This window comes from Chromobacterium haemolyticum (genome assembly GCF_002081825.1).
GTDB lineage: Bacteria > Pseudomonadota > Gammaproteobacteria > Burkholderiales > Chromobacteriaceae > Chromobacterium > Chromobacterium fluminis.
In genome coordinates, this window is record NZ_MUKU01000007.1 from 1 (window position 1) to 57,283 (window position 57,283).

The window sequence follows — 57,283 nt, forward strand, 5'->3', positions numbered from 1 at the left end:
CACGCGGCATGGCTGGATCAGGCTTGCGCCCATTGTCCAAAATTCCCCACTGCTGCCTCCCGTAGGAGTCTGGGCCGTGTCTCAGTCCCAGTGTGGCGGATCATCCTCTCAGACCCGCTACTGATCGTTGCCTTGGTGAGCCTTTACCCCACCAACTAGCTAATCAGACATCGGCTGCTCGTATAACGTGAGGCCTTACGGTCCCCCACTTTCCCCCTCAGGGCGTATGCGGTATTAATCCGGCTTTCGCCGAGCTATCCCCCATTACACGGTACATTCCGATGCATTACTCACCCGTTCGCCACTCGTCAGCGGTGCAAGCACCCTGTTACCGTTCGACTTGCATGTGTAAAGCATGCCGCCAGCGTTCAATCTGAGCCAGGATCAAACTCTTCAGTTCAATTCCAAGCAAATTTTCTGGCACGCAAGATCAAAGAAACATCAAGATATCTCTCGTCTTGCAGTGCAAGTGTTTGGCCATCGACCGAGCACTTACACCTATCGGTTATTCGTTTTATTAAAGATCGGTGCAGATCGCTGCGTTTCGTTTCCGCCGCTGCGTTGTCTGCTGAGGAGGCGAACTATACGTCACGCCCCTAAACCCGTCAACACCTTTTGCGACAAAAACCTCAACAAAAGCGGGCCTCACAGGGCAAACCCTTGATGTGGCAAGCAATATCCGAAAGGGGTATTTACCGACACACCTCAACCACCCCGCCGAACCATGAAAAACGGGCCGGCGAAACGCCGGCCCGTTGCGGGATGTGCGCAAATCTTCTAATTTTTCACGCTCTCCGCCGGCTTCAGATAAGGCAGGAAGGCGTTGACGACTTCAGGATCATCCGGCTTGGTCCGCGTGCCTATGCTGACAACCTTGCTTGCGCCGGGCAGTATCAAATACTTGTGGAAGTTCCATACCGGCGCGTCGTCGGTAGCCTTGATCAATGCCTTGAAGAACGGCTGTGCATCGGCGCCGCGCACATGCCCTTTTCCGGCCATCGGGAAGGTCACGCCGTAATTGGCTTCGCAGAACGCGCCTATCTCCTTATCGCTCTCCAGTTCCTGAAAGAAGTCGTTGCTGGGAAAGCCGACCACCATCAGACCGCGCTGCCCATAGGTCTGATACAACGATTGCAGTTGCTTGAACTGCGGCGTGAAGCCGCAGTGGCTCGCGGTATTGACCACCAGCAGCGGCCGGTCCGCATATTGGCATAGATTGATCTGGCCGCCCATCAAACCCGGCACAGAGTAGTTCAACAAAGCCGGGCAAGCCGCCATCACCGCCTGACTGCAAAAAATCAGCATTGCGCCCCATCGTTTCATTCGCGTCTCCTCGCTTCGCCATATATGGATGGCAGACAAAATAATAAGGCAATGCTTGAAGCATTGCCTTATCTATTGTCCTGAGCGCCGCCTGTGGGCGTCTGCTGTCATTCCTGCTGGCTGGCTATATCGGCCCGTACCTTGTCCATATCCAGTTCGCGCAAGCCCTGGATAAGTTGCTCAAACTGAGCGGCCATCATCGCGCCAGCCTGGTTGAACACCATGATGCCGTCCTTGATGGCGATCAGAGTCGGAATGGAGCGGATATTGAAGTGGGCGGCCAAGTCGCGTTCGTCTTCGGTATTGATCTTGCCGAACACGATGTCCGCGTGCTTTTCCGACGCGGCCTCGAAAGTAGGGCCGAACATTTTGCACGGGCCGCACCACGGCGCCCAAAAATCGAGAATGACCAAGCCCTCCTCTTTCATATGGGCGTTGAAGTTGTCGGCGTTGAGATTGATATAAGCCATAAGAGTGTCTTTCGCTGTCTGAAGCGCCCGCCAGCAGCGGGCTGTTGCAGCAAAGATAGGTACACGCCCACGGCATTGCAAGACTGTCGCCCAGTTGAATTTATCAATCCAGGCGATAGCCGCCGTCGCCGCGACGCTTAGCCTATGAAGGGCAGCGCTAGGTAGAGCTTGATCACGATGGCGTTGACGATGTCGATGAAGAAGGCGCCGACCATGGGCACGACCAGGAAGGCCAGGTGTGAAGGGCCGAAGCGTTCAGTCACCGCCTGCATATTGGCGATGGCGGTGGGCGTGGCGCCCAAGCCGAAGCCGCAGTGGCCGGCGGCCAGCACCGCCGCGTCGTAATTGCGCCCCATCACCCGGAAGGTGACGAAAATCGCGTACATCGCCATCGCCGCAGTTTGCGCCAGCAGCAACACGAAGATGGGCAGCGCCAAGGCCGCCAGATCCCACAAACGCAGGGACATCAACGCCAGCGCCAGGAACATCGACAGGCTGACATTGCCCAGCACCGACACTTCGCGTTCGAAGATTTGATACCAGCCCAAGGCCGACAGCCCGTTGCTGATCAGTACGCCAACGAACAACACGCAGACGAAAGTAGGCAGTTCCAGCGGCGTGCCTTTGAGCAGGCCGCCGAGAAAGGTGCCGCCCAGCAAACAGACGGCGATCAGCGCCAGCGTCTCGATGAAGGAATGCGGCGTGATCAGACGCTGGGCGTCCGGCTGTTCGAAAGCCAGCGGCGGGTCGTCAGCATTATGCTCGGCGCCCGGAGCTTTGACTTTTTTGACCAGAAAACGCGCCACCGGACCGCCTATCAGGCCCCCCAGCACCAGACCGAAGGTAGCGCAAGCCAGCGCCAGCTCCGACGCGGAGGCCAAACCGTATTTGGAGGCGAAGGTACCGCCCCAGGCGGCGCCGGTGCCGTGACCGCCGGACAAGGTGATGGAGCCGGCCAGCAAGCCCATCAGCGGATCCAGGCCCAGCAGGCTCGCCAAGGCGATGCCCAAGGTGTTCTGCACCAGCAGCAGGCCGACCACCACCGCCAGGAAAACACCAACAGTCTTGCCGCCCTGTTTCAGACTTTTCAAATTGGCGTTGAGGCCGATGGAAGCGAAGAAGGCCAGCATCAGCGGGGTTTGCAACGAAGCGTCGAAACGAACTTCGCTGCCGGTCAGTTGACGGAACAGCAGCAGCAGGGCGGCAATCAACAAGCCGCCAACTACCGGCTCGGGGATGTTGTAGGTGCGCAGCGCGCCGACATGCGCCACTAGTTTGCGCCCGAGCAGCAGAACCAGCGACGCGGCCACCAAGGTGCCGTAGAAATCCAGTTGAATCATCGAGTCTCCCTATTGTTTGATGAGCGAAGGCGCGCTTGATTCAGACTAGCAGCTGTCGGAATGTTGTCGCGCCATGCAATACGATAGGAAACCCGGGTAGAAAGTTCGGCCTACAATTAATAGAAGCCTTATATAGTGAAGACCAACCGCTAGTCGCGACGAACCCGCCAACACTGATGAATGGCTCGGTTGCGGAAGTCTTCCGGCACCGACTGCGCGCTGATGTCGCTGATGACGTAATCGTCGGCTAGCCTCTCGTCCAGCTTGAAGCTGCGTAGATTATTGGAAAAGTACAGGGTGCCGCCCGGCGCCAGCAGCGCCATTGCGTAATCGATCAGCCAGACATGGTCGCGCTGTACGTCCAGGATGTCGCGCATCTTCTTGGAATTGGAGAAGGTGGGCGGGTCCATAACGATCAGATCGAACTGCTTGCCGCCGTCCACCGCCTCTTCCAGATACTGGAACACGTCGGCCCTCACCAGCTGATGCCGGGCAAGGTCCAGGCCGTTGAGCTCGAAATTGCGGCGCGACCAGTCCTGATAGGTATTGGACATGTCCACGGTTTCGGAACTGATCGCGCCACCGCAGGCTGCGTAGACGGTGAAGCTGCCGGTATAGGCGAACAGATTGAGGAAACGCTTGCCGGCGGCCTCTTCCCTCACTCGTTTGCGGGTGTTGCGATGGTCCAGAAACAGACCGGTGTCCAAGTAGGCGTCGAGATTAACGATAAAGCGCTGGCCGAACTCGTTGACGATAAAGTCGCTACCCTGCTGCCCCGCTTTCTCGTACTGGCTAACGCCCTTCTGACGGCGACGATTCTTTAGCGTCACCGCCTCATGCGCAAGACCGGTTACCGCGCACAGGCTATCCACCACCGCGTTGATCCATTCGCGGTAGGCGTCGTCCTCCATCTCCCAACCGGTGTCGTACTCCTGCAGATGGATGCGCTCGCCGTACACGTCCACCGCGAACGGGAACTGCGGCACGTCCTTGTCGTAGACGCGCCAGGCCTCCAGCCCCTGGCGACGCGCCCATTTGGCGTGGTGCTTGAAATTCTTGGCCAGGCGATTGGCGAATGGGCTGACGTCCAGCATGAGTCCTCGATATGGGCGATGGGCAAAACACAAAACAAACGCGCCGCTGACTGCAGGCGGCGCGTGAACGGATATCCAATTCTATTACAGCCGAGGCTATTCGGACGAATACATCTCGATCAGCTTGCTGTAAACCGGCTCCGGCAAGTATTGGCGAATCACGCTTTCCCAGCCCCGCGGACCCACCAGGCCCTTGACCATCGTGGACGACACTTCAGCGTACTCGCGCGGCGGCAGCAGGAAAATAGTGGTGATGTCCGGGTGCAGATCGGAATTGATATAGCGCATGGTGCGCTCGTATTCATAATCACTGGCAGTGCGGATGCCGCGGATGATGTAGTTGGCGCCTATGCTTTGCGCGTAATTGACCAGGAACTGGTTCTCGAACACATCCACCCGCAGCTTGCTAAAGCCACCGGTGACGGCGCGCAGCAAAGTCACTCGTTCCTCGACACTGAAGGTACAGTGTTTTTCCGGGTTCACTCCGACCGCTACGATCAATTCGTCAAACAGCTCCACCGCTTCACGAATCATCCAGAGGTGACCATTAGTCACCGGGTCGAAGCTGCCCGCGTACACGGCTCGCTTCAATTCTCGTTTTCCTTTGACTGTATGATGTGCCATCGCGAATGTATCGTGGTCGTTGGGGGCGGGTAAAGCAATTTTTGTGCATTGCGCAAAATGTTTCGCTTCCGCCCGGACTATCCGCGGCAGAATCTGTCCATTTCACTCATTATCGGCAAAGCGCCGCCAAAAAAAAGCAGGCCGCGCATGGCGGCCCGCTTAACGATCAAACCCTACGCATTCAGACGTTGATATCCTCGGCGCGATGACAGGCGATCATACGCTGATCCAGTTCGCGCAACTCCGGCACCTCCTCCGCGCAACGCTGATTCGCGTGCGGGCAGCGCTTGTGGAAAGCGCAGCCCGACGGCGGCTTCAAGGGGCTGGGTAACTCGCCTTCGATCTTGATCTTGATGCGGCGCTGCTCCGGGTGAATGGACGGCGTCGCCGACAACAAGGCCTGGGTATAAGGATGCAGCGGGCGCTCGTAGACACGGTCCTTCTCTCCCACTTCCACCGCACGCCCCAGATACATCACCATCAAGTCGTCTGCCACATGTTCTACTACCGACAGGTTGTGGGAGATGAACACATAGGCGGTTTTGAACTCATCCTGCAGATCCATGAACAGATTGAGCACCTGCGCCTGGATCGACACGTCCAGCGCCGAGGTAGGCTCGTCCGCCACCACGATCTTGGGGTTCAACATCATCGCGCGGGCGATGGCGATACGCTGACGCTGGCCGCCGGAGAACATATGCGGATAACGGAAGAAGTGCTCCGGCCGCAAGCCGACGCGCTGCATCATGCCGCGCACCTTGTCTTCGCGCTCCTTGGCGCTCAGCGAGGTGTTGATCTGCAAGGGTTCGGCCAGCTGGCTGCCGATTTTCTGACGCGGGTTCAGCGAAGCATAGGGGTTCTGGAACACCATCTGCACCTTGGTGCGCATGGCTTTCAATTCGGCCTTGCCGGCCTGGGCCGCATCCTGGCCGTCCAACAGCAGGGAGCCGGAGGTCGGCGCCTCGATCAGCGTCAGCTGCCGCGCCAACGTGCTCTTGCCGCAACCGGACTCGCCCACCACCGCCAAGGTCTTGCCCGCTCGCAGTTCAAAGGAAACGCCATTGAGCGCCTTGACTTGCGCCGAGGGCTTGAAGAAGCCCTGCGACACCTCGTAATAACGGGTCAGATCCCGCGCTTGCAGTACGGTGCTCATTTCGCCTCCTGATCCGGCAATGGGTAGTGGCAGCGCACAACGCCGCCTTCCACGGGGGTCAAACCCGGACGCTGGGTCCGGCAGTTGTCCTTGACGTAGGGACAACGCGGCGACAACAGGCAACCGCTGGGGCGGTCGTACTGCCCTGGCACGATGCCGGGCAAGGTGTTCAGGCGGTGCGCGCCTTTGCTGTGTTCGGGGATAGACGACAGCAGCGCTTCGGTGTACGGATGGGAGGGATGATTGAACACGCCGGGCACCGCACCCATTTCCGCCACCTGGCCGGCGTACATCACCGCCAGCCGGTGCGCCACTTCAGCCACCACCGCCAGATCGTGGGTGATCATGATCAAGGCCATGTTCTGGCTCTTTTGCAGGCTGACCAGCAGCTCCATGATCTGCGCCTGGATGGTCACGTCCAAGGCCGTGGTCGGCTCGTCGGCGATCAAGAGCTTGGGGCTACAGGCGATGGCCATCGCAATCACCACGCGCTGGCTCATACCGCCGGACAACTGATGCGGATAGGCGTTGAGCCGCGAGGCCGGCGCCGGAATTTCCACCAGTTCCATCAGTTCCAACGCGCGCCGCTTCAAGGCTGCGCCGCGCAGGCCCTGGTGCAGCTTCAGCACTTCCATGATCTGGTAGCCGACGGTGTAGCTGGGATTCAGCGAGGTCATCGGGTCCTGGAAAATCATGGCGATGTCCTTGCCGACGATCTTGCGGCGTTCGCGCGCGGAGATGGTCAGCAGGTTCTTGCCGTCGAAGCTCAACTCATCGGCCACGATGCGGCCCTGGCCTTCCAGCAGCCCCATCATCGCCATCATGGTCACCGACTTGCCGGAACCGGATTCGCCGACGATGCCGACGATCTCGCCCTGATTCACCGCCAGGTCCAGCCCTTCCACCGCGCGGAAGGGGTTCTTTTCCGAACCGAACTCCACCGAGAGGTTCTTGATTTGCAACAAACTCATGTCCATCCCCTCAAGCCGCGCGCTTCAGTTTCGGGTCCAGCGCGTCGCGCAGGCCGTCGCCCATCAAATTGATGGCGAGCACCGACAGCAAAATGGTCAGGCCGGGCAAGGTCACCACCCACCAGGCGCTTTCAATGTAATCGCGGGCCGAGGCCAGCATGGTGCCCCACTCCGGGGTGGGCGGCTGCACGCCCAGGCCGAGAAAGCCCAGCGCGGCGATTTCCAGGATGGCCGAGGAAAAGCTCATCGTCGCGTGCACGATCAAAGGCGCCATGCAGTTGGGCAATACGGTGACGAACATCAGCCGCGGCAGGCCGGCGCCGGCCACTCGGGAGGCCGTGACGTAGTCGCGGTTCAGTTCGGTCATCGCCGACGCGCGAGTCAGCCGCACGTATGCAGGCAAGGCCACGGTAGCGATGGCTATCATCGCGTTCATCAGGCCGGGCCCGAGAATGGCCATGATGGCCACCGCCAGCAGCAGCGAGGGCAAGGCCATCATGATGTCCATCAGCCGCATGATCACGCCGCCGAGAACCTTGGGAAAGAAGGCGGCCAAGAGGCCGAGCACCACGCCCGGCAGCAAGGCCATCAGCACCGAACACAGGCCGATGAACAAGGACAAGCGCGCGCCGTGGATCAACCTCGACAGGATGTCGCGCCCCAGTTCATCGGTGCCGAACAGAAATTGCGTCGAGCCTCCATCCACCCAGACAGGCGGAGTCAGCAAATGGTCGCGATATTGCTCGATTGGGCTATAGGGCGCCACCAGCGGCGCCAGCAGCGCACAGGAGGTGACGATCAGCATGAAGATCAGGCCGGCCACCGCGCCCTTGTTGTGGGAAAAACCCTGCCAGAACTCCTTGAACGGCGAGGGATAGGCCAGCGCCAGGTCCGGGCCGGCGTTGACTTGCGTAGTCTGAGTCATAAGTCCACCTACTGGCTGTTACTTGGCGTGACGGATGCGCGGATTGGCGATGCCGTACAAGATGTCGACGATGAAGTTGGTGACGATCACCAGCGTCGCCACCATCAGGATGCCGTTCTGCACCACCGGATAGTCGCGGCGACTGATGGCGTCGATCAGCCATTTGCCTATGCCCGGCCAAGAGAAGATGGTTTCAGTCAACACCGCCCCGCCCATCAGCGTGCCCACTTGCAGGCCGATCACGGTCAGCACCGGAATCAGCGCATTGCGCAGGGTGTGGATGAAGATCACCCGCACCGGCGACAAGCCCTTGGCCCGCGCGGTGCGTACATAGTCCTCGCGCAGCACTTCCAGCATCGACGAGCGCGTCATCCGCGCGATGACCGCCAGCGGAATGGTGCCCAGCACAATGGCCGGCAGAATCAGATGCATCAAAGCGTTCTTGAAGGCGCCAGCGTTCACTTCCGGATCCGCGGCTTCCGCCATCCAGGAATCGATCAGCATGAAACCGGTATGCGGCGCGATGTCGAAAGTCAGGTCGACGCGGCCGGATACCGGGGTCCAACCCAGCTTGACCGAGAAGAACATGATCAGGATCAGGCCCCACCAGAAGATGGGCATGGAAAAGCCGGTCAACGAGATGCCCATCACGCCGTGGTCGAACAGCGAGCCGCGCTTGATGGCGGCGACGACGCCGGCCAGCAGCCCCAGCACGGTGGCGAAGATCAAGGCGGAAATCGCCAGCTCCAGCGTGGCCGGGAACAGGGTTTTGAACTCGGTCCAGACCCCGGTCTTGGTGACCAGGGACTCGCCCAGGTCGCCGTGCAGCAAATTGACCACATAGTCGAAGTACTGAGCGTACAGCGGCTTGTCCAGACCCAGGCGATGCAAGGCTTCGGCGTGCATTTGCGGATCGAGCGCGCGCTCGCCCACCATCACCTCCACCGGATCGCCCGGAATCATGCGGATCAGGCCGAAGGTCAGCAGCGTGATGCCGAAGAAGGTTGGCACCAATAAGCCCAACCTTCGCAGAATAAAGGAAAACATGAGGACTTCTCCCTTGCGCCGGCCCCGCTGGGCGACTGGGCGCAATACTCAACTTGAGACCCAGAGCGACGACGCCTTGCATGGCAAACGGCGCGCGACGGCTCTATTGCGTTTGGGGAGACGTTACCGGAATAGAACGGAGAAGAAGCAAGGAAAACAACAATGAAGAGCGCCGGAGCGATGGCATGCAACTGAACCACCCACCCACATCAGCTGCGCCACCGCTACGGCAAGTGCAAGATAGCACCCCTCGCCGCAAACGAGCTTGACCCAGGTCAAGCCTGACGCACAGCCTCTCCACGCTGTGACTGACTACCCTCTAACACCACCCAGTAGACGTTCCGCCGCCATCGGGTCCGCCGCCTCTTCGTGCGGCTGGAAACCCAAGGCTTAGAGTAGCCGACAAAACCCCGCGCCGCGTCTTAGGCTCGCCGGCGGCGGCAGCCGCGCGGCAACGAATGCCAGTTCGCATCAGGGACTTCGTCAACCGTTCTTTTTAGGCTAAACATCGGGGGAAGCACCCCCCGATGTCGCTGTTTTTTATTGGATTCCGCCTTACTTGACGCTAACGCCGTAGAAGGAGTTCAGGCCGAAGGGGCTGACCTTGAAACCCTGCACCGATTTCAGCATCGGCTGATTAACGGTGGAGTGGGCAATGGTGGTCATCGGCACTTGCTGTTTGACGATCTCCTGAGCCTTCATGTACAGCTTGGTGCGCTCGGCCACGTTGGCGGTGCGCTTGCCCTTCTGGATCAGGTCTTCAAACGGCTTGTAGCACCACTTGGAGAAGTTGTTGCCGTTCATCGCGTCGCAACCGAACAACACGCCCAGCCAGTTGTCCGGATCGCCGTTGTCGCCGGTCCAGCCAATCAGCATGGAATCATGCTCGCCGGCCTTGGCGCGCTTGATGTACTCGCCCCACTCGTAGGAAGTGATCTTGGCCTTGACGCCAATCTTGGCCCAGTCGGACTGCACCATTTCCGCCATCAGCTTGGCGTTGGGGTTGTACGGACGTTGCACCGGCATTGCCCACAGGCTCAGTTCGAAGCCGTTGGGATAGCCGGCCTTGGCCAACAGCGCCTTGGCTTTTGCCACATCGTAAGCTGCGTCTTTCAGGCTCTTGTTGTAGGACCACTGGGTCGGCGGCATCGGGTTGGTGGCCGGCTGGCCGGCGCCCTGGTACACCGCGTCGATAATGGCCTTCTTGTTGATCGCCATGTCCAGCGCCTGGCGCACTTCCAACTTCTCCAACGGCTTGTGCTTGACGTTGTAGGCCAGGTAGCCCAGGTTAAAGCCCGGCTGCGCGGTCACCGACAGTTTGGGATCGGCCTTCATCGCGGCCAGGTCGGTCGGGCGCGGGTTGACGGTGATCTGGCACTCGCCGGCCTTCAGCTTCTGATAACGAACCGAAGCGTCGGTGGTGATGGCGAACACCAGGTTGTCCACTTTCGGGCCGTCAGCCTTGTTCCAGTATTCTTTGTTGGCGGCGAAGCGGATCTGCGCGTCTTTTTGATAGCGCTTGAAGATGAACGGACCCGTGCCTACCGGCTGCTGATTGATCAGCTGCGGCTTGCCGGCCTTGAGCAGTTTGTCGGCATACTCGGCGGACTGCACCGAAGCGAAGCTCATCGCCAGGTTCTGCAAGAATGCGGCGTCCAGGCTCTTCAGCGTGAACTTGACGGTGTTGGCGTCGACTTTCTCGACCTTAACGATATTGGTGTCCAGACCCATATCGGTAAAATACGGGAATTCGGTCGGATAGGCTTTGCGGAACGGATGGTTCTTGTCGACCATGCGGCTGAAGGTGAACACCACATCGTCGGCGTTGAATTCGCGGGTCGGCTTGAAGTAGTCGGTGGTCTGGAACTTCACGCCCTTGCGCAGATGAAAAGTATAGCTCAGGCCGTCTGCGGCCACGTCCCATTTTTCCGCCAGCGCCGGCACAACCTTGGTGCCGCCGCGCTGGAATTGCACCAGGCGGTTGAACACGGTTTCGGCGGACGCGTCGAAATCGGTGCCGGTAGTGTATTGGCCGGGGTCGAAGCCGGCCGGGCTGCCTTCGGAGCAGTACACCAGGGTGCCTGCGGCCTGGGCGGCCATCGCGGTCCCGGCGATCAGGCCGGCTGCCAGCAGCGCTTTCTTGACAGTTTGCATCTTTATTTCCTTTCCCTTGTACAGACTCATCGGTCTTTCTTGTCAACGGGATCCAAGCCCGCCATGGGGGGATACATTATGCAGAGAGGACGCTTTTGACAAGCGTCCTCTGCTTTTTTCTGCCAAGGGCCCTCCGCGCTAGGACTATTTTTTCCGGCTTATCAGATCTTCCTCAGCACAACGCTGCCCACCGAATAGCCCGCGCCAAAAGACGAAATGACGCCAACATCGCCACCATTCAGGCCATCGGCATGCAGATGGAATGCAATAATGGAACCGGCGGAACTGGTATTGGCGTAACGGTCCAGAATCACCGGCGCCTCATGGTCCCCGGCCTCGCGGCCCAACACGCGCCGGGAAATCAGCTGGTTCATCGCCAGGTTGGCTTGGTGTAGCCAGAAACACGCCACCTCGGTCGGCGCGATGCCCAGGCTCTCCAAGTGCACGGCGATATGATCTCCCACCATAGGGCAGACTTCCTTGAACACCTTGCGGCCCTGCTGCACGAAAAGCTTGTCCGGCTGGCCAATACCCGCCTCGTCGCAACGATTGAGGAAGCCGAAGTTGTTGCGGATATTATTGGAAAACACCGTAGCCAGCTTACTGCCCAACACCTCGTAGCGCTGCGCCGAGTTCGCCGCCTCGGCTCGCTCCAACACCACCGCGGTGCAGGCGTCGCCAAAGATGAAGTGGCTGTCGCGGTCGCGGAAATTCAGGTGTGCGGAACAGATTTCCGGATTCACCATCAACACCGCGCGCGCCTGGCCGCTGGCAATGGCGTTGACTGCGGTTTGAATGCCGAAGGTGGCGGACGAGCAAGCCACGTTCATGTCGAAGGCGTAGCCCTGAATGCCCAAGGCCTGCTGCACCTCAATGGACACCGCCGGATACGGGCGTTGCATATTGGAGCAAGCGACGATAACCATATCGATGTCCGCCGCGCTTCGGCCTGCGCGTTCCAGAGCCTGCCGCGCGGCGGCCACCGCCATTTCCGCCTGGACCGACAGTTCGTCGTTTCCGCGCTCCGGCAAGCGGGGCGCCATTCTGGCCGGGTCTAACACCCCGCTCTTGTCCATCAGGAAACGTTGCTTGATGCCGGAGGCCTTTTCGATGAACTCGGAGCTGGACTCGGCCAACGGCTCCATCTCTCCGGCGGCGATCCGATCCGCGTGTTGCTGATTGTGAGCGTGTACAAAGGCATTGAAAGCCGCGACCAGTTCCTGATTGCTGACCGCGTGCGGCGGCGTGAACAAGCCGGTTCCGCTAATGACGACCTTGTGCATGAATTGTCCTTTTAGCCCCCCGTAACCCGGGTGAGTGTAGATTTTTGTTGCGGCGACGACAGTCCTCGCTGCCCCGACAAAACGGAAACAGCCCGCCTCGTCTCGGCCCGTCTTCGGACGGTCCTTTCCGTCGCCGGATTCTACACCAAGCCCTTCATCTGAAAGTAATAAAACCGCAAACGTCGGCGCGGCGCGGCCCGCGGCCCTTCTCGCCTCGCTACGGCATGCGCGAACGGCTTTAATCGACCCCCGCGCCCAGCCGGCCGCGCCCCGCGGACCCCGTCGGCAAAACTACCCCTCCACCTAAAAACCGAGTAAAATGATCGGCTTTGCGCGAGCCGCATCCTCATTGGCCCCTCCGATAATAGTTGACTAAAACAGTCGGATATTAGGTATAATCGTCTGCATCAGGAATTCATCCACCTCCAAATACCCACTCTTGGAGACCAGAGACATGCGTTTAACCACCAAAGGCCGTTTTGCCGTCACCGCGATGCTGGATCTGGCATTGCGCGAGAGCGGCGGCCCGGTCACGCTAGCCGGCATCAGCGAGCGCCAAGGCATCTCGCTCTCCTACCTGGAACAACTCTTCGGCAAGCTGCGGCGCGCCGAACTGGTGGACAGCGTGCGCGGCCCCGGCGGCGGCTATACCTTGGCCAAGGCGACGATCGACATCTCCGTGGCGGATATCATCACCGCCGTGGACGAACCAGTGGACGCCACCCAGTGCGGCGGCCGCGAGAACTGTCGCGGCAATCAGCGCTGCATGACCCACGATTTGTGGACCAATCTGAACGTCACCATTTTCGACTACCTGTCCAAGGTCAGCCTCGCCAGCCTGGTTGAGCAGCAAAAGACCAAGGAAAACACCGTATTGCAGGATAAGCGCGAATGCAGCGTGGTTCACGCTTCTGCCGCCTCCGGCGCCCTGTAAGGCGCGGACCCATCTTCATGTGGAGAGAATATAAATGAGCCAGCTCAAGCTTCCGATCTACCTCGACTACTCGGCCACCACGCCGGTAGACCCGCGCGTTGCCGACAAGATGATTCCCTATCTTTACGAAAAGTTCGGCAACCCGGCTTCGCGCAGCCACAGCTTCGGCTGGGACGCGGAGGAAGCAGTGGAGAATGCGCGCGCTGAAGTGGCCAAGCTGATCAACGCCGACTCGAAGGAAATCGTCTGGACCTCCGGTGCCACCGAGTCCGACAACCTGGCGATCAAGGGCGCAGCCCACTTCTACAAGAGCAAGGGCAAGCACCTGATTACCGTCAAGACCGAGCACAAGGCGGTGCTGGACACCATGCGCGAGCTGGAACGTCAGGGCTTCGAAGTCACTTACTTGGGCGTGCAAGACAACGGCCTGCTGGACATTGAAGAATTCAAGGCCGCCATCCGGCCGGACACCATCGTCGCCTCCGTGATGTTCGTCAACAACGAAATCGGCGTGATTCAGGATATCGAACAGCTGGGCGAGATCTGCCGCGCCAAGGGCGTGATCTTCCACGTCGATGCCACCCAGGCCCCGGGCAAAGTGGTCATCGACATGGAAAAGCAGAAAGTCGACCTGCTCAGCCTGTCCGCGCACAAAGTGTACGGCCCCAAGGGCATCGGCGCTCTGTACGTGCGCCGCAAGCCGCGCGTGCGCCTGGAAGCGCAGATGCACGGCGGCGGCCATGAGCGCGGCTTCCGCTCCGGCACCCTGGCCAGCCATCAGATCGTCGGCATGGGCGAAGCCTTCCGCATCGCCCGCGAAGAGATGGACAGCGAGCGCGAACGCATCCGCATGCTGCGCGACCGTCTGTGGAACGGCATCAAGAACATGGAAGAGGTCTACATCAACGGCGACATAGACCAACGCGTGCCGCACAACCTCAACGTCAGCTTCAACTTCGTCGAAGGCGAAAGCCTGATCATGGCAATCAAGGAGCTTGCCGTGTCCAGCGGTTCGGCTTGTACCTCGGCCTCGCTGGAACCGTCCTACGTGCTGCGCGCGCTGGGCCGCAACGACGAAATGGCCCACAGCTCGATCCGCTTCACGCTGGGCCGCTTCACCACCGAGGAAGAAATCGACTTCGCGGTGAATCTGCTAAACCAAAAGATCGGCAAGCTGCGCGAACTGTCCCCCTTGTGGGAAATGTTCAAAGACGGCGTGGATCTGAATTCGGTTCAATGGGCCGCCCACTAAGGGCGACAGCAATATCCAGCGCCGAGCCGGCAAAACCGGAGCGGCGCTGAAGGAGATAATCATGGCATACAGCGACAAGGTAATGGATCACTACGAAAACCCGCGCAACGTGGGCTCTTTCGAAAAAGGCGACGACAGCGTGGGCACCGGCATGGTGGGCGCGCCGGCCTGTGGCGATGTGATGAAGCTGCAAATCAAGGTGAGCGAGGACGGCGTGATTCAGGACGCCAAGTTCAAGACTTACGGCTGCGGCTCCGCCATCGCCTCCTCCTCCCTGGTGACCGAATGGGTCAAGGGCAAATCGCTGGACGAAGCGCTGGAGATCAAGAACACCGCCATCGCCGAAGAGCTGGCCTTGCCGCCGGTGAAGATTCACTGCTCCATCCTGGCCGAAGACGCGATCAAGGCCGCGGTCAACGACTACAAGCAAAAGCACGGCAAATAATCAGCGGGGACATCATCATGGCTATCACCCTTTCCGAACGCGCCGCCGCTCACGTCAGCGCCTTCATCGCCAAGCGCGGCAAGGGCTTGGGCATTCGTCTGGGCGTTAAGACCTCCGGCTGCTCCGGCATGGCCTACAAGCTGGAGTTCGTCGACACGTCCAGCGACGACGACGTGACCTTTGAAAGCCATGGCGTCACCGTGTTCACCGATGCCAAGAGCCTGGCCTACATCGACGGTACCGAGCTGGATTACGCCAAGGAAGGCTTGAACGAGGGGTTTCAATTCAACAACCCCAACGTCAAAAACGAGTGCGGCTGCGGCGAAAGCTTCAACGTCTGACCCCGGCAGGCGGGCGCGCTTCGGCGCCGCCCGCCCGTCGTCCAACTGTAAGCTAGGTTTCCCGGCCCCGTCCCTATGAGCACCGATTTCAGCCAAGACTTCTTCTCCCTGTTCAATCTGCCGCGCCGCTTCGCCATAGATGGCCCGGCCCTGGAACACGCCTGGCGCACCGCCGCGGCCCAGGTCCATCCCGACCGCTACGCCAGTAGTTCCGACGCTGAAAAACGCAGCGCGCTGATGCAGGCCACCCGGGTCAACGAAGCCTACCAAACGCTGAAGTCGCCGCTGAACCGCGCCCGCTACCTGCTGACGCTCTCCGGAGTCGACACTCAGGAAGACACCAACACCCAGATGCCGGCCACCTTCCTGATGGCGCAGATGGAATGGCGCGAGAACATCGAAGATGCCCGCGCCGGCGGCGAACTCGAACGCTTGGAGATGCTGTCGCGCCAGCTGCGGGACGAGAGCCGCGCGCATCAGGCCGAGCTGGAACAGGCGCTGGACCAGCGCGCCGACTTGGACGCCGCCGCGCTTCTAGTGCGAAAATTGCGGTTTTTGGAAAAACTGGACCAGGAAATCGGCGATGCCATCGAGGCACTGCTCGACTGAGCTCCCGGCCGCCGGCCCTTCCCCGTCGTGGGGATCGCGCTCCGGCCTGTCCTCCCTATCCGCCTTCGCCGCAGCAGGCGGCTTACCTCGAACTGATTTGAACTGAATATGGCCTTACTGCAAATCGCTGAACCCGGCCTCTCCGCCGCCCCTCACCAACACCGATTGGCGATCGGCATCGATCTGGGCACCACCAACTCGCTGGTGGCCTCGGTGCGCAGCGGATCCGCCGCCGTACTCAAGGACGAGCACGGCCGCAGCCTGCTGCCCTCGGTGGTGCGCTACGCCGACGAAGGCGCCGTCAGCGTCGGCTACGAAGCCCAGAAAGAACAGAACAAGGATCCGCACAACACCATCGTCTCGGTGAAACGCTTCATGGGCCGCGGCCTGGCCGACCTGCCGGACGTCCGCAACCTACCCTACCGCTTCGTCGACGCGCCAGGCATGCTGCAACTGGTGACCCGCGGCGGCATCAAAAGTCCGGTTGAAATTTCCTCCGACATCCTGCGCACCCTGAAACAACGAGCCGAAGCCAGCTTGGGCGGCGAGCTGACCGGCGCCGTGATCACGGTGCCGGCCTATTTCGACGACGCCCAGCGCCAGGCCACCAAGGACGCCGCGCGCCTGGCCGGCTTGAACGTGCTGCGCCTGCTGAACGAGCCTACCGCCGCCGCCATCGCCTACGGGCTGGACAACGGCAGCGAAGGCATCTACGTCGTATACGATCTAGGGGGAGGCACCTTCGACGTCTCCATTCTGAAACTGAGCCGCGGCGTGTTCGAAGTGCTGGCCACCAGCGGCGACTCCGCGCTGGGCGGCGACGACTTCGACCACCGCGTCTACTGCTGGATGCTTGAGCAGGCCGGCCTGTCCGGGCTGGGCGCTCAGGACACCCGGCTGCTGTTGACCCGCGCCCGCGAAGCCAAGGAAGCGCTGACCGAGCACGCAGAGACCCAAATCACCGCCCTGCTGTCCGACGGCCAGGCCCTGAACCTGACGCTGGACCAGGACACCTTCCGCGGCATCACCAAGAACCTGGTGGACAAGACCCTGCTGCCGGTGCGCAAGGCGCTGCGCGACGCGGGCGTCGCGGCGGACGAGGTCCAGGGTGTGGTGATGGTGGGCGGCGCCACCCGCATGCCTCAGGTGCAAAAAGTCGTAGGCGACTTCTTCCGCCAGGAACCGCTGACCAATCTGGACCCGGACAAGGTCGTCGCCTTGGGCGCCGCGATCCAGGCCAATGTCCTGGCCGGCAACAAGGGCGACGAAGAGTGGCTGCTGCTGGACGTGATCCCGCTGTCGTTGGGCATCGAAACCATGGGCGGCCTGACCGAGAAGATCATCCCGCGCAACAGCACCATCCCGGTGGCCCGCGCGCAGGACTTCACCACCTTCAAGGACGGCCAGACCGCGATGTCCATCCACGTGCTGCAGGGCGAGCGCGAACTGGTGGCCGATTGCCGCTCGCTGGCCAAGTTCACCTTGAGCGGCATCCCGCCGATGGTGGCCGGCGCGGCCCGCATCCGCATCACCTTTCAGGTGGACGCCGACGGCCTGCTGGAAGTGTCCGCCCGCGAACAGACCAGCGGCGTGGAAGCCCGTATCGAGGTCAAGCCCTCCTACGGCCTCAGCGACGAGGAAATCAGCCGCATGCTGACCGAGTCCATGGCCCATGTGCATGAGGACATCGAGGCGCGCAAGCTGCGCGAAGCCGTCGTCGACGCCACCAGTCTCAGCGAAGCCTGTCGCGTCGCGCTAGCCAGCGACGGCGATCTGCTGGACGCCGACGAGCGCAACGCGGTGGAACAGGCGCTGGCCGCCGTGGACGCGGCCATCGCCGCCGCTCAAATCGCGCGCGAGGTCAACGAGGCCTCCGGCCGCCTCAACCGCGCCACCGAAGAATTCGCCTCGCGCCGCATGGACCGCAATATCCGGCGCGCGCTCAAAGGCCACAACATTTCCGATTTGTAAGGATCCGCCATGCCGCGAATCATCGTACTGCCCCACGCCGACCTTTGCCCGGAAGGCGTGGTCATCGACAACGCCGAACCTGGCCAGAACATCTGCCAGGTGTTGCTGGACCACGACATCGAGATCGAGCACGCTTGCGAGATGTCCTGTGCCTGCACTACCTGCCATTGCATCGTCCGCGAAGGCGGCGACTCCCTGAACGAAGCCGACGAGCTGGAAGAAGACCTGCTGGACAAGGCCTGGGGACTGGAAGCCCAGTCCCGCCTGTCCTGCCAGGCGATTGTCGCCGATGAGGACTTGGTGATAGACATCCCACGGTACACCATCAACCACGCCCGCGAACACCACTAGGAACACGCCCTAAAATCCCTGTAGCCGCGTTGCGCCGCCTTGCCGTACCTCATGTACTGTCTGCGGCGGCGCGCCTTGCTACAGCCGCTGCGCTGGATTTTATGAACGGTTCCCCGCTCTGGAGACAAGAAGATGAAATGGACCGACGTGCTGGACATCGCCATCGAACTGGCGGAAGCCCATCCGGAAATCGACCCCAAGACCGTGCGCTTCGTCGATCTGCACAACTGGGTCGTCGAGCTGCCGGATTTTGACGACGACCACAGCCGCGGCGGCGAACGCGTGCTGGAGGCGATCCAACAAGCTTGGATCGACGAGGTAGAATAAGTCTATCCGCCCCCTGTTTCGGCAAGGCCGCGTTCCCTGACGCGGCCTTTTTGCCGTCTAGCGCCAAAAACTCGCAGCCGCCGCATAGGAAAAGCCGTACCGATGGCGGTATCATCGGACAAAGGCTGCGACAGCCCGCCGGCAGCCCCCTCTTTCGAAACGGAGCTCCCTGATGTTTACCCTCATCATCGGCAATAAAAACTACTCTTCTTGGTCCCTACGCCCCTGGCTGGTGCTAAAAATGCTGGACGAGCCGTTTGAAGAGCAGCAGATCGATCTCTACCTGTCCGACACCAAGGCCCGCATCCTCGCCGCCAATCCGGCCGGCAAGGTGCCGGTGCTGATAGATCGCAAATTGCGGATCTGGGATTCGCTGGCAATCTGCGAATACCTGGCCGAATGCTTTCCCGCCGCCACGCTGTGGCCGGACGACGCCGGACTGCGCGCAGTCGCCCGCTCCATCGTCGCCGAGATCCACTCCGGCTTCTCCGCCCTGCGCGAACACCTGGCGATGAATCTGACCTTGCGCCACATCAATTACCAAAGCACGCCGGCGGTGGAGTTCGACATCGCCCGCATCATCTCGCTATGGGAAGAGCATCTGCCGCGCCATCAGGCCGACGGCGAATTCATTTTTGGCGGCTTCAGCATCGCCGACGCCTTCTTCGCCCCCATCGCCACCCGCTTCCACACTTACAACGTCAAATTGCCGGAACAATCGCAAGCCTATGTCGACCATCTACTGGCTTTGCCGGCTATGCGGGAATGGTATGGCGCGGCCCAGGCGGAAGGTCAGCGCGCTTAATAGCGCCCGATGTCGCAATTAGAGTGGAAGGACGCGCCATAACTCATTAGAATGGCGCGTTTTTTTATCATTTTTACGCGTAGAAGGATAGTTTCATGACCACCCCGTTCATCATCGGCGTTGCAGGCGGCAGCGGCAGCGGTAAAACCACGGTGACCAATCAAGTGCTGGAAACCATTGGCTCCGAGATGGCGGCTGTGATCATTCAAGACTTTTACTACCGTGATCAGAGCCATCTGACCTTCGAACAACGCTTGGCCACCAACTACGACCACCCGCAGGCCTTTGACTGGCCGCTGCTGATCGAACACATCGATGACTTGCGCAACGGTCGCGCGATCGAAATGCCGGTCTACGACTTCGCCAACCACACCCGCGCCGAAGAAACCATCACCCTGCAGCCGGCGCCGGTCATTGTCATCGAAGGCTTGTTCCCACTGTACGACGCCGCGCTGCGCGACATGATGTCCTTAAAGATCTTCGTCGACACCGATTCCGACGTGCGCTTCATCCGCCGCCTCAAGCGCGACATCACCGAGCGCGGCCGCACCACCGATAGCGTAATCGAGCAATACCTGACCACGGTGCGCCCGATGCACAACCAGTTCATCGAGCCCACCAAGCGCTTCGCCGACGTGATCCTGCCTCATGGCGCCAATGATCCGGCGGTGGACATCATCACCACCAAGGTGGCCAGCCTGATGGTACGCTAAGAGCGGCTAACAAAACCCCTGATGCTGCGTTGCGCCGACTTGTCGTACTCATACTGCCTGCGTCGGCGCGCCTTGCCTCAGATACTCGACGAGCTTTTGTTAACCGCTCAGACTTAATGCGGCGGCGTCCGCGCCGCCGTCTTCCGCCCGCTCTTCGCAGCGGGATCCAAGCACAGGAGCACTCCATGCACACAATCAAACCGCGCAATCCGCACGCTTGCGCGCCCATCATGAAAAAAGGCGGCGCCCACGGGCGGAGCCGCTCCGGCCAGCGCCAGGCCGGACGCCAGGCCATGCTGGTCGAACTGGATCTTGATCTGGACTGGAACGAAGCGGACGCCTACCCGCCGCAGCCGCAAGCCGCTGCCGACGACGAGCCGGCGGTTTTTGGCGACGTGAATAACAAAGAGCCGCGCAATGCGCGGCTCTTTGTTATTCACGGGGCCCTGCCAGCGTTTAAACGTCGGACTTCAACTGCAGCAAATCCCAGCGATTGCCATACAAATCCTCGAACACCACCACGGTGCCGTATTCCTCCTCGCGCGGCTGCTCGCTGAAGCTCACGTCCGCTGCGGCCATGCGGCGGTAATCGCGCCAAAAGTCGTCTGTATGCAGGAAGAAGCCGACGCGGCCACCAGTTTGCGCGCCCACTACGGCCTGCTGCCTCGCATTGCTTGCCTTGGCCAGCAGCAACGCGCACTCGCTCGCCCCCGGTGGCGCCACGCGCACCCAGCGTTTGTCCTCGCCCTGACGCTCATCCTCCAGCAAGACAAAGCCCAGCTTGTCCACATACCAGGCGATGGCCTCGTCGTAATCCGCCACCACTAGGGCAACCGAACCCAAAAACTGTTTCATCTCATGCTCCAAACAAAAACGGCGTCCCCGAGGACGCCGTGACGCGCTTAGCCGCTCAGGCCAAGCCGACAACGCTTATTTGCCGATATGCGGCGCCAGCATGTGCAGCAGTTGCGCAAGCACCTTCGGGTTGGCGGCGACGATGTCGCCGGACTCCAGCCAGCCCTGCTCGCCGGACAAGTCGGTGACAATGCCGCCCGCTTCCTGCACGATCAGGCTGCCCGCAGCGATGTCCCAAGGCTTGAGGTTCAGCTCCCAGAAGCCTTCCACGCGGCCGCAGGCCACATTGCACAGGTCCAGCGAGGCCGCGCCTTCGCGACGCACGCCGGCGGTCTTGGCCAGCACATCCTTGAGCATGCCCAGGTATTGGTCGATATAGCTTTGGTCGGACACCGGGAAGCCGGTGGCGATCACGCATTCATTCATCATGAAGCGCTTGGACACGCGGATGCGGCGATCATTGAGGAAGGCGCCGACGCCGCGCGAAGCGGTGAACAGATCGTTGCGGTTGGGGTCGAAAACCACGGCTTGCTGCACCTGGCCCTTGTGCGCCAGCGCGATGGAAATCGCGTACTGCGGGTGGCCGTGCAGGAAGTTGGTAGTGCCGTCGATCGGATCGATGATCCACTCGTATTCCGACGAACCGATGCCTTTCGCGCCGGACTCTTCTGCTAGAATCGCGTGCTTGGGATAAGCTTCCAGAATGGAAGCGATGATGGACTCTTCCGCGGCGCGGTCGACTTCGGTCACGAAGTCATTGTGTTTCTTGCGCTCTACGCGCACCGCGTCGAGATTCAGCGACGCGCGCTGAATGACACTGCCGGCGCGGCGAGCGGCTTTCACCGCGACATTGAGCATCGGATGCATTGACGGCCTCTACACTTTCAACCATGACAGACGTCCGCCACATGACGCGACGTCTGCTAGTAACAATCTGGGTTAAGGAACAAGAAAAACCCGGCGCAATCGGGCAAGGCGGCATGCCTGCCCATCCGGCAAGCGCTGGCCTTGCGCGCAATAACGGCGCGCGGGCTTTTCGATAAGCCGGCTATTTTAATGTGAAACTGCTGATGAATAAACCCCAAGTACCTGATTTTCTGAAAAACATTCGCGTGGTGTTGGCTCGCCCCAACCATCCGGGCAATATCGGCTCCGCCGCCCGAGCGATGAAGACCATGGGCCTGAGCCGGCTCTATCTGGTTGAACCCAAAGTATTTCCCAGCGACGAAGCCAATACGCTGGCCTCCGGCGCGGTGGATCTTCTCGAACAGGCCACCGTGGTGCCCAGCCTCGCCGCGGCGCTGCAAGACGTCACCATCGCCTGCGCGTTGACCAGCCGCCGCCGCGAGCTGACCACCCCTCTGTCCACCCCGCGTCAGACTACGCCGGAATTGGTGGCGCGCGCGCGCGCCGGCGAACAAGTGGCCCTGGTGTTCGGCAATGAAACCTTCGGTCTGTCGATCGAAGAAGTCGAGCAATGCAACCGTCTGGTCACCATCCCCGGCAACCCGGACTATTTCTCGCTGAATCTGGCGATGGCAGTGCAGGTGATGACCTACGAGCTGTTCAGCCACACCGGCGTGGACGTCGATTATCTGCGCGCCGACAGCGACGCGGCGGCGCTGGGCGAGGTGGAGGGCTTCTGCGGCCATCTGGAACAGACCATGGACAAGATAGGCTATTTCCGCCGCCGCAACAGCGAGCGGATGATGCGCCGGATGCGCACCCTGTTCAACCGCGCCGGCCTGCTGCGCGAGGAGATCGACATCCTGCGCGGCTTCCTCAAACAGGTGCAGCGCGCCGCCGACGGCGAAGTCCGCCGCGACGCGCCCGGACCGGATGGCGAATAAGCCGCCGTTCACCCTGCCCTACGCGCATCCGGCGGTGCGCGATCTGGCTTTTCTGCTCTCCGCGCCCACCCCCTGGCGCAGCGGCGCGGACATCCCGCCACAACGGCTGCTGGGGGCAGACGGCCCGGCCTTGCTGCAAGCGCTGGACGCCGATCCGGCCGAGCTGCAGCACTGGCTGGCGCGCCAGCCCACCCGCCGTCTGGGCCATTACGCCGAGCGCTTGCTGTCCTTCTGGTTCCGCTTGGCGCCGCACATCGAACTGGTCGCCAGCAATCTGCCGGTGCGCGGTCCGGACGGCCGCACCGTCGGCGAATTCGACTTCCTTTTACGCCTGGACGGCCAACCGCTGCATCTGGAAGCCGCCAGCAAGTTCTACCTGCAACTAGGCCGCAGCGCCGACACGCTAACCGGCCCCAGCCTGCGCGACGCCTGGGCGCTGAAAGCCCATAAGCTGCAGACCCAGCTGCGCCTGTCCCGCCATCCCGCGGCGCAAGCTGCGCTGCCGGCGGGCTTCGACGGCTGCGCTGTCGGTGCCCGGCTCAGCGGTTGGCTGTTCCACGCCCTGGACACCTCGCCGGAACCTCCGCCCGGCGCTCTGCCCCTCTACGGGCAATACTGGCCGCTGCGCGGCGACTGGCCTGCATTGAACGCGGCCTCCCGCTGGGCCTGGCTGCCCAGGCTCAGCTGGCTGTCACCGGCGCGCCTCTCGCGGGAACACACCGCCGACGCGGCGGAACTGCGCGTGCGGCTGGAACAGGCCGAAGCGCCGCAGCTGCTGGCCGAACTGCAACCCGGCCCCGATGGCGACTGGCACGAAGTAGCGCGCGGCTTCGCCGTGCCGCCCGGATGGCCTCAAGAAGCGCCCTTGTCGCGGCTGCTGCGGCAAATCGCCGACTGCGCGCCGACGCTATGAAAAAAGGCAAGCCCGATGGCTTGCCTAAGAACCTGTTTACAATCCGCTGCGCGTCGGCGATACGGCGTTGAAACCAGCTTCGAAATGCTCATGTACCACCTGTACATTCCGCTTTCTCAGCCGTTTTCGCCTTGTCTCGCCTTAGCTCGTCAGATCGTAAACACGCTCTTGCGTCTTTCACGACTCTGCCTAAGCGGCGGACTCAATGGCCGTTGGCATGGGCGCAACCGGAAATCAGCGCCTTCAACTCATCCACCATCACTAGCTGGATATGCTTATGGTCTACCGTGATCCAGCCTTGCTGCTGGAACTTGGACAGCGTGCGGCTGACGGTTTCCAGTTTCAAACCCAGGAAGCTGCCGATTTCCTCGCGACTCATGCGCAGGATGAAATCATTGGCGGCGAAGCCCCGGGTGGACAGACGCTGGGACAAATTGAGCAAGAAAGCGGCCAGACGTTCTTCCGCCTTCATGTTGCCCAATAGCAACATTACATTTTGATCGCGAACGATCTCGCGGCTCATCAATCGGTAGAAGTGGTGCTGCAAAGTGGGAATTTCGCGACCCAGGCTCTCCATGCGGCTGAACGGCAACTCGCACACCTCGCTGTCCTCCAGCGCGATGGCGTCGCAACCGTGAACATTGGCGGAAATGCCATCCAAGCCCATCAGTTCACCGGACATGTGGAAGCCGGTCACCTGTTCGCGGCCGTCCTGGCTGGCCACGCTGGTCTTGAAGAAGCCGGTGCGCACCGCGAACAGAGAGCGGAAGCCCTCGCCGCTTCGGAACAGGTATTCGCCGCGCTTCAAACGACGGCTCTGGCGGATCACCGCGTCAAGCTGGGTCAGCTCCTCGCGGTTGAGCCCCACAGGCAGACAGAGTTCCTTCAGGCTGCAGTTGGAGCAGGAGACCTTCAGGTTATGCAAAGAGATATGATTCTGATCGGACATGGCATGTTTAGTACAAGCTTGCGACGAAGCTTGACCCTTATCAAAGCGAAATTCGCAGGATTTCCGCAAATTTACCAGTCCACCAGAGGTTTTGCTATCCAAATACGACATGAAGACCACCCACCCATTTTCTCCTGCCCATTTTGAATTCGACCGCGCTCTGATTGAACGCCTCGACGGGACAGGTCCTAGATATACGTCATACCCGACAGCGGATCGCTTTACGCCGGGTTTTGCCGAAAGAGACTACATCCACTGGCTACGGCAGCGCAGCATCGGCGCCAACCGGAAACCTTTATCATTGTACGCTCATATACCTTTTTGCAACACTATCTGCTACTACTGCGGTTGCAACAAGATCATCACCAAGGACAGCGGCAAAGCCGACTTGTATCTGGACTACCTGGAAAAGGAAGTCCGGATGGTCGCCTCCTGTCTGGGCCGTCGAGAGCAGGTGATACAGCTGCATTTCGGCGGCGGCACCCCGACGTTCCTGTCCGACGCGCAACTGGAACGATTGATGACCTTGCTCAAGACTCATTTCGAGTTCTTGAAGGAGGGGGAGTATTCCATAGAAATAGACCCGCGCAAAGTCAGCGCGGCTACAATTTTCAAGCTGGCTGAATTCGGCTTCAACCGCATCAGCGTCGGCATCCAGGACTTCGAGCCCGCGGTACAGCAGGCGGTGAACCGCGTGCAATCCGAGGAGGAAACGCTGGAGGTGATCCAGGCGGCGCGCGACGCCGGCTTCAAGTCCGTCAGCGTCGATCTGATCTACGGCCTGCCCTTGCAGAGCCGGGAATCGGTGCGCCGCACGCTGGACAAGGTGATCGCCATCGGCCCGGACCGGCTGGCGCTGTACAACTACGCCCATCTGCCCACCGTGTTCATGCCGCAGCGCCGCATCAACGAGGCCGATCTGCCGTCGCCGGAAACCAAGCTGGACATCCTGCAAGACTCGGTGCAACGTCTATCCGATGCCGGTTATGTGTTCATCGGCATGGATCACTTTGCCAAGCCGGACGACGAATTGGCCTCCGCCCTGCGCCAGGGCCGGCTGCAACGCAATTTCCAGGGTTATTCCACCCATGCGGACTGCGACATGATTGGCCTTGGCGTGTCCTCCATCGGCAAGGTCGGCCCCTGCTACAGCCAGAGCGCCAAAGACCTGGACAGCTACTACGCGGCGCTGGAAAGCGGCCATCTGCCGGTGCTGCGCGGACTGACGCTGGACAATGACGACATCCTGCGCCGCAGCATCATTCAGGGTCTGATGTGCCGTTTCTCGCTGTCGGTGGAAGCGCTGGAAGAGATCCACGGCATCAACTTCGCCGAGTACTTCGCCGAAGAGCTGCCGCAGATCCGCGAATACCAGCAACTGGGCCTGCTGTCCTTCGACGGCGACTTCATCATGGTGGAACCCAAGGGCCGTTTCCTGATCCGCAATATCGCGATGATCTTCGACCGGCACCTGCGGGAGCGCCGTACTCAAGCTCGCTACTCCAAAACCATTTGAGCCAGCCCCATGACAAAACAGCCCGCGTCTGGACGCGGGCTGTTTATCGTTGGGGCCTGGCATAGGCTTACCAGATGTCTTTTTCCACCTTGGCCGCCAGTTCCGGGTAATCCGCCACCTTGAACACAGGAGTGGACTCGCCTTGCTTCAACTGACGCTCGTAGTCCTTCAACACGATGAAGAAGTAACGCGACAACAATACAATGGCCACCAGGTTGATCAAGGCCATCAAACCCATGGCGAAGTCGGCCATGTCCCACACCAGCGGCAAGCTGGCCACAGCGCCGAACATTACCATCGCCAGCACGATCAGCCGGAAAACCAACAAAATCCACTTATTGCTGCGAATGAATTCGACATTGCCCTCGGCGTAAGCGTAATTGCCGATGATGGTGGAAAAGGCGAACAAGAACATCGCCACCGCCAGGAAGGACGCCCCGATCGGACCAAACTGGGCCTCGATGGCCTTCTGCGTCAGCGCCACCCCGCTCAAACCCTGATCATGCACCCCGGACAGCAGAATGATGGCAGCCGTGGCGGTACAGATCACCATGGTGTCGATGAAGACGCCGAACATCTGGATCGCGCCCTGGCTTGCCGGATGGCGCGAGGTCGCCGTCGCGGCCGCGTTGGGAGCGGAACCCATGCCGGCCTCATTGGAAAACAGACCGCGCTTGATACCCAGCATCATCGCCTGGCTCACGGCGTATCCGGCGAAACCGCCCGCCGCCTGCTCCAGGCCGAAAGCGCTCTTGACGATCAACACAATCAGGCCGGGCAGCTCGGCGGCATGCACCGCCAGCACATAGAAGGTCATCAGCAAATAGATGGCCGCCATCACCGGCACCAGCCATTCAGCCACGCGCGCCACCGAGCGCACGCCGCCAAAGATGATGGGCGCGCTCATCACTACCAGGGCGATGCCCACCATATAGCGGTTCCAGCCCCAGGCGCCCTCGGTGGCCGCCACGATGGAGTTGGCCTGCACCGCGTTGAACACCAGGCCAAAAGCCAGAATCAGGCACAAGGCGAAGATCACGCCCAGCCAGCGTTGCCCCAGGCCTTTCTGGATGTAATAAGCCGGACCGCCGCGGAAGGTGGCGTCATGGTGATTGGTCTTGAACAGCTGCGCCAAGGTTGATTCGGCGAAGGCGCTGGCCATGCCCAGCATGGCGGTCAGCCACATCCAGAACACCGCGCCGGGTCCGCCGGCGGCGATGGCGATGGCCACGCCGGCGATGTTGCCGGTGCCCACCCGGCTAGCCAGGCCGGTGGCGAAGGCCTGGAACGGCGAGATGTCGTCCTTACTGCGGTGGCCGCCGCGGCCGCCCATCATCTCGCGCCAGCCGCGCGCAAAAAGCCGCAGCTGCAGCAGGCCGGAGCGCAGCGAGAAATACAAGCCGACGGCCAATAGCAGGCCAATCAGCACTTTGCCCCAAATCACATCATTGGCGGCATTGATAAACGAATGAAGCAAGTCCATGGGTCCTCTTAAAGCTCTGAGCGTGGCAATCTGGAAAATAGGCGACGCGCGCCGGAAGGATTGCAGACTGGAAGGTTGTCCTCGCCGCGGTCTTGTCGCCGGGCTTGAAGATTGCGGCCTTGACGAAACCGTTCCCCGCGACCGTCGGGTCGCCGGGTTCAGGACACGGCTTCGTCAGACTGTTTCAATGCAAAACCCGGCGAATTTAACAAAATAGAGTGATTGCTGGCAATGCCGGGCGATCTCGGCCAAAGCCGCGCAAACGTCCATTCCCCCGCCTCGAAGCACGCCTTTGTCATTTAACTATTCCGGATAGCCGAACATTTACCCAATGTCCAAACAATCCAAAGTCATTTTTGATGACTAAGGCATTATTGCCGCTTATCCACCCTATCCTGACAAGACAAAGCTCACGCGCTTTCCCGAGACGAACTGATGCGCGGACCATCCGACACGCCATCGCATTTCATGCGGCAATCGCAGCCCGTGAAAATTGCCTATTCTGGAACTGGCGAAGCAGACGTTCACATTGCGGGCGTCGCCGCCACAGTCAGGAGCGAAATCATGACAACACCCGTGGTAAGGCTGATGCAGCGCTTGAGCTACCCCAGCCGCTTTGCGCTGATCGGCACGGTCTTTGCCGTCGCCTTACTCTATATGGTGTACGGTCTGTATCGAACCAATCAGGACAATATCGACTTTTCGCAAAAAGAAAGAGTCGGGGTGTCCTATATCCAGCCGCTACAGCATTTGCTGGGCGCGCTGGAGCAAGCGCAGGACCTGGCCGTACGCTCGGCGCAGGGCGAAGCCGCCGCCAAGGCCGCGTTGCCGGCGGCGCAGGCGCAACTGGAACAAGGCTGGAACCAACTGCAAAGCGCTCAGGAACAATACGGCGCCATCTTGCAAACCGACGAAGCCTGGAAAGCCGCCAGCGCCGCGCGAGGCACGCTGTCGCGGATCGGCGCGGCCCCGCCGCCCCAAGTGATCTCCAGCTTCGACAGTACGGCGGACAAACTCAACGCCTTGCTCGGCGCCGCCAGCGACAACTCCAATCTGACGCTGGACCCGGACATCGACAGCTACTATCTGATGGACGCCGCTACTGCCAAACTGCCCGCGCTCAGCAACTACGTCGGCGAAGCGCTGGCCTGGGCCGCCAAATCGGAGGCCGGTCAAGCGCTGACGCCAGCCGAGCGCGACCGCTTGGTGGAGTTGCGCCCGCTGATCAATGGCACGCTGGACGGATTGAACAGCGACCTGGCCAAGGCGCTGGCCTACAACCCGTCGCTGAAAAACGCGCTGAACGCAGAGTCCCAGGCACTGGCGGCCTTCCATCAAGGCCAGGCCGCCGCCATTGACAAAGCCATCACAGGACAGACCGGCGCAGCCTTGGCCCTAAGCGGGATGGCGGCGAAAAACGCAGAGATAGGCTCCCGCTTCAGCGATGTGACGCTGAAAAACCTGGAAGCCCTGCTGCAAGCCCGCATCGACCGCATGCAGGCTCAGCGCAATCTTTACATCGGCATTGGCCTGGCCGCGATGCTGCTGGCCAGCTTCCTGTTCCACCAGCTCTACCTGTCCATCACCTTGCAACTGGGCGGCGAGCCTTTCTACGTGCAAAGCGTGGTCGAGCAATTGGCCGCCGGCCAGCTGGGCACCCGCATCCAGTTGCGCGAACAGGACCGTAGCAGCTTGCTCGCCTCCATCGGCCAGATGCGCGATCAATTGCGCGACACCGTGACCCAGCTGCTGGACACCTCGCGCGAAGTCAATTCGGCCGCGGACCAGATGGCGCAAAGCGCCCAGAACGTCTCCCACAGCAGCACCAAGCAAACTCAGGCGGCGGCCAGCATGGCGGCGGCGATCGAGCAACTGAGCACTAGCCTGATGGTCAGCGCCGAGCAATCGGAACAAGCCAATCAACTCTCGCGCGCCGCAGTCAGCCAATCCAGCGAGGGCAACGCCATCATCCACGACGCCAGCGCCAGCATGGACAGCATCGTGCGCGACGTGTCCTCTGCCTCGGAAACCATAGGCGCGCTGGGCCAGCAATCGGAGTCCATCGCCAGCATTGTCGATGTGATCCGCGATGTCGCAGACCAAACCAATCTGCTGGCGCTGAACGCCGCCATTGAAGCCGCGCGCGCCGGCGAACAAGGCCGCGGCTTCGCCGTGGTGGCCGACGAGGTGCGCAAGCTGGCGGAACGCACCGCGCAATCCACCACCGAGATCAGCACCATCGTCTCCGACATCCAGCGCACCTCGCAGCAAGCCATCGCCAATATGCAAACCGGCATGAGCGCCATCATGCAAGGCCAGGAAAACACCCGCAACGCCGGCGCCAGCATCGCCTCCATCCGCCAATGTGTGGACCAGGTGCTGGACAGCATCCATCAAATCACTCAGGGGCTGAAGGAACAGAGCAGCGCCAGCCAGTCGCTGGCGCAAAACGTGGAGAGCGTGGCGCGGATGTCGGAAACCAACGCCAGCGCCGTCGAAGCCAGCGCGCAGACCGCCGGCGAACTGCAATCGGTATCACAGCGGCTGGGCCAGCTTGCCGGCCGCTTCAGCGTCTAGGCCCTCATGCCGCGCCTGCTGAGACAGCTGATCGCGGCGCTGGCTTCGGCCCCCGCCGCCGCGGCCGGGCTGACCATATTGGTCAGCCCCCAGCCTCCCATCATCGAAGTCTCAGCCGATCAGCAGCACGTCTCCGGCGCCGCCATCGATCTGATGCGCACGCTGTCCCTGCGCGCCGGCCTGCCGTTCAAGTTTACGCCCTACCCCACCGCCCGCGCCGTGCTGTTGGTCCAGCAGACCCCGGACGCCTGTTTGACCGCCGCCCGCTTTCCGGAACGCGAAACGCTGTTCCGCTGGAGCGAGCCGGTCATCCGCCTGCGGCTGGTGCTGCTGGCGCGCCATGACGAAACCCGCGACTTCGGCGGCGTGGAGCAGGCCAAGCAATTCCATATCGGCGCCGTACGCGGCACCGCCGTGGCCAGCCGGCTAAAACAGCAGGGCTGGACACTGGACGAGAGCGCCGACGCGTCAAGCAGCCTGCGCAAGCTGCAATTGGGCCGCATTGACTTGCTGGCCACGCTGGACGTGGGCATACAAGGGCTAGCCGACAAAATGAAAATGGCGACGCCGCGCGTCGCCCTGGCGGTGAATGAAACGGACATCTATTTCGCCTGCCATCCGCAGTTGAGCGACGACGCCATGCAGCGGCTGAACCAAGCCATCCTGGCGATGAAGGCGGACGGCAGCATCAAGGCTTTCAATCTGAAATAGGCCGCAGCAAATCCAAACGGTCGGTGCAGACGCTATCCACGCCCCAGGCCAGCAAACGTTCAGCGTCGGCCGGCTGGTTCACCGTGTAGCAGAGCAATTGAAAGCCGGCCTGTTTGATCGCGGCGGCCAGCTCAGCGCTCAAGCTCTGATAATCACAGTGCAACGCAACGCAGTCCAGATCGCGCAAACGCGCCTGCCAGTCCGCCGGCACCTGCTCGACTAGCCAGGCTCGGGGCAGATTCGGCGCGGCTTCCCGCGCTGCGCTCAGCGCCTCGGCGGAAAAAGACGACAGCAAGGGCGGAAACGCGGCTCCGGACCACAGCCGAGCGGCTTCCGCCGCCACCGTCGCGCCGGTCTCCGCCTCCCGTCCCGGGCAGGGTTTGATCTCGATGTTCAAGGCGATGCCGTGCGCTAGGCAGCAGGCGGCGACCGTCTCCAGCGTCGGCATGGGCTCGCCGGCAAAAGCCGCGCCCTTCCAGCCGCCGGCGTCCAGGCGCGCCAATTGCGCCATGCTCAGCGCCGCCGCCGCGCCGCGGCCGTTGCTGGTGCGCTCCACCGTGTCGTCGTGCAGCAAAAAGCAGACATTGTCGGCCGACAGCTTCACATCGCATTCGGCGCCGCGGTAGCCGTAGCGCAAACCTTCGCGAAAACCGGCCAGAGTATTTTCCGGAGCCAGAACGCCGCCGCCGCGATGGGCGATGAAGCGGGGATAGGGCCAGGCCGGAACGGAACCGGAGTCGGACATAAGAGCTTCCTTGAACTTGCCGCATGGACAAAAAGCGCTATTGTCGCTGTGGCGGATTGCAGACGGATGACGCCCTCCCAGTATGGCAAAAGCCGCCTTTGCAGAGCAAAGACGGCTTGGTCAAGCGCGGCGCCAAATACCGGCTTATTGGTAAGTCAGCGCATTGGCCTTGCCGTGGAACACCCGATAGACAAAGGCGGTGTACAGCAGAATCACCGGCAGCACCACCGCCGCGCCCCAGAAGATCACCCACAAGGCCGCGGTGTCGCTGGCCGCCTGCCAGATGTTCAGCCGGCCAATCACCACCTCGGGGAACACGCTATAGGTCAGGCCCCAGAACGACAGCAGCACGACGCCGACGGTGCAGGCGAACGGCGCCCAGCACCAATTATCGTTGCCGGCGGCCTGGCGCACCGCCAGCCTCGGCAGGATCACCCACAAGGTGGCGAACAGCACGATGCAACCCAAGGGCAGCGGCAGCAGCAACAAAAACTCCGGCAAGGCGAACCACTTGGCGGCGATATGGCTGCTGGCCAGCGGCGTGGCCGCCGACACCAGCAGCACCGACAAACCCGCGCCTGCCAGACTGCGCCGCGCCCAAGCCACCGCCTTGGCTTGCAAAGCGCCGCTGGTCTTCATGATCAGCCAACCGGCGCCCAGCAAGGTGTAAGCCGCCGCCAAGCCGATGCCGGCCAGCAAGGCAAAGCCCCAGGCCAGCCAACCCTCGGCGAAGCCGGTCAGGTAGCGGCCCAGCATCACGCCCTGAGTCAGCGCCGCCAATAGCGAGCCACAGGCGAAAGCGACATTCCACCACGGCTTATGCGGCTCGCGCGCCTTGACGCGGAAGTCGAAGGCCACGCCGCGCACGATCAGGCCGGCCAGCATCAGCGCCACCGGCAGATAGAGTTCGCCCAGAATGATGCCGTGCGCCAGCGGGAAGCCCACCAGCAACAGGCCCACGCCCAGCACCAGCCAGGTTTCGTTGGCGTCCCAGAACGGGCCGATCGACGCGATCATCATGTCCTTCTCGTCGTCCTCGGCGAAGGGCAGCAACAAGCCCACGCCCAGATCGTAACCGTCCAGCACCACGTAAATCAGCATGGCCAGGGCCATCAGGCCGGCAAACACCACCGGCAACCAGTACACAGCGCCACTCATGCCAGTTTCTCCTCAAAATGCGCGGCCTCGCCGCCGGACTGGCCGGCCGCCTTGCCCGCCATATAGAACAAGACCGACACATAGGCGGTCAGCAACACTAGGTACAGGCCCAGATACATCGCCAGCGTCGACGCCACCATACCGCCGGTCGCCGACCCCGCCGCCTGCGCGGTGGTCAGCACGCCCTCCACCAGCCACGGTTGACGGCCGATCTCGGTCACGTACCAGCCGGCCAGGGTCGCTACCCAGCCGGCGAAAGTCATGCCCACCAGCGCCCGCAGCATCAACGGCGCCAACTGGCCGCGGCGACGCAGTTGCCAACAGGCCAGCCAGGACACCAGCAGCATCAGCGCGCCCACGCCGGCCATCACGCGGAAGCTCCAGAACACCTTGCCCACCGGCGGATGCTGAGCAAACTCGTTGAGGCCGCGGATCTCGCCGTTGAGATCATGGGTAATGATCAAACTGGCCAGCTTGGGAATACCCACCGCCATATCGTTCTGGCGGGTTTCCGCGTTGGGCAACGCGAACAGCAACAGCGGCGCGCCCTTCTCTGTATGCCAGATGCCCTCGATCGCCGCCAACTTGGCCGGTTGATGCTTAAAGGTGTTGAGACCGTGCATATCGCCCACGAAGATCTGCAGCGGAATCAGCAAGGCAGCGGTCACCACGCCGGTTTTCAGCGCCATTTTCGCGCCGTCGCTGCCATCGCCCTTCAAGCGGCGGTAGGCCGACAAGCCGGCCACCAGGAAAGCCGTGGTCAGGCCGGAAGCAATCAGCATATGAGTCAAACGATAGGGCAAGGAGGGATTAAAGATCACCTCCAGCCAGCTGGTCACCACCGCCTTGCCGTCCACCATCTTGAAGCCGGTCGGAGTCTGCATCCAGGAATTCAAGGCCAGAATCCAGAACGCCGATACCGTATTGCCGAAGGCGACCAGGAAAGTGGCCCAGGTATGCACTCGCTCCGACACCCGCGAGCGGCCGAACAGCATCACGCCCAGGAAGGTGGCCTCCAGGAAGAAGGCGGTCAGTATCTCGTATGCCAGCAGCGGGCCGGCGATATTGCCCACCGTCTGCATATAGCCCGGCCAGTTGGTACCGAACTGAAAGCTCATGGTCACGCCGCTGACCACGCCCAGGGCGAAGGACAGGGCGAATATCTTCACCCAGAAGCCATAGGCGTCCATCCAGCCTTGCTGACTGGTTTTCAGGTAACGCAGCTTAAAGAACAGCAGCACCCAGCCCATCGCGATATTGATGGTGGGAAACAAGATATGAAAGGAAATATTGGCGCCAAACTGAATGCGCGCCAATACCAGCGGGTCAAAGTCCATAGCTACTCCCTGTCGCCGTCGCGACTGGTCAGTTTCGAAAGCGAGTGGGTGAACTGCAGGATCTTCTGCACCTGCGAACCCAATTTCATCAAGCGCTGCAAAGTCTCCACGTCCATGTGCTGGATGTCGGAGAACCAGGTTGTCACCAGTTCGATCAACTGGTGCATCTCCTTCATCCGCGCTTGGGCGTGGCGTTCAGCGTCGCTGGCCGGCGTCTCCATGATGGCGCCGCGCAACATGGTCAGCGTAGGCTCCACCTCGCGCTTTTTGCGCTCCTCGGCCAGGGTTTTGAAAATGGCCCAGACATCGTCGGGCGTGGAGAAATATTCGCGGCGATCGCCGGGGAAATGCTGCAGCCTGACCAGCCGCCAGGACTCCAGCTCCTTGAGACCCATGCTGACGTTGGAGCGTGAAAAGCTCAGGCTCTCTGCGATTTCATCCGCGTTCAGCGGCTTCTCCGATACATAGAGCAGCGCGTAGATCTGCCCGACGGTGCGATTGATGCCCCAGCGGCTGCCCATTTCACCGAAATGCAGCACGAAAGACTGGACGAGTGGCGATAAATTCATGACGTTCTCAATTTTCAGGAATTTCTGAAACTTTGATATAAATCATAAATTCGCAACGAAACCAAGTCAATCACAACCATCATTGAGCCGCACGCTTGACAGAACCCCAAACCATGCATATCGCATCTTTGCAGTCTGTGCCTGCACGGCTGACGCCGCAGTCGGGCTGCGCTAAAATAGCGCCGACTCTCCAAAAGCCCCGCCGCGCGCGGGGTCGAAACATTAATCAGGGATGCTCTGGCGCCCGCGCGCCCTTGATCCGCGGGCAAAGGCCACGGCATCCTGTTGTCCATTCATAAGAGCCCACAGCCAATGAGCACGCCACAGCACACCCCGATGATGCAGCAATACCTAGCCATCAAACGCGAACACGCCGACAAGCTGGTTTTCTACCGCATGGGGGACTTCTACGAACTGTTCTATGAGGACGCGGAGAAGGCGGCGCGCTTGCTCGACATCACCCTGACCACCCGCGGCGCCAGCGGCGGCAACCCGATCAAGATGGCCGGCGTGCCCTATCACGCCGCCGAAGGCTATCTGGCGCGCCTGGTCAAAATGGGCGAATCCGTCGCCATCGCCGAGCAGATTGGCGACCCGGCCTTGTCCAAAGGGCCGGTGGAACGCAAGGTGGTGCGCATCGTCACCCCCGGCACCCTGACCGACGCCGCTTTGCTGGACGACAAGCGCGACAACCTGGTGATGGCGGTGAACATGGTCAAGGGCGTGCTGGGCCTGGCCTGGCTATCGCTCGCCAGCGGCGAGTTCAAGGTATTGCAGACCCGGGTGGACGACCTGCACAGCGAGCTGGAGCGCTTAAAGCCCGCCGAACTGGTGATCCCGGACGACACCGGCCTCAATGTGTTCGAAACCGTGGCCACGCCCAAGAAAAAGCTGCCGCCGTGGCAGTTCGACATCGAGTCGGCGCAGATGACGCTGACCCGGCACTTCGGCACCCGCGACCTCGCCGGCTTCGGCGCCGACACCCTGCCGGTGGCGGTGGGCGCCGCCGGCGCGCTGCTGGAATACGTCAAGACCACCCAGAGCGTGAATCCAGCCCACATCGCCAACCTGGCGGTGGAAGACGCCGGCGAGCTGATCCGCATGGACGGCGCCACCCGCCGCAATCTGGAGCTGACCGAAACCATACGCGGCGAGCCGTCTCCGACGCTGGCTTCGCTGCTGGACGGCTGCGCCACCAGCATGGGCAGCCGTCTGCTGCGCCATTGGCTGCATCACCCCATTCGCAGCCACGGCAAGCTGGCGCGCCGGCTGGAAGCAGTGCGCGCCCTGCTGCCGGCCTACGACGACGCCCACGCCCAGCTGCGCGAAGTGGCGGACATCGAACGCATTACCGCCCGCATCGCCCTGCGCAGCGCCCGTCCGCGCGACCTGGCCGCGCTGCGCGATTCGCTGAAGGCGTTGACCGGTGTCAAACGGCTGGCCGCCGATCTGGACGCAGAACTGCTGGGCGAACTGGCGCGCCTGCTGCCCGACGATTCCCCAGTGGAAACCATGCTCAGCCAGGCCATCCTGCCCGAACCCTCCACCTTCCTGCGCGACGGCGGCGTGATCAATCACGGCCTCAACGCCACGCTGGACGAGTTGCGCGCGATCCAGACCGACTGCGGCGCCTTCCTGCTGGCGCTGGAAGCCCGCGAAAAAGAACGCACCGGCATTCCCACGCTGAAAGTCGAATTCAACCGTGTGCACGGCTTCTACATCGAAGTCACCAAGGCCCAGGGCGACAAGGTGCCGGACGACTACCGCCGCCGCCAGACGCTGAAGAACGCCGAGCGCTACATCACGCCGGAACTGAAGGAATTCGAAGACAAGGCCTTGTCGGCGCAGGACCGCGCGCTGGCGCTGGAAAAGCAGTTGTACGAAGACCTGCTGGACCAGCTGGCGCCTCACATCCCGGACCTGAAGCTGATCGCCCAGGCGGTGGCGGGACTGGACGTGCTGTCCGCCTTCGCCGAGCGCGCCAGCGTCAACAACTACGTGGAGCCGGAATTCGTCGCCGAACCACGGCTGGAAATCATAGAAGGCCGCCACCCGGTGGTGGAGGCGGAGGTGGAGCGCTTCATCGCCAACGACACCCGGCTGTCCGATACCCGCAAGCTGCTGCTGATTACCGGCCCGAACATGGGCGGTAAATCCACCTATATGCGCCAGAACGCGCTGATCACACTGATGGCGCACGTCGGCAGCTTCGTGCCGGCCCAACGAGCGGTGATCGGGCCGATAGACCGCATCTTCACCCGCATCGGCGCCTCCGACGACCTGGCCGGCGGCCGCTCCACCTTCATGGTGGAAATGACCGAAACCGCCAACATCCTCAACAACGCCTCCGAACACTCGCTGGTGCTGATGGATGAGGTGGGCCGCGGCACCTCCACTTTCGACGGCCTGGCGCTGGCCTGGGCCATCGCCAAGGCGCTGATAGAGAAGAGCCGCGCCTATACGTTGTTCGCCACCCATTATTTTGAGCTGACCAGCCTGGAAAGCGAGTACCCTAGCGTCGCCAACGTTCATCTGTCCGCCGTGGAGCACAAGGACCGCATCGTGTTCCTGCACCATGTGGAGGAAGGCCCGGCCAGCCAGAGCTACGGCCTGGCAGTGGCCCAGTTGGCCGGCGTGCCCGGCAAAGTGATCCGCGAGGCGCGCCGTTATCTGACTGAATTGGAGAACCACTCCGCCAGCCGCGTGCAGCCCGACCTATTTATCAGTTTACCCGCGACGGCAACTGTGGAACCTGAACCGAATCCGGCAGTCGAACGCCTTCTGGAGGTCGATCTAGACGATCTCTCGCCACGGGAAGCCCAGGCTCTGCTCTACGAATTAAAGAAACTGGCCAAATGACCAGGCCAGACCCGGGGACGTTTCCTATATTACTAGAAGGTAACATCCGAGACAGGAGCAACAACAATGTCGCTTGAAAACACTGCCACCGCCCCGGGCCTGGTCACACTGTTCAGTCAGGTCACGGACGATGGAAGCATTGCCCTTTCCTCCATCCGCGAGCGGGCCAACCTCGAATTGTCCAGCTTCGCCGAACTGGCGAGCCAACAATTGCAACAACTGGACATCAGCATGCCGCCTGCGATCAGCTTGATCAGCACGCCGGCCTGCCAGTTGGACTTGGAAAACAACCACCCGCATGCCGAGGAAATTCGGGTCTGGTTGCAGGGCAATGACAACATCACCCGAAAATTCAAGGAAGTGGAAGTGCTGTACGAGATCGTGCGCGCCGCGGAAAGCATAGGCGAAACCTTCCCGGAAAGCTCAACCTTCCACATCGGCTTAACCAGCGCCGGGCCTATCGCCTACTTCGAGGACAGCCACCGCGCTTAAACGCTGGCACGGCCATGTCGCCCGCGTTCAACACCCAAGACGGGGAAGCGAAAGCTTCCCCGTCTTTCTTGCTTTAATCTTCCCGCGGCAAGACCGCCCGCTCCCGCCGGTAAAAACGCGGATAAGCGTTGATGAAACGCATCTCCTCCGGATAGGGGTAAAAATCCTCGATGTGGCCGGCGCGGACGCGGCGCTGGCGCAGCTGCCAAAACTCGGGACTCAGCAAATCCCGGTGATGGCGCAAAAAGACCTGCCTGACCTCGGCGTCGCCCAACAGAAAAACGCCGAACTCCTCGGGAAACACATCGTTGCGCGCCACCGGGTACCAGACCTCGCCGGACATCTCCATTTCCGGGTTTGGCGCCTCTGGAATTCGCCGGAAATGGCAGTCGCTCAGGTATTCGATCTCGTCGTAATCGTAGAAAATCACCCGCCCGTAACGCGTCACGCCAAAGTTCTTGAACAGCATGTCGCCTGGGAAAATATTGGCCGCCGCCAGCTCCTTGATCGCCAAGCCGTAATCGCGCACCGCCCGGGCCTTCTCCGCCGGTTCGCAGCTCATCAGGTAGAGATTCAACGGCTTCAGCCGCCGCTCAATGTACAGATGCTTGATCACCACTTGCTCCGCGCCCTCCTCCATCATCGACGGCGCCTGCTCACGCAGCTCCCGTAGTAATTCTTCGGTGAAGCGCGCCTTGGGAAACGCCACATTGGAAAACTCCAGCGTATCCGCCAGCCGCCCCACTCGGTCATGGCGCTTCACCAACTGATACTTGGCCTTCACCGTGGCCCGGTCCGCCTCCTTGGGTCCGCCGAACACGTCCTTGATCAGCTTGAACACATAGGGATAGGACGGCAGCGTGAACACCAGCATCACCAAGCCGCGGATGCCGGGCGCGATAACGAAGCTGTCGTTGGAATGTTTCAAATGCTGGATGAAGTCGCGGTAGAAGGTGTTCTTGCCCTGTTTCTGCAGCCCCAGCATGGTGTAGAGCTCGGCCTTGGTCTTGCCCGGCAGCATGCCTCGCAGGAACTGCACATAAGCGGACGGCACCTCCATATCCACCAGGAAGTAAGCACGGCTGAAGGAGAACAGTATGCCGATGCGCCAGGGTTCCAACAGCATAGTGTCCAGGTATAGCCCGCCCAGCTCATCGTGCAACACCGGGACGGCGAACGGATAGTGCGCGCCGCCGTTGATCACCTTGCCGAACACATAAGCGGTCTTGTTGCGGTAGAACGGCGACGACAACACCTGGATCTGACAATTGGCCTCCGGCTGCGGCCAGCGCCCCTCCAGAAAGGACTCCGCCTGCCGCAACAGCAGCGCGACGTCCCGGCGCAGCCGGGTGAACGGCCGCCGCCAACCAAAGTCCTCGACGATGCGCCGCAAGGCCTGCCGCAGGCCGTCGCGCGCCGGGTAATAGCTGCGGTAGGACGGCGGGTCTGACTCGATGTACTCGGTGGAGATCGCCGGCCGAATGAAGATGAAATCGTTGTTGAAGTAATCGCGGTGCAAGATGCGGGTGAACACGGAATTGAAGAAGGTTTCCGCGCACTCCGGTTGCTTGTGATTGGCCAACAGGCCGATGAAGTAAAGCTTGGCCTGCTGCCAGATCTCGTCGTCCAGCAGATCGGCGTGGAATTCGCCATGCAGCCGCACTACGGTTTCCGCCACCCGTTCGTCGTAGAACTGGATGCGGTCGCGCACCGCCTTTTGCACCCCTTGCCAATTCCCGGACTCGAACAAATCCTTGGCGCCGAGATTGCACTCGCGAAACAGGCGGTAATGCTTGTCGAAACCATCCACCAGCACCTGCGCGATATCGCGCGCCACCGGGTTGTAGTACTCGGGAATCTGCATGCGCTCACCCTCTGGGTCGCCAACGGCCGCGCCCTCGCTCAGGGCTTGCGCGGGCCTCCGCGCCGGAAACCGCCGGCGCCGCGCGGCTGCGCGCCGGGCTTGGCGATGCGCTGAGCATGCGACACCCGCGGCAAATCCGCAAGATCCACCTCCAGCTCGCGCATCTCCCCCGGCTGCAGACCGTCCAGCGTCCACGGCCCTATCGCCGCCCGCACCAGGCGCAGCGTCGGCAACCCCACTTTGGCGGTCATGCGCCGCACCTGGCGGTTCTTGCCCTCGCTGATGACGATCTCCAGCCAGCCGTCCGGCACCGTTTTGCGAAAACGCACCGGCGGCGTGCGCTCCCATAGCGCGGGCGCGTCCATGCGCCGCGCCTGCGCCGGCTGGGTAGTGAAATCGCCCAGGTCGACGCCGCGGCGCAATTGCTCCAGCTGTTCCTCGCGGATCAGCCCCTCCACCTGCACCCAATAGGTCTTGGGCAGCTTCCAGCGCGGATTGGCGATGCGGTGTTGCAATTCGCCGTCGCCGGTCAAGAGCAGCAAGCCTTCGCTGTCGGTGTCCAGCCTGCCCGCCGGATACACGCCCGGCAAGGGCACGCAGGACTTGAGCGTCGGATGCTTGGGATGCTCGGAAAACTGGCAGATGACGCCGTAGGGCTTGTTGAGCAGGATGAGTCGGGACATGGCATGAAGAACGGCGAGAAAAGAATGAGGCGAATGATACAAGAGCCGGCCGCCGCGCGCCGCAAGTTTACCGGCGAAGGCGCTCCGTGCGCGGCCTATAATTCGCATTCGAACCGCCGCCGCGCAGTTATCAAGCATAAAAGTTCAAATGCGCAGCGAGCCAAGCGCGCGCGGAGAGGTATAATTCGCTTTTGAAAATTGCCCGAGAGTCTCCGGATCGTGTTCAGGCCGCGTCGTCTGGGCCGCCATCCGCCTTTCCAAGGTCTTTCCATGCGCCGGCAGCGCCCTGCGCAATCGTTCTGTCGTCACAAGATAAAAGGAGATAGAGTAATGCCTTCGGAACAGCCCAAAATCATCTACACACTGACCGACGAAGCGCCGGCGCTGGCAACCAGCGCCTTTCTGCCGGTCGTGCAAGCCTTCGCCGGCTCCGCCGGCATTGAAATCGCCACCGCGGACATTTCGCTGGCCGCGCGCGTCCTGGCCGAATTCCCCGACTATCTGGCCGACGAACAGAAAGTGCCGAACACGCTGGCCGAACTGGGCAAGCTGACCCAGCACCCCGACACCAACATCATCAAGCTGCCCAATATCAGCGCCTCCGTGGCCCAATTGATCGCCTGCGTCAAAGAACTGCAGGCCAAGGGCTACCCGCTGCCGGACTATCCGGAAAACCCGGCCTCCGACGCCGACAAAGCGATCAAGGACCGCTACGCCAAATGCCTGGGTTCCGCGGTGAACCCGGTGCTGCGCGAAGGCAACTCCGACCGCCGCGCGCCGCTGGCGGTGAAGAACTACGCCAAGAAGCATCCGCACTCAATGGGCGAATGGAAGCAATGGTCGCAGACCCACGTCTCCCACATGCACCACGGCGACTTCTACCACGGCGAAAAGTCGATGACGCTGGACAAGGCGCGCGACGTGAAGATGGAACTGACCACCAAGAACGGCCAGACCATCGTGCTCAAACCCAAAGTCGCGCTGCAGGCCGGCGAGATCATCGATTCCATGTTCATGAGCAAGAAGGCGCTGTGCGACTTCTACGAGCGTGAAATGGAAGACTGCCGCGAATCCGGCATCCTGTTCTCCCTGCACGTCAAAGCCACCATGATGAAGGTGTCCCACCCCATCGTGTTCGGCCACTGCGTCAAGATCTACTACAAGGAAGCCTTCGAAAAGCACGGCAAGCTGTTCGAGGAGTTGGGCGTCAACGTCAACAACGGCATGGCCACCCTGTACGAGAAGATCGAAACCCTGCCGGCTTCCAAGCGCGAAGAAATCATCCGCGATCTGCACGCCTGCCAGGAGCACCGTCCGCGCCTGGCCATGGTGGATTCGGCCAAGGGCATCACCAACTTCCACTCGCCCAACGACGTGATCGTGGACGCCTCGATGCCGGCGATGATACGCACCGGCGGCAAGATGTGGGGCGCCGACGGCAAACCGTACGATGCCAAGGCCGTCATGCCGGAATCCACCTTCGCCCGCATTTACCAGGAGATGATCAACTTCTGCAAATGGCACGGCAATTTTGATCCCAAGACCATGGGCACCGTGCCCAACGTCGGCCTGATGGCGCAGAAGGCCGAGGAGTACGGCTCCCACGACAAGACTTTCGAAATCCAGGAAGCCGGCGTCGCCAACATCGTCGACCTCGCCACCGGCGAAGTGCTGCTGTCGCAGAACGTCGAGCAAGGTGATATCTGGCGCATGTGCCAGGTGAAGGACGCGCCTATCCGCGACTGGGTCAAGCTGGCCGTCACCCGCGCCCGCAACTCCGGCATGCCGGCGGTGTTCTGGCTGGACCCGTACCGCCCGCACGAAAACGAGCTGATCAAGAAGGTGCACGCCTACCTGAAGGATTACGACACCAGCGGCCTGGAAATCCACATCATGTCCCAGGTGCGCGCGATGCGTTACACCCTGGAGCGCGTGGCGCGCGGCTTGGACACCATCTCGGTGACCGGCAACATCCTGCGCGACTACCTGACCGACCTGTTCCCCATCATGGAACTGGGCACCTCGGCCAAGATGCTGTCCATCGTGCCGCTGATGGCCGGCGGCGGCATGTACGAGACTGGCGCGGGCGGCTCCGCGCCCAAGCACGTGCAGCAATTGCTGGAAGAAAACCATCTGCGTTGGGACAGCCTGGGCGAGTTCCTGGCGCTGGCGGTGTCCTTGGAAGAGCTGGGCATCAAGACCGGCAACGGCAAGGCCAAGGTCTTGGCCAAAACGCTGGACCTCGCCACCGGCAAGCTGCTGGACGAGAACAAGTCCCCGTCGCGCCGCACCGGCGAGCTGGACAACCGCGGCAGCCAGTTCTACCTGACCCTGTACTGGGCCCAGGCGCTGGCTGAACAGTCCGACGACAAAGAGCTGCAGGCCCGCTTCGCCCCGCTCGCCCAGAATCTGGCCGACAAGGAGCAGAAGATTCTGGACGAGCTGAAGGCAGTGCAAGGCAAAGCGGCCGACATCGGCGGCTACTACCATCCCGACGCGGCCAAGTGCGGCGCGGTGATGCGCCCGAGCGCCAGCTTCAACGCCGCGCTGGCCGCCGTGCTCGGCTAAGCCCCTCCCTGTCCCGGCGGGAACTTCCCGCCCGACAAAGCGCCAAGACATCTGTCTTAGCGCTTTTTTTTGCGCCGTGCCAGCGGCGCCGACGGCAAGCTTTTCACGATTTTTTCATGGATAATCAAAATACGGGCTTGCCCAGCGGTGTGCCGTCGCGCACACCACCCTCAGGAGAAAAAGCATGAGCGTCACCCATATCAAGGTTCCGGCAGACGGTGAGAAGATTACCCCCGGCCGGCCGGCGCCCGATCATCCGATCATTCCTTTCATCGAAGGCGACGGCATAGGCGTGGACATCACCCCTGTGATGATCAAGGTGATAGACGCCGCGGTGGCCAAAGCCTATGGCGGCCGGAAGAAGATTCATTGGATGGAAGTGTACGCCGGCGAAAAATCCACCCGGCTCTACGGCCCGGATGAATGGCTGCCAAAAGAAACCTTCGACGCGTTGAAAACGTATTCGGTGTCCATCAAAGGCCCGATGACCACCCCGGTGGGCGGCGGCATCCGTTCGCTGAACGTGGCGCTGCGCCAGGAGCTGGACCTGTACCAGTGCGTGCGGCCGGTGCGTTACTTCAAGGGCGTGCCCTCGCCGCTGAAACAGCCGGAGCTGACCGATATGGTGATCTTCCGAGAGAACACCGAAGACATCTACGCCGGCATAGAGTGGCAAGCGGGCAGCGACGCCGCCAAGAAAGTAATCGCCTTCCTGCAGGACGAAATGGGCGTGAAAAAGATCCGCTTTCCAGAATCCTCCGGCATCGGCATCAAGCCGGTGTCCAAGGACGGCACCGAACGCCTGGTGCGCGCCGCCATCCGCTACGCGATAGACAACGACCGCAAGAGCGTGACCATCGTGCACAAGGGCAACATCATGAAGTACACCGAGGGCGGCTTCCGCGACTGGGCCTATACCCTGGCCAAGGACGAGTTCGGCGCGACGCCGATCGACGGCGGCCCGTGGTGCGCGTTCAAAAACCCGAAGACCGGCCGCGACATCGTGGTCAAGGACACCATCGCCGACGCCTTCTTGCAGCAAATCCTGCTGCGTCCGGCCGAATACGACGTGGTCGCCACGCTGAACCTGAACGGCGACTACATCTCCGACGCCCTGGCCGCGCAGGTGGGCGGCATCGGCATTGCGCCCGGCGCCAACATCTCGGATCAATACGCGGTGTTTGAAGCCACCCACGGCACAGCGCCCAAATACGCGGGCCAGGACAAAGTCAATCCCGGCTCGCTGATCCTGTCCGCGGAGATGATGTTGCGTCACCTAGGCTGGAAGGAGGCCGCCGATCTGGTGATCAAGGCGATGGAAGCCGCCATCGCCCACAAGCAGGTGACCTATGACTTCGCCCGCCTGATGGACGGCGCCGTAGAAGTCAGCTGCTCCGCCTTTGGCGACGCGATGATCGCGCGCATGTAGCCATTGGCCACGGCCATGAGAAAGCCTGCGTCACCGCGGGCTTTTTGATTTGGGGACCCGGCCTCAACGCCGCAGGTAATCGACGAAGGCGTAAGCCAGGCCGTCGGCGCTGACATGCGCCTCGCGGCTGTCCTCGCGCCAGAGTTCGGCGGACACCTCGGGGAAATGGGCGTCGCCCGAATACTCTCCGGCGATCTCGGTCAGCCGCAGGCAGTCCGCGCTGGCGATCGCCTGGCGGTACAACTCGGCGCCGCCGATCAAACACACTTCCTCCACCTCGCCGGCCAGAGCCAGCGCCTGCTCCAACGAATGCGCGGCTTCCGCGCCGTCGGCGCGCCAGTCCGCTTGGCGCGTCACCACGATGTTGCGGCGGCCCGGCAAGGGCCGGCCGATCGAATCCCAGGTCTTGCGGCCCATGATCACCGGCTTGCCCAGCGTCACCGCCTTGAAGTGCTTGAGATCCTCCGGCAGATGCCAAGGCAAGCGGTTGTCTATGCCTATCACCCGCTGGGCAGCCATCGCCGCCACCAGGGTCAAGCGCGGCTTCCCCGCCGCCATCATACCGCCACCGTCGCTTTGATGTGCGGGTGCGGGTCATAGCCTTCCAGTTCGAAATCCTCGAACTGGAAGCCGAAGATGTCCTTGACCTGCGGATTGAGTTTCAGCGTCGGCAAGGCGCGCGGCTCGCGCGACAGCTGCAGCGCGGCCTGCTCCAGATGGTTGCTGTACAGATGCGCGTCGCCCAGCGTGTGGACGAAATCGCCCGCCTTCAGCCCGCACACTTGCGCCATCATCATGGTCAGCAAGGCGTAACTGGCGATATTGAAGGGCACGCCCAGAAAGATGTCGGCGGAGCGCTGATAGAGCTGGCAGGACAGCTTGCCGTCGGCCACGTAGAACTGAAACAGGCTGTGGCAGGGCGGCAGCGCCATCTCATCCACCAGCGCCGGGTTCCAGGCCGACACGATCAAGCGGCGCGAATCCGGATTGCTCTTGATCATCGCCACCACATTGGCGATCTGGTCGATGTGGCGGCCGTCCGGCGCCGGCCAGCTGCGCCACTGGTAGCCGTAGACCGGCCCCAGATCGCCGTTTTCGTCGGCCCACTCATCCCAGATCGATACGCCGTTTTCCTTCAGATAGCGGATATTCGTGTCGCCGGACAGGAACCACAGCAGTTCGTGGATGATGGAACGCAGATGGCATTTCTTGGTGGTAATCAGCGGAAAGCCCTGTTGCAGATCGAAGCGCATCTGGTGGCCGAATACCGAACGGGTGCCGGTGCCGGTGCGGTCGGACTTGTCGTGGCCATGTTCCAGCACATGGCGCATCAGGTCGAGATACTGTCGCATTGTGTTCATTCCATCTTTGATGCCGGCCATTGTACCCGACTTGAAGCCGCCTCGGAAAAGCTGGCCCGGCCTCGCCGCTTCGGCTACCATTCTCTTTAAAATCAAGACAGAAGCATGAAACACCGGACATGGCTGAAGATTCCGACCTCGAACGCACCGAACCCGCCACCGCGAAACGGCTGGGCCTCGCCCGCGAAGACGGCAATATCCCCCGCTCCCGCGAACTGACCACCTTCGCCATCACCATGGCCGGCGTGGCGCTGCTGATGGCTCAGGGCGGCCATATCGCCGCCAATCTGGCGCAGACCATGCGCGCCCTGCTCACCTTCGACCAGACCACGGTGCACAATGTGGAGCCGGCGCTGACTCGCTTCAAGGAAACCATTTTCAGCGCGCTGTGGAGCCTGGCTCCGTTGCTGACCGGCCTGGCGCTGGTGGCGCTGTTCGTGCCCATGCTGGTAGGCGGCTGGAATCTCACCTTCAAAGCGATCGAACCCAAATTCAGCAAACTCAACCCGCTGCCCGGCATCAAGCGCATGTTCTCCGTCAACGCCGCCACCGAGGCGCTCAAGGCCATTCTCAAGAGCGTGCTGATCGGCGGCATCGCCACCTGGTTCATCTGGCGCGAGCGCGCCGAGATCATCGGCCTGATTTCCATGCCCCTGCCCACCGGCATCGCCAAGATGACCGATATGATCATCACCACCTTCTTCGTGGTGACTTCGGCGATGATTCTGCTGGTGGCCATCGACGTGCCGTTTCAGCTGTGGAGCTATCACAAGAAACTGCGCATGACCAAGGAAGAGATCAAGCAGGAATACAAGGAAGCCGAAGGCTCGCCCGAGGTCAAAGGCCGCATCCGCCAGATGCAGCGCGAAGCCGCCCGCAAACGCATGATGCAGGAGATCCCCAGCGCCAACGTCATCGTCACCAACCCTACCCACTACGCGGTGGCGATCAAGTACGACGACGGAATGCGCGCGCCGCAAGTGGTGGCCAAGGGCTCGCTCAAGCTAGCGGAAAAAATCATAGACACCGGCAAAGAGCACCACGTCATTGTCATGCGCTCACCCAGCTTCGCCCGCGCGCTGTACTTCCACGCAGAGCTGGGCGACGACATCCCCGCCAAGCTCTACGCCGCCGCCGCCCAAGTGCTAGCCTATGTGTTCCAGCTCAAGAGCTACCAGGACAACGGCGGCCTGGCCCCGGTGTTCCCGGACCAGTTGGACGTGCCCGCCGAACTTGACCCGCAAAGCAAACGCCAGCAAGATGCGACGCCACCATAATGATAAGGTCGACGAACCGATTCGACCGGCTTGAGCCATAAATCCAGCATGGACTCCATACTAGACATACTGAAGCGCTTCAAAGTCACCCAGTTGGCCGGCCCCGTACTCATCATCCTGATTCTGGCGATGATGGTGCTGCCGCTGCCGCCGGTGCTGCTGGACATTTTCTTCACTTTCAACATCGCCGTCTCGGTGATCGTGTTGTTGGTGGGGATCAACGTGCGCAAACCGCTGGACTTTTCCGCCTTCCCCACCGTGCTGTTGGTCACCACCCTGCTGAGGCTGTCGCTGAACGTAGCCTCCAGCCGGGTGATCCTGCTAGAGGGGCACTCCGGGCCGGACGCCGCCGGCAAGGTGATCGAATCCTTCGCCCACTTCCTGATCGGCGACAACGTCGCCATCGGCATCGTGGTGTTCGTCATCATCACCATCATCAACTTCGTGGTGATCACCAAGGGCGCCGGTCGCATCGCCGAAGTGAGCGCCCGCTTCACGCTGGACGCGATGCCCGGCAAACAGATGGCCATCGACGCCGACCTCAACGCCGGCTTGATCGGCGAGGACGAGGCGCGCACGCGTCGCTCCACCATCGCGGAGGAAGCCAACTTCTTCGGCGCGATGGACGGTGCCTCCAAATTCGTGCGCGGCGACGCCATGGCCGGCATCCTGATCATCGTCATCAATATCGTAGGCGGCCTGATCGTCGGCATGGTCCAGCATGATCTGGACGCCGGCGTCGCCGCCAAGACCTACACTCTGCTGACCATCGGCGACGGTCTGGTGGCGCAAATCCCCGCTCTGATCATCTCCACCGCCGCCGGCATCGTGGTGTCTCGCGTGGGCACCGACAAGGACATGTCCGAGCAATTCCTCGGCCAGATGTTCACCAAGCCGCAAGTGCTGTACATCACCGCCGCGGTGATAGGCATGGTCGGCCTGATTCCCAATATGCCGCACTTCTCCTTCCTGCTGATCGCCGGCAGCCTGGGCCTGCTGGGCCGAGTGATGGAGAAGCGCCAGAAAGCCGAGGCGCTGCAGGCCGAGCAGCAACAACAGGCCGCGCCGCCGCCGGAGCACACCACGACGGAAGTCAGCTGGAACGATGTGCAGCATGTGGACCAACTGGGCATGGAAGTGGGCTATCGACTGATTCCGCTGGTGGACCGCAGCCAAGACGGGGAACTGCTGCGCCGCATCCGCGGCATCCGCAAGAAGATCGCTCAGGAGCTGGGCTTCCTGGTGCCGCCCGTCCATATCCGCGACAACCTGGAAATCAAGCCCAACGCCTACCGCATCCTGCTCAAGGGCGTGGAACTGGGCATAGGCGAAGCCTTCATCGGCCAATATCTGGCCATCAATCCGGGCCGGGTCAACGGCGAACTGGCCGGCACCCCCACCACCGATCCGGCCTTCGGCCTGCCCGCGATCTGGATAGACGCCGGCAAGCGCGAAGAGGCGCAGAGCTTGGGCTACACCGTGGTGGACGCCAGCACCGTGGTGGCCACCCACATCTCCAACTTGCTGCAGACCCACGCGGCGGAATTGCTGGGGCGCGAGGAAGTGCAGGCCTTGATCGATCACCAGGCCAAGGAGTCGCCCAAGCTGATCGAAGACTTGGTGCCCAAGGTGGTGCCGGTAGGCACGCTGCAGAAAGTGCTGCAACAGCTGCTGACCGAAGGCATCCATATCCGCGATTTCCGCACCATACTGGAAACACTGGCCGATCACGTGGCCACCACTCAGGACATCGACGAGCTGACCAATATCGTTCGCACCGCCTTGTCCCGCGTCATCGTTCAGCAATTATTCCCCGGCGAGCAAGAATTACCCTTGATGACCCTGGAGCCGACATTGGAAAATGTGCTGATGCAGGCGGTGCAATCCAAGACCGGAGGAGGCCTGGAACCCGGCCTGGCGGAAAATCTGCTGGCCAGCGCCGCCCAGGAAACCGAACAAGTGGAAATTCAAGGGTACAATCCGGTACTCTTGACCGCGCCGGGGCTGCGGCCCTTGCTGGCGCGCTTCCTGCGCCGCGCGCTGCCGCAGCTGCGTGTTATTTCTCATAATGAGATACCGGACAATAAATCAATTCGTATAATTGCTGTAATTGGGGGAAGCAAGGGCTAATCGAACATGGTGGTGAAAAAGTTTTTCGGCAAAACCACGCGTGACGCGCTCAGACAAGTTCGAGAAGAACTGGGCGCGGACGCCCTGATTTTGTCCAACCGCCCCACCATGGGCGGAGGGGTGGAAATCATGGCGGTGGCTGACGCCGACGTCGCCAACCTCGCCACCAACCTGGCCACCTCCTCCAGCAAGCACCCGCCGCGCAACGCGCCGCCGGTGGTCAACCGCGCGCCCTCGCCGCTGCCCACCCCGGCAGGAGCGGCGGTCAACCGCGCCATCGCCCGCACTTACGCGATGCCGGTGGAGCCGCTGGACAGCCCGCCGCCGCCGCGCATCGAGGCGCAGCAACCGCGCCAACGCATCGAACCGGCCTTCGCGCCGGAACCCCAGGCCGCGCCCCGGCCATCCTATCCGCCGCCGCAGTACGCGCAAGCCTCGCCGCAAGCCGCCGCCGCGCCGCGCGTGCAAGCGCCGGCTCCAAGCGCCCCGCCGCCGCGCCCCGCCGCGCCTCCCGTCGCGAACAACGGCGAGGAGCCAGAGGTGATGGCTCAGGAACTCAAGCAGATCGGCGACGAGATCAAGCTGCTGCGCAGCCTGCTGCAAAGCCAGCTGGCCAGCTTCGCCTGGTCCGATATGGAAGGCAAAGCGCCCAATCGCCTCGAGTTGTTCAAACACCTGCTGGCCATGGGTTTTTCCGCCCACCTGATCCGCCAGCTGATCGAAAAGATGCCGGCTCAGTACGAGGCCGAGGTCGCGGTCAAGTGGGCGCGCTCGGCGCTGATGCACAACCTGAAGTGCGCCGACTCCGACAAGGAAATCATGGACCGCGGCGGCATCTTCGCGCTGGTCGGCCCCACCGGCGTCGGCAAGACCACCACCGTGGCCAAGCTGGCGGCCCGCGCCACCATGCGCTTCGGCGCCCAGCATGTGGCCTTGATCACCACCGACAGCTACCGGATCGGCGCTCAGGATCAATTGCGCATCTACGGCAAGATTCTCGGCATCCCGGTGTTTTCCATCCAGAACGAAGGCGATCTGCAACTGACCTTGGCCGATCTTTCCAACCGCCACATCGTCTTCATCGACACTGTGGGCATGGGCCAGCGTGACGCCCGCGTGCTGGCGCAGATTGAAATGTTCCGCACCGCCGGCCGGCCGATAGAACGGCTGCTGCTGCTGGCCTCCAACGCAGACGGCCAGACGCTGGAAGACGTGGTGCGCCGCTATCGCGGCGACGGCCTCACCGGCTGCGTCTTGTCCAAAATAGACGAATCCGTGGCGATGGGCCCCAGCCTGGACGTGATCATCCGCAACCGGCTGCGTCTGTTCTACATCACCAACGGACAGCGCGTGCCGGAAGACCTCCACGCCGCCCACGCCGGCTTCTTGGTGGACCGCGCGATGCGCTCGCTGCAGCAGCACTCCCCCTTCACCCTTCAGGCCGACGAACTGCCCATCATGAACGCGGCCCAAGCCGGATGGCTGTAAGCGCGATGCAGGATCAAGCCGCCAGCCTCCGCCTGCTCAGCGCCCGATCCGCGCGCGCCCCCAGCTTCGCCTTCATCGGTTCCGCCAGCGCCGGCGCCAGCACTGTGGCCACCGAACTGGCGCTGGGTCTGGCCTACGCCGGCCAGCGGCCGCTGCTGGTGGACTGTACGCTGGGTCAGGTGCAGGCGCGCCGGCTCGGCGTGCCCACCACCGCCACCCTGGAAAGCCAGGTGCTGACCCTGGGCGGGCTGGATGAGATGATGGTGGGCTCGCGCCAAGGCATTCAGTTGATCAATCTCTACGCCCGCCCGGAAGAGCGCGCGCTGTTCTCCGCCCAATTGTGGCTGCGCTTGGGCAGCGAGTTCGCCGCGCTGGAGCGCGACGCCTCGGTGTTATTGGTTGACGCCCCCAGCCCCGCTCACGATCCTGTGCCGGCCAGCGTAGCCGACAATTTGGTATTAGTGCTCACGCCGGCGGCGGAGTCGCTGACAACGGCCTACGCTAATATCAAGAGGTTGTCCGGCAGCTACGGCCGCCAGCGCTTCAATGTGCTGATCAACCGCGCGCGCCATCTGGAGGAAGCACGCGAACTATTCACCCGGCTGTCCGCCGCCACCGGCGAATTCTTGTCGGTGTCGCTGCGCTGGGTGGGCTTCGTGCCGATGGACAACGCGGTGCGCCGCAGCCAGACGCTGCGCCGGCCGCTGATGGAGGCGTTTCCGGACAGCGAGGCCGCGATGGCCTTCTCTCAGCTGGCCGCGGTGCTGCCGCAGTGGGACACCCAGGAAACGCCGCGCAGCGGCACCGGATTCATGGATTTGTTGATTGCCGCCTCGCGCGACTGGGCCGAGGCGGATGGAGTCAAACCGCTATGAGCTTGCCGTCCTTACGCCGAACCGGCTACGCCGCCGCCTCGCCTCCCGCCGAGATCGACGTGGAGGCCTACGCGCCGCTGGTCAAGAAGCTGGCCGGCATGATGATCGCCCGGCTGCCGGCCTCGGTCGACATCGACGACTTGATCCAGGTCGGCGTCATCGGCCTGATCGAGGCCGCGCGCCAGTTCGATCCGGCCCAGGGCGTGATGTTCGAAACCTTCGCCAGCCAACGAGTGCGCGGCGCCATGCTGGACGAATTGCGCCGCGAAGACTGGATGCCGCGCCAGGCGCGCCGCCACTCGCGCCAGATCGAGGACGCTGTCCGCCAGCTGGAACACCAACTGGGCCGCTCGCCGCTGGAATCGGAAATCGCCGCGCAAATGGGGCTGGAGCTGGAACAATACCAGGACATGCTGGGCGATTGCCGCGGCATGACCTTGCTGCATTTCGAAGACTTTTCCAACGACGACGGCGACGCGCTGCCCGACGCGGTGGCCAATGTCGCCGACGACGACTCGCCGGACCCGTTCGCCGCGCTGGCCGACGGCGGCTTCCGCCAGGCGCTGATAGACGGCATCAAGCTGCTGCCGGAGCGCGACCAGTTGGTGATGTCCCTGTATTACGAGCAGGAATTGAACTTGAAGGAAATCGGCGCGGTGCTCGGCGTCTCCGAATCGCGAGTCAGCCAACTGCACAGCCAGGCCATCGCCCGGCTGCGCGCGCGCATCAAGGACTGGCTCTGACCCTCCGCGCCCTGACGCGGCATAACATTAAAAACCGGAACTTCGCGTGGATAAGATAAGCATTGTAGCCATTCTGATGGGCCTGACCGCCATTATCGCGGGGCAGGCGCTGGAGGGCGGCAACATCGGCTCCCTGATGCAGCTGACCGCCTTCATGATCGTCATCGGCGGCACCGTCAGCGCGGTGATGCTACAAAGCACGCCCAAGCAATTCGCCGCCGGCGTGCGCATGCTCAAATGGATTTTCCAGCCGCCGGTGCTGGATCACGACAAGATGATCCGCGAAGTCATTAACTGGAGCCAGACCGCGCGCAAGGGCGGCCTGCTGGCGCTGGAAGGCTACATCAATCTGCAAAAAGACCCCTTCATCAAGAAAGCGCTGCAAATGCTGGTGGACGGCGCGGAGCCTGACACCTTGCGCTCGGTGATGGACGTGGAGATCTCCATGTTCGAACACGCGCGCAAACAAGCGGCGCGGATCTGGGAATCCGCCGGCGGCTACGCGCCGACCATGGGCATTCTGGGCGCGGTGCTGGGCCTGATCCACGTGATGGAAAACCTGTCCGACCCGTCCAAGCTGGGCGCAGGCATCGCCGTTGCCTTCGTTGCCACCGTCTACGGTGTCGGCTCCGCCAACTTGCTGTTCCTGCCCATCGCCAACAAGCTCAAGCACCTGATCGCCTCGGAAGTCGCCTTGAAAGAGCTGGTGGTGGAAGGCCTGGTCTCCATCGCCAACGGCGAAAACCCGCGCATCATCGAAAGCCGTCTCAAGGGCTTCCTGGCGATGCACGAGTAAAAAGCGCGCGCCCGGCGCGCGCTTTCCCGCCGGCGGCCTAAGAACCTGTTTACGATCTCGCGAGCAAGAGCGAGACAAGGCAAAAACGGCTGAAAAAGCGGAGTGTACACACGGTACATGAGCATTTTGAATGCCGCTTTCAACGCCGTATCGCCGACGCGTAGCGGATCGTAAACAGGTTCTAAGCGGCCGCCTTCCTCCTCTCCGCTCACCCCCTCCCCCATCGTCGTTTTTTGAAAGACAGGCCCCGCCTTTTTCGCTGCAATGGTCGGCGCGGCCAGACCCCTGGCCCGAAACCAAAGTAGCGCCCGCGCGCCGGCCCAGCGCCACAGCGAGGGAAAGCCCCTCTCCATCCCCTATTCCGCCTGGAACAGCAGATGAAAATATCGAGCCCGATATCCATCAAAACAATCTACGAACAATTGCTTCAACAACCGGCGGCCAAGCAGGGCAAAGCCCAGGACCTGAGATTCGGCCTGAGCAAAAGCGGCGCCCTGGTGGTGTACAACAGCCGGCTGCACAGCCTGCTGCACCCGGATCAGACCAAACGCGCCAAGGCCTTCGTCCGGCAGCTCTGCCAGGACCCAAACGCGCAAGCCAATCTTTACCACGCCAAAAAGGCCTTGATCAGCCAAAGCCGCGTGGTGCACGACCACGCCAAATACGGCGATCCCACGGCGAACTTCAGGCAGGACGCCAGGCAGAACAAAATCGTCACCACCTCCTCGCCGCAAGAAAAGCTCTTGTTCGAGCGGGATAAATCGCAAGTGCTGTCCGGCAGCGTGGCTCCACTGATCGGCAAGGGAGTGCTTTCCGTCGAAGGAGGCTCCCAGACAGCCGCCCCAGCCGGCGTCGTCGACTGCATCCGCTACGACAGCGATGGAGAGCAAAAAGGCAAGGACGCCATCTCCGCCGACTTCATCAAGTTCTACCACGGCGGCCAGACCAAGGCGGAGGAACTGATCCCCGGCACCCCGATCGGCAACCATTACAATAAATTCCAGTTTGGCGACGCGCTGCGGCTGATTGAAATCGGCAACGGCCTACAGGGCACGGTGGGCATGAAGTTCGACACCGGCAAGATGCAGGACGGCGATTGCTGCTTGTTCAGCGCCGGCGCGCTCTCCGGCTGCACCATGGTCTACGCGCTGAAGGAGGGAATGCTCTACGCCTACCACGCCGGAACCGTGAAAAACGGCGACGATCAATGGGAGACGGCAAGCGATGGAGCACGCTCCATTGTCGACGCCCATAGACGGCTCTGCGGCGACCAAGCTCCGCCAGACCATCCGGTCGGCAATAACCGCGAACTGGCCGCCTTTCTTCACGAGCATTTCGAGCACGCGATGATGGTGTACAGCGGCAAAGGCGAAAACCTGGACCTAGGCGAACATAGCCGCCTTGGCCATTTTGACTACAGCAAAACCTCGCCGCAGGAGCTGGCCAGCGTCGGCAACGCGCTGGCGCTGCTCAAGAAAACGGGAGACCGTCTGAGCATCGAGTTTCTGGGCGACAGCATGCAGATCAATCACAACTGCGGCGTTCATTCACAGGACGCCGAAATTTACGCGGTCGACATGAGTCAGCTTTGAGCCCACGCCCAATCAGCGACAAGCCGCCGCTACTGGAAAAACTGCTGTAAGTAATCGACGAAAGCCCGGACCTTGCCCGGCACGTGCCGCCGCGCCGGGTACACCGCCGACAAGTCCAGGCAATGCCAGTCGTAATCGCTGAGCAACGGGACCAGCGTGCCGTCCGACAGGCCCTGCTCCACCAGAAAGCGCGGCTGCAGGATCACCCCCATGCCGTGGACGGCGGCGTCCGTCAGGATGTCGCCGTTGTTGGCTCGCAGCATGCCCTTGACCTTGACCCGGCCGCTGCTGCCGTCCGGCGCGGTGAAGTCCCATAGGTTGGGCTGCGCGGTCAGCGCGTACAACAGACACTGATGCCCGGCCAGATCCGCTGGCGTAGCCGGCGTGCCGCAGCGTTGCAGATAGCTGGGCGCGGCGACGACCAGATCTTTTATCCGCGCCAGCCGGCGCGCCACCAAGGAGGAGTCCGACAGATTCGACACCCTCAACCCCAGGTCGAAGCCTTCTTCCACCAAGTCCACCCGCCTGTCGTTCAAGTTGAGCTCCACTTCGATCTGTGGATACTGCTGGTGAAAACCGGCCACCGCGCGTCCCAGGTAACGCATGCCGAAGGAAACCGGCGCCGACACCCGCAAGCGCCCCACCGGACTACTGGCGCCCTGCGATAAACGGGCGTCCAGATCGTCAAGCTCAGCCAACAGGCCGCCGGCTTGCCCCAGATAGGTCTCGCCCGCCTCGGTCAGCGACAAACGTCGCGTGGTGCGATGCATCAGCCGCACGCCCAAACGCCCTTCCAGACTGGACACCAGCTTGGTCACCATCGCCCGCGACAGCTCCAGCCGCTCGGCGGCGGCGACGAAACTGCCCAACTCCGCCACGCAAACGAAGGCGCGGATTTCCGAAAAGCGGTCCATGATCATTTCCTATTGGTAAACAATATTTTTATTAATAGCGGATTTATTGAGTTTTCTCTACATGGTCAAATGCACTCCATCGCAAACTTGATTGGAACCCACCATGAACCGCTTCCAAAACCCCGCCCTCGGCACCCTGATCCTGCGCCTGTCGCTGGGTCTGATGTATCTGTCCCACGGCCTGCTCAAACTGTTGGTGTTCACCCCGGCCGGCACCGCCGGTTACTTCGCCAGCCTGGGCCTGCCCGGCTTCGTCGGCTACCTGGCCATCCTGGCCGAGGTCGGCGGCGGCCTGCTGCTGCTGTCCGGCTTCTTCGCCCGCTGGGTGGCCCTGGCGCTGACCCCGCTGTTACTCGGCACCATCGTGCTGGTGCACGGCGCCCACGGCTGGATGTTCGCCAACGAAGGCGGCGGCTGGGAATACCCGGCTTTCCTGATCGCCGGCTCGCTGGCCCTGTTCTTTCTAGGCGACAACAAGCGCCAGGCCTGAAACGACGGCGCCTGACGCGTGTCCAAGACGGCGGCCCTCCAAAAGGCCGCCGTTTTTCATTTCGCGCATAACAAAAATGCAACAGCCGTCCGACCTCGGGCCCCGCCGCCAAGACACTCGCATTTCCACGCAAAACCAATCCCCGTCGCAGCCAGCCTCGTCTCTCCGCCATCGTCTCCGCGCGAACTAGTGCAAATACGTGAATTCCTACTTGCGCAATTTCTTGATTGCCATCAAGCTGCACCGTTATTTCGATGTAGTTAAACTACAATATTGGCATCATATCGCCAGTTGGACAGTAAGCGTCTGTACTGTTGCTGCGCCATGAATGTCACAGCTCCATCGAATCAAGACAGGCCTTTCCCTACGGTGTACCCTATCCGGCACGCCAATGCGGAACCGCTCATGAAGAAGCAGGCCGACGCTCGTAATAAAACAACTGATAAATTCCCGATCTGAGGAGTTACATATGAGCACACCCTTGCCAAGACTGAAGATCCTCGCCCCCCTCTCCGGGTGGCTGGTCGCCCTGGACACCGTCCCGGATCCGGTGTTCGCCGGCAAGATGGTGGGAGACGGCATCTCGCTGGACCCCACCTCCTGCAGTCTGCTCGCGCCGGTCTCCGGCGTCGTCAGCAACCTCCATTCCGCGCACCACGCGCTCACCATCACTTCGCCCGAAGGCGTCGAAGTCATGGTGCACATCGGCATCGACACCGTCATGCTCAAAGGCCAGGGCTTCCAGCCGCTGGTGGAGCAAGGGCAGCGCGTCAGCGCCGGTCAGGCGCTGATCGACTTCAATCTGGATTTGGTGGCGCGCAACGCGCAAAGCCTGCTGACCCAGATCATCATTACCAACGGGGACGAAACCGTCAGCGCCATGCACCGCGCCAGCGGCTTGGTCGAGGCCGGCAAGACCGCGGTACT

General features: G+C 61.8%; 53 protein-coding genes and 1 rRNA gene (1 of these 54 cut by a window edge). 28 read left to right on the forward strand and 26 right to left on the reverse strand.

What is annotated here, in order from left to right:
* The 12 genes from B0T39_RS06485 to B0T39_RS06540 all read right to left on the reverse strand — a co-directional run.
* A 16S ribosomal RNA gene (locus B0T39_RS06485) occupies window positions 1-400 on the reverse strand; the annotation flags it as partial.
* 377 nt (window positions 401-777) lie between these two features.
* Complete coding sequence (locus B0T39_RS06490) at window positions 778-1,323, reverse strand: glutathione peroxidase (protein ID WP_081545351.1); 546 nt, start codon at window positions 1,321-1,323, stop codon at window positions 778-780.
* A 107-nt stretch (window positions 1,324-1,430) separates the two neighbouring features.
* On the reverse strand, window positions 1,431-1,793 hold the full coding sequence (trxA, locus tag B0T39_RS06495) for a thioredoxin (RefSeq protein ID WP_081545352.1): 363 nt from the start codon (window positions 1,791-1,793) through the stop codon (window positions 1,431-1,433).
* A gap of 137 nt (window positions 1,794-1,930) precedes the next feature.
* Complete coding sequence (gltS, locus tag B0T39_RS06500) at window positions 1,931-3,133, reverse strand: sodium/glutamate symporter (protein ID WP_081545353.1); 1,203 nt, start codon at window positions 3,131-3,133, stop codon at window positions 1,931-1,933.
* A gap of 149 nt (window positions 3,134-3,282) precedes the next feature.
* Window positions 3,283-4,227 carry a class I SAM-dependent methyltransferase gene (locus tag B0T39_RS06505; protein ID WP_081545354.1) on the reverse strand — a complete coding sequence of 315 codons (945 nt, stop codon included), beginning with the start codon at window positions 4,225-4,227 and terminating at the stop codon, window positions 3,283-3,285.
* Between the two features lie 96 nt (window positions 4,228-4,323).
* Window positions 4,324-4,851, reverse strand: a complete 528-nt coding sequence (coaD, locus tag B0T39_RS06510; protein WP_081545355.1) for a pantetheine-phosphate adenylyltransferase — start codon at window positions 4,849-4,851, stop codon at window positions 4,324-4,326.
* A 181-nt stretch (window positions 4,852-5,032) separates the two neighbouring features.
* A complete protein-coding gene (locus tag B0T39_RS06515; protein ID WP_081545356.1) occupies window positions 5,033-6,004 on the reverse strand; it encodes a peptide ABC transporter ATP-binding protein in 972 nt (323 codons plus the stop codon).
* Entirely contained in the window at window positions 6,001-6,975 is a 975-nt protein-coding gene (locus B0T39_RS06520; protein ID WP_081545488.1) for an ABC transporter ATP-binding protein, read from the reverse strand. The genes B0T39_RS06515 and B0T39_RS06520 overlap by 4 nt, the downstream gene beginning before the upstream one ends.
* A gap of 10 nt (window positions 6,976-6,985) precedes the next feature.
* Complete coding sequence (locus B0T39_RS06525; RefSeq protein WP_081545357.1) at window positions 6,986-7,900, reverse strand: ABC transporter permease subunit; 915 nt, start codon at window positions 7,898-7,900, stop codon at window positions 6,986-6,988.
* A gap of 18 nt (window positions 7,901-7,918) precedes the next feature.
* Complete coding sequence (locus B0T39_RS06530; protein ID WP_081545358.1) at window positions 7,919-8,947, reverse strand: ABC transporter permease subunit; 1,029 nt, start codon at window positions 8,945-8,947, stop codon at window positions 7,919-7,921.
* Window positions 8,948-9,502: 555 nt separating this feature from the next.
* Window positions 9,503-11,101: an ABC transporter substrate-binding protein gene (locus B0T39_RS06535; protein WP_081545359.1), complete on the reverse strand. Its 1,599-nt coding sequence runs from the start codon at window positions 11,099-11,101 to the stop codon at window positions 9,503-9,505.
* 161 nt (window positions 11,102-11,262) lie between these two features.
* A complete protein-coding gene (locus tag B0T39_RS06540; RefSeq protein ID WP_081545360.1) occupies window positions 11,263-12,384 on the reverse strand; it encodes a beta-ketoacyl-ACP synthase III in 1,122 nt (373 codons plus the stop codon).
* A gap of 454 nt (window positions 12,385-12,838) precedes the next feature.
* Here B0T39_RS06540 and iscR point away from each other — a divergent pair, with 454 nt between their 5' ends.
* The 10 genes from iscR to udk all read left to right on the forward strand — a co-directional run bounded on the left by iscR (window position 12,839) and on the right by udk (window position 20,132).
* Window positions 12,839-13,318: a Fe-S cluster assembly transcriptional regulator IscR gene (gene iscR / locus B0T39_RS06545; protein ID WP_081545361.1), complete on the forward strand. Its 480-nt coding sequence runs from the start codon at window positions 12,839-12,841 to the stop codon at window positions 13,316-13,318.
* Between the two features lie 34 nt (window positions 13,319-13,352).
* Entirely contained in the window at window positions 13,353-14,570 is a 1,218-nt protein-coding gene (locus B0T39_RS06550; RefSeq protein ID WP_081545362.1) for an IscS subfamily cysteine desulfurase, read from the forward strand.
* 61 nt (window positions 14,571-14,631) lie between these two features.
* Window positions 14,632-15,015 carry a Fe-S cluster assembly scaffold IscU gene (gene iscU / locus B0T39_RS06555; protein WP_019102783.1) on the forward strand — a complete coding sequence of 128 codons (384 nt, stop codon included), beginning with the start codon at window positions 14,632-14,634 and terminating at the stop codon, window positions 15,013-15,015.
* Between the two features lie 17 nt (window positions 15,016-15,032).
* A complete protein-coding gene (gene iscA, locus B0T39_RS06560; RefSeq protein ID WP_081545363.1) occupies window positions 15,033-15,356 on the forward strand; it encodes an iron-sulfur cluster assembly protein IscA in 324 nt (107 codons plus the stop codon).
* 75 nt (window positions 15,357-15,431) lie between these two features.
* Window positions 15,432-15,965, forward strand: a complete 534-nt coding sequence (gene hscB, locus B0T39_RS06565) for a Fe-S protein assembly co-chaperone HscB (protein WP_081545364.1) — start codon at window positions 15,432-15,434, stop codon at window positions 15,963-15,965.
* 108 nt (window positions 15,966-16,073) lie between these two features.
* Entirely contained in the window at window positions 16,074-17,936 is a 1,863-nt protein-coding gene (gene hscA, locus B0T39_RS06570; protein WP_081545365.1) for a Fe-S protein assembly chaperone HscA, read from the forward strand.
* A 9-nt stretch (window positions 17,937-17,945) separates the two neighbouring features.
* Entirely contained in the window at window positions 17,946-18,287 is a 342-nt protein-coding gene (fdx, locus tag B0T39_RS06575; protein WP_048413457.1) for an ISC system 2Fe-2S type ferredoxin, read from the forward strand.
* 132 nt (window positions 18,288-18,419) lie between these two features.
* Entirely contained in the window at window positions 18,420-18,614 is a 195-nt protein-coding gene (iscX, locus tag B0T39_RS06580; RefSeq protein WP_081545366.1) for a Fe-S cluster assembly protein IscX, read from the forward strand.
* Between the two features lie 172 nt (window positions 18,615-18,786).
* Window positions 18,787-19,419 (forward strand): glutathione S-transferase family protein, encoded by a 633-nt coding sequence (locus tag B0T39_RS06585; RefSeq protein WP_081545367.1) that lies wholly within the window; start codon window positions 18,787-18,789, stop codon window positions 19,417-19,419.
* 95 nt (window positions 19,420-19,514) lie between these two features.
* Window positions 19,515-20,132 (forward strand): uridine kinase, encoded by a 618-nt coding sequence (gene udk / locus B0T39_RS06590; RefSeq protein WP_081545368.1) that lies wholly within the window; start codon window positions 19,515-19,517, stop codon window positions 20,130-20,132.
* A 113-nt stretch (window positions 20,133-20,245) separates the two neighbouring features.
* Here the strand turns inward: udk and B0T39_RS06595 are convergent, their stop codons facing one another.
* The 3 genes from B0T39_RS06595 to B0T39_RS06605 form a co-directional block, all read right to left on the reverse strand.
* The gene (locus B0T39_RS06595) at window positions 20,246-20,572 is read right to left on the reverse strand and encodes a hypothetical protein (protein WP_081545369.1); all 327 of its coding nucleotides are present in this window, start codon (window positions 20,570-20,572) and stop codon (window positions 20,246-20,248) included.
* 16 nt (window positions 20,573-20,588) lie between these two features.
* Window positions 20,589-20,987 carry a VOC family protein gene (locus tag B0T39_RS06600; RefSeq protein WP_081545370.1) on the reverse strand — a complete coding sequence of 133 codons (399 nt, stop codon included), beginning with the start codon at window positions 20,985-20,987 and terminating at the stop codon, window positions 20,589-20,591.
* 75 nt (window positions 20,988-21,062) lie between these two features.
* Window positions 21,063-21,854, reverse strand: coding sequence for an inositol monophosphatase family protein (locus tag B0T39_RS06605; RefSeq protein ID WP_081545371.1), 792 nt, complete (start codon window positions 21,852-21,854; stop codon window positions 21,063-21,065).
* 203 nt (window positions 21,855-22,057) lie between these two features.
* Here B0T39_RS06605 and B0T39_RS06610 point away from each other — a divergent pair, with 203 nt between their 5' ends.
* Together B0T39_RS06610 and B0T39_RS06615 are read left to right on the forward strand one after the other, a co-directional pair.
* Entirely contained in the window at window positions 22,058-22,837 is a 780-nt protein-coding gene (locus B0T39_RS06610; protein WP_081545372.1) for an RNA methyltransferase, read from the forward strand.
* Window positions 22,827-23,750, forward strand: a complete 924-nt coding sequence (locus tag B0T39_RS06615) for a DUF1853 family protein (RefSeq protein ID WP_081545373.1) — start codon at window positions 22,827-22,829, stop codon at window positions 23,748-23,750. The genes B0T39_RS06610 and B0T39_RS06615 overlap by 11 nt, the downstream gene beginning before the upstream one ends.
* A gap of 202 nt (window positions 23,751-23,952) precedes the next feature.
* Here B0T39_RS06615 and fnr read toward each other — a convergent pair whose 3' ends face one another.
* Window positions 23,953-24,699 carry a fumarate/nitrate reduction transcriptional regulator Fnr gene (gene fnr, locus B0T39_RS06620; protein WP_043590811.1) on the reverse strand — a complete coding sequence of 249 codons (747 nt, stop codon included), beginning with the start codon at window positions 24,697-24,699 and terminating at the stop codon, window positions 23,953-23,955.
* A gap of 109 nt (window positions 24,700-24,808) precedes the next feature.
* On the opposite strand from fnr, the gene hemN reads away from it, so the two are divergent.
* A complete protein-coding gene (gene hemN / locus B0T39_RS06625) occupies window positions 24,809-26,215 on the forward strand; it encodes an oxygen-independent coproporphyrinogen III oxidase (RefSeq protein ID WP_081545374.1) in 1,407 nt (468 codons plus the stop codon).
* Between the two features lie 67 nt (window positions 26,216-26,282).
* Here the strand turns inward: hemN and B0T39_RS06630 are convergent, their stop codons facing one another.
* Entirely contained in the window at window positions 26,283-27,698 is a 1,416-nt protein-coding gene (locus tag B0T39_RS06630) for an alanine/glycine:cation symporter family protein (RefSeq protein ID WP_081545375.1), read from the reverse strand.
* A 564-nt stretch (window positions 27,699-28,262) separates the two neighbouring features.
* On the opposite strand from B0T39_RS06630, the gene B0T39_RS25585 reads away from it, so the two are divergent.
* The gene (locus tag B0T39_RS25585; RefSeq protein ID WP_176219499.1) at window positions 28,263-30,275 is read left to right on the forward strand and encodes a methyl-accepting chemotaxis protein; all 2,013 of its coding nucleotides are present in this window, start codon (window positions 28,263-28,265) and stop codon (window positions 30,273-30,275) included.
* A 6-nt stretch (window positions 30,276-30,281) separates the two neighbouring features.
* The gene (locus tag B0T39_RS06640) at window positions 30,282-30,986 is read left to right on the forward strand and encodes a substrate-binding periplasmic protein (protein WP_081545377.1); all 705 of its coding nucleotides are present in this window, start codon (window positions 30,282-30,284) and stop codon (window positions 30,984-30,986) included.
* Here B0T39_RS06640 and ugpQ read toward each other — a convergent pair.
* From ugpQ to B0T39_RS06660, 4 genes are all read right to left on the reverse strand, one after another.
* A complete protein-coding gene (gene ugpQ / locus B0T39_RS06645; protein WP_081545378.1) occupies window positions 30,973-31,731 on the reverse strand; it encodes a glycerophosphodiester phosphodiesterase in 759 nt (252 codons plus the stop codon). The genes B0T39_RS06640 and ugpQ overlap by 14 nt on opposite strands.
* A 144-nt stretch (window positions 31,732-31,875) precedes the next feature.
* On the reverse strand, window positions 31,876-32,889 hold the full coding sequence (locus B0T39_RS06650; RefSeq protein WP_081545379.1) for a cytochrome d ubiquinol oxidase subunit II: 1,014 nt from the start codon (window positions 32,887-32,889) through the stop codon (window positions 31,876-31,878).
* Window positions 32,886-34,226 (reverse strand): cytochrome ubiquinol oxidase subunit I, encoded by a 1,341-nt coding sequence (locus B0T39_RS06655; protein WP_081545380.1) that lies wholly within the window; start codon window positions 34,224-34,226, stop codon window positions 32,886-32,888. Before B0T39_RS06655 ends, B0T39_RS06650 begins: the two co-directional genes overlap by 4 nt.
* Window positions 34,227-34,228: 2 nt before the next feature.
* On the reverse strand, window positions 34,229-34,795 hold the full coding sequence (locus B0T39_RS06660) for a GbsR/MarR family transcriptional regulator (RefSeq protein ID WP_043590797.1): 567 nt from the start codon (window positions 34,793-34,795) through the stop codon (window positions 34,229-34,231).
* Window positions 34,796-35,107: 312 nt separating this feature from the next.
* Between B0T39_RS06660 and mutS the strand changes: the two genes are divergently transcribed.
* Both mutS and B0T39_RS06670 read left to right on the forward strand, forming a co-directional pair.
* On the forward strand, window positions 35,108-37,654 hold the full coding sequence (gene mutS / locus B0T39_RS06665; protein ID WP_081545381.1) for a DNA mismatch repair protein MutS: 2,547 nt from the start codon (window positions 35,108-35,110) through the stop codon (window positions 37,652-37,654).
* A 66-nt stretch (window positions 37,655-37,720) separates the two neighbouring features.
* Window positions 37,721-38,146, forward strand: a complete 426-nt coding sequence (locus tag B0T39_RS06670) for a hypothetical protein (protein ID WP_081545382.1) — start codon at window positions 37,721-37,723, stop codon at window positions 38,144-38,146.
* Window positions 38,147-38,219: 73 nt separating this feature from the next.
* On the opposite strand, the gene aceK is transcribed toward B0T39_RS06670, so the two are convergent.
* Both aceK and B0T39_RS06680 read right to left on the reverse strand, forming a co-directional pair.
* Window positions 38,220-40,010 (reverse strand): bifunctional isocitrate dehydrogenase kinase/phosphatase, encoded by a 1,791-nt coding sequence (gene aceK / locus B0T39_RS06675; RefSeq protein ID WP_081545383.1) that lies wholly within the window; start codon window positions 40,008-40,010, stop codon window positions 38,220-38,222.
* 38 nt (window positions 40,011-40,048) lie between these two features.
* A complete protein-coding gene (locus tag B0T39_RS06680) occupies window positions 40,049-40,693 on the reverse strand; it encodes a pseudouridine synthase (protein WP_081545384.1) in 645 nt (214 codons plus the stop codon).
* 330 nt (window positions 40,694-41,023) lie between these two features.
* Here B0T39_RS06680 and B0T39_RS06685 point away from each other — a divergent pair, with 330 nt between their 5' ends.
* Complete coding sequence (locus tag B0T39_RS06685; protein ID WP_081545385.1) at window positions 41,024-43,261, forward strand: NADP-dependent isocitrate dehydrogenase; 2,238 nt, start codon at window positions 41,024-41,026, stop codon at window positions 43,259-43,261.
* 184 nt (window positions 43,262-43,445) lie between these two features.
* Window positions 43,446-44,690 carry an NADP-dependent isocitrate dehydrogenase gene (icd, locus tag B0T39_RS06690; RefSeq protein WP_081545386.1) on the forward strand — a complete coding sequence of 415 codons (1,245 nt, stop codon included), beginning with the start codon at window positions 43,446-43,448 and terminating at the stop codon, window positions 44,688-44,690.
* A 63-nt stretch (window positions 44,691-44,753) separates the two neighbouring features.
* On the opposite strand, the gene B0T39_RS06695 is transcribed toward icd, so the two are convergent.
* Together B0T39_RS06695 and B0T39_RS06700 are read right to left on the reverse strand one after the other, a co-directional pair.
* Complete coding sequence (locus tag B0T39_RS06695) at window positions 44,754-45,251, reverse strand: dihydrofolate reductase (RefSeq protein WP_081545387.1); 498 nt, start codon at window positions 45,249-45,251, stop codon at window positions 44,754-44,756.
* Window positions 45,248-46,042, reverse strand: coding sequence for a thymidylate synthase (locus B0T39_RS06700; protein ID WP_081545388.1), 795 nt, complete (start codon window positions 46,040-46,042; stop codon window positions 45,248-45,250). Before B0T39_RS06700 ends, B0T39_RS06695 begins: the two co-directional genes overlap by 4 nt.
* 128 nt (window positions 46,043-46,170) lie before the next feature.
* Between B0T39_RS06700 and flhB the strand changes: the two genes are divergently transcribed.
* From flhB to B0T39_RS06735, 7 genes are all read left to right on the forward strand, one after another.
* Window positions 46,171-47,328 carry a flagellar biosynthesis protein FlhB gene (gene flhB / locus B0T39_RS06705; protein WP_081545389.1) on the forward strand — a complete coding sequence of 386 codons (1,158 nt, stop codon included), beginning with the start codon at window positions 46,171-46,173 and terminating at the stop codon, window positions 47,326-47,328.
* Window positions 47,329-47,376: 48 nt separating this feature from the next.
* A complete protein-coding gene (gene flhA / locus B0T39_RS06710; RefSeq protein WP_081545390.1) occupies window positions 47,377-49,458 on the forward strand; it encodes a flagellar biosynthesis protein FlhA in 2,082 nt (693 codons plus the stop codon).
* A 6-nt stretch (window positions 49,459-49,464) separates the two neighbouring features.
* Entirely contained in the window at window positions 49,465-50,946 is a 1,482-nt protein-coding gene (flhF, locus tag B0T39_RS06715) for a flagellar biosynthesis protein FlhF (protein ID WP_081545391.1), read from the forward strand.
* A gap of 5 nt (window positions 50,947-50,951) precedes the next feature.
* Entirely contained in the window at window positions 50,952-51,821 is an 870-nt protein-coding gene (locus B0T39_RS06720; protein WP_081545392.1) for a MinD/ParA family ATP-binding protein, read from the forward strand.
* Complete coding sequence (locus B0T39_RS06725; protein ID WP_081545393.1) at window positions 51,818-52,564, forward strand: RNA polymerase sigma factor FliA; 747 nt, start codon at window positions 51,818-51,820, stop codon at window positions 52,562-52,564. Before B0T39_RS06720 ends, B0T39_RS06725 begins: the two co-directional genes overlap by 4 nt.
* Window positions 52,565-52,610: 46 nt before the next feature.
* Window positions 52,611-53,360, forward strand: coding sequence for a flagellar motor protein (locus B0T39_RS06730; protein ID WP_081545394.1), 750 nt, complete (start codon window positions 52,611-52,613; stop codon window positions 53,358-53,360).
* Between the two features lie 377 nt (window positions 53,361-53,737).
* A complete protein-coding gene (locus B0T39_RS06735) occupies window positions 53,738-54,952 on the forward strand; it encodes a cytotoxic necrotizing factor Rho-activating domain-containing protein (protein WP_081545395.1) in 1,215 nt (404 codons plus the stop codon).
* A gap of 29 nt (window positions 54,953-54,981) precedes the next feature.
* Here the strand turns inward: B0T39_RS06735 and B0T39_RS06740 are convergent, their stop codons facing one another.
* On the reverse strand, window positions 54,982-55,866 hold the full coding sequence (locus tag B0T39_RS06740) for a LysR family transcriptional regulator (protein WP_081545396.1): 885 nt from the start codon (window positions 55,864-55,866) through the stop codon (window positions 54,982-54,984).
* Between the two features lie 103 nt (window positions 55,867-55,969).
* Between B0T39_RS06740 and B0T39_RS06745 the strand changes: the two genes are divergently transcribed.
* Both B0T39_RS06745 and ptsP read left to right on the forward strand, forming a co-directional pair.
* A complete protein-coding gene (locus B0T39_RS06745) occupies window positions 55,970-56,356 on the forward strand; it encodes a DoxX family protein (protein ID WP_019103721.1) in 387 nt (128 codons plus the stop codon).
* A 469-nt stretch (window positions 56,357-56,825) separates the two neighbouring features.
* A protein-coding gene (gene ptsP, locus B0T39_RS06750) for a phosphoenolpyruvate--protein phosphotransferase (protein WP_081545397.1) crosses the window boundary here: on the forward strand, window positions 56,826-57,283 show its 5' end (the start). It continues 2,062 nt past the right edge of the window; only the first 458 of its 2,520 coding nucleotides appear in the window; the start codon lies at window positions 56,826-56,828; the stop codon falls past the right edge of the window.

Bases quoted from the DNA above. Each gene is read 5' to 3' on its own strand.
- flhF (WP_081545391.1), top strand. From the start codon at position 49,465: ATGGTGGTGAAAAAGTTTTTCGGCAAAACCACGCGTGACGCGCTCAGA.
- gltS (WP_081545353.1), bottom strand. From the start codon at position 3,133: ATGATTCAACTGGATTTCTACGGCACCTTGGTGGCCGCGTCGCTGGTT.
- iscA (WP_081545363.1), top strand. From the start codon at position 15,033: ATGGCTATCACCCTTTCCGAACGCGCCGCCGCTCACGTCAGCGCCTTC.
- B0T39_RS06680 (WP_081545384.1), bottom strand. From the start codon at position 40,693: ATGTCCCGACTCATCCTGCTCAACAAGCCCTACGGCGTCATCTGCCAG.
- B0T39_RS06515 (WP_081545356.1), bottom strand. From the start codon at position 6,004: ATGAGCACCGTACTGCAAGCGCGGGATCTGACCCGTTATTACGAGGTG.
- aceK (WP_081545383.1), bottom strand. From the start codon at position 40,010: ATGCAGATTCCCGAGTACTACAACCCGGTGGCGCGCGATATCGCGCAG.
- fnr (WP_043590811.1), bottom strand. From the start codon at position 24,699: ATGTCCGATCAGAATCATATCTCTTTGCATAACCTGAAGGTCTCCTGC.
- flhB (WP_081545389.1), top strand. From the start codon at position 46,171: ATGGCTGAAGATTCCGACCTCGAACGCACCGAACCCGCCACCGCGAAA.
- B0T39_RS06610 (WP_081545372.1), top strand. From the start codon at position 22,058: ATGAATAAACCCCAAGTACCTGATTTTCTGAAAAACATTCGCGTGGTG.
- icd (WP_081545386.1), top strand. From the start codon at position 43,446: ATGAGCGTCACCCATATCAAGGTTCCGGCAGACGGTGAGAAGATTACC.
- B0T39_RS06720 (WP_081545392.1), top strand. From the start codon at position 50,952: ATGCAGGATCAAGCCGCCAGCCTCCGCCTGCTCAGCGCCCGATCCGCG.
- coaD (WP_081545355.1), bottom strand. From the start codon at position 4,851: ATGGCACATCATACAGTCAAAGGAAAACGAGAATTGAAGCGAGCCGTG.
- B0T39_RS06640 (WP_081545377.1), top strand. From the start codon at position 30,282: ATGCCGCGCCTGCTGAGACAGCTGATCGCGGCGCTGGCTTCGGCCCCC.
- B0T39_RS06660 (WP_043590797.1), bottom strand. From the start codon at position 34,795: ATGAATTTATCGCCACTCGTCCAGTCTTTCGTGCTGCATTTCGGTGAA.
- B0T39_RS06535 (WP_081545359.1), bottom strand. From the start codon at position 11,101: ATGCAAACTGTCAAGAAAGCGCTGCTGGCAGCCGGCCTGATCGCCGGG.
- udk (WP_081545368.1), top strand. From the start codon at position 19,515: ATGACCACCCCGTTCATCATCGGCGTTGCAGGCGGCAGCGGCAGCGGT.
- hscB (WP_081545364.1), top strand. From the start codon at position 15,432: ATGAGCACCGATTTCAGCCAAGACTTCTTCTCCCTGTTCAATCTGCCG.
- B0T39_RS06745 (WP_019103721.1), top strand. From the start codon at position 55,970: ATGAACCGCTTCCAAAACCCCGCCCTCGGCACCCTGATCCTGCGCCTG.
- hscA (WP_081545365.1), top strand. From the start codon at position 16,074: ATGGCCTTACTGCAAATCGCTGAACCCGGCCTCTCCGCCGCCCCTCAC.
- B0T39_RS06685 (WP_081545385.1), top strand. From the start codon at position 41,024: ATGCCTTCGGAACAGCCCAAAATCATCTACACACTGACCGACGAAGCG.
- B0T39_RS06605 (WP_081545371.1), bottom strand. From the start codon at position 21,854: ATGCATCCGATGCTCAATGTCGCGGTGAAAGCCGCTCGCCGCGCCGGC.
- B0T39_RS06615 (WP_081545373.1), top strand. From the start codon at position 22,827: ATGGCGAATAAGCCGCCGTTCACCCTGCCCTACGCGCATCCGGCGGTG.
- ugpQ (WP_081545378.1), bottom strand. From the start codon at position 31,731: ATGTCCGACTCCGGTTCCGTTCCGGCCTGGCCCTATCCCCGCTTCATC.
- B0T39_RS06740 (WP_081545396.1), bottom strand. From the start codon at position 55,866: ATGGACCGCTTTTCGGAAATCCGCGCCTTCGTTTGCGTGGCGGAGTTG.
- flhA (WP_081545390.1), top strand. From the start codon at position 47,377: ATGGACTCCATACTAGACATACTGAAGCGCTTCAAAGTCACCCAGTTG.
- iscR (WP_081545361.1), top strand. From the start codon at position 12,839: ATGCGTTTAACCACCAAAGGCCGTTTTGCCGTCACCGCGATGCTGGAT.
- B0T39_RS06550 (WP_081545362.1), top strand. From the start codon at position 13,353: ATGAGCCAGCTCAAGCTTCCGATCTACCTCGACTACTCGGCCACCACG.
- iscU (WP_019102783.1), top strand. From the start codon at position 14,632: ATGGCATACAGCGACAAGGTAATGGATCACTACGAAAACCCGCGCAAC.
- B0T39_RS06505 (WP_081545354.1), bottom strand. From the start codon at position 4,227: ATGCTGGACGTCAGCCCATTCGCCAATCGCCTGGCCAAGAATTTCAAG.
- B0T39_RS06700 (WP_081545388.1), bottom strand. From the start codon at position 46,042: ATGCGACAGTATCTCGACCTGATGCGCCATGTGCTGGAACATGGCCAC.
- hemN (WP_081545374.1), top strand. From the start codon at position 24,809: ATGAAGACCACCCACCCATTTTCTCCTGCCCATTTTGAATTCGACCGC.
- B0T39_RS06655 (WP_081545380.1), bottom strand. From the start codon at position 34,226: ATGGACTTTGACCCGCTGGTATTGGCGCGCATTCAGTTTGGCGCCAAT.
- B0T39_RS25585 (WP_176219499.1), top strand. From the start codon at position 28,263: ATGACAACACCCGTGGTAAGGCTGATGCAGCGCTTGAGCTACCCCAGC.
- B0T39_RS06490 (WP_081545351.1), bottom strand. From the start codon at position 1,323: ATGAAACGATGGGGCGCAATGCTGATTTTTTGCAGTCAGGCGGTGATG.
- B0T39_RS06525 (WP_081545357.1), bottom strand. From the start codon at position 7,900: ATGACTCAGACTACGCAAGTCAACGCCGGCCCGGACCTGGCGCTGGCC.
- B0T39_RS06725 (WP_081545393.1), top strand. From the start codon at position 51,818: ATGAGCTTGCCGTCCTTACGCCGAACCGGCTACGCCGCCGCCTCGCCT.
- B0T39_RS06600 (WP_081545370.1), bottom strand. From the start codon at position 20,987: ATGAAACAGTTTTTGGGTTCGGTTGCCCTAGTGGTGGCGGATTACGAC.
- B0T39_RS06520 (WP_081545488.1), bottom strand. From the start codon at position 6,975: ATGAGTTTGTTGCAAATCAAGAACCTCTCGGTGGAGTTCGGTTCGGAA.
- B0T39_RS06630 (WP_081545375.1), bottom strand. From the start codon at position 27,698: ATGGACTTGCTTCATTCGTTTATCAATGCCGCCAATGATGTGATTTGG.
- B0T39_RS06695 (WP_081545387.1), bottom strand. From the start codon at position 45,251: ATGATGGCGGCGGGGAAGCCGCGCTTGACCCTGGTGGCGGCGATGGCT.
- mutS (WP_081545381.1), top strand. From the start codon at position 35,108: ATGAGCACGCCACAGCACACCCCGATGATGCAGCAATACCTAGCCATC.
- B0T39_RS06650 (WP_081545379.1), bottom strand. From the start codon at position 32,889: ATGAGTGGCGCTGTGTACTGGTTGCCGGTGGTGTTTGCCGGCCTGATG.
- B0T39_RS06735 (WP_081545395.1), top strand. From the start codon at position 53,738: ATGAAAATATCGAGCCCGATATCCATCAAAACAATCTACGAACAATTG.
- B0T39_RS06530 (WP_081545358.1), bottom strand. From the start codon at position 8,947: ATGTTTTCCTTTATTCTGCGAAGGTTGGGCTTATTGGTGCCAACCTTC.
- B0T39_RS06585 (WP_081545367.1), top strand. From the start codon at position 18,787: ATGTTTACCCTCATCATCGGCAATAAAAACTACTCTTCTTGGTCCCTA.
- B0T39_RS06540 (WP_081545360.1), bottom strand. From the start codon at position 12,384: ATGCACAAGGTCGTCATTAGCGGAACCGGCTTGTTCACGCCGCCGCAC.
- B0T39_RS06670 (WP_081545382.1), top strand. From the start codon at position 37,721: ATGTCGCTTGAAAACACTGCCACCGCCCCGGGCCTGGTCACACTGTTC.
- fdx (WP_048413457.1), top strand. From the start codon at position 17,946: ATGCCGCGAATCATCGTACTGCCCCACGCCGACCTTTGCCCGGAAGGC.
- iscX (WP_081545366.1), top strand. From the start codon at position 18,420: ATGAAATGGACCGACGTGCTGGACATCGCCATCGAACTGGCGGAAGCC.
- trxA (WP_081545352.1), bottom strand. From the start codon at position 1,793: ATGGCTTATATCAATCTCAACGCCGACAACTTCAACGCCCATATGAAA.